At 42.9% G+C, this 57671-nt stretch carries 53 protein-coding genes (1 of these 53 running past the window's edge); 32 read left to right on the forward strand and 21 right to left on the reverse strand.

Annotated features, from left to right (window positions below):
- The 4 genes from AC04MM_RS13940 to AC04MM_RS13955 form a co-directional block, all read left to right on the forward strand.
- Nucleotides 1-2603 (forward strand): beta strand repeat-containing protein (locus AC04MM_RS13940; RefSeq protein WP_475380989.1); only part of this gene is annotated, 2603 nt, incomplete at its 5' end.
- A gap of 34 nt (nucleotides 2604-2637) precedes the next feature.
- Complete coding sequence (locus tag AC04MM_RS13945) at nucleotides 2638-3078, forward strand: hypothetical protein (RefSeq protein WP_475380990.1); 441 nt, start codon at nucleotides 2638-2640, stop codon at nucleotides 3076-3078.
- Complete coding sequence (locus AC04MM_RS13950; RefSeq protein WP_475380991.1) at nucleotides 3068-3841, forward strand: hypothetical protein; 774 nt, start codon at nucleotides 3068-3070, stop codon at nucleotides 3839-3841. Before AC04MM_RS13945 ends, AC04MM_RS13950 begins: the two co-directional genes overlap by 11 nt.
- Nucleotides 3838-4770, forward strand: a complete 933-nt coding sequence (locus AC04MM_RS13955) for a fatty acid desaturase family protein (RefSeq protein WP_475380992.1) — start codon at nucleotides 3838-3840, stop codon at nucleotides 4768-4770. Before AC04MM_RS13950 ends, AC04MM_RS13955 begins: the two co-directional genes overlap by 4 nt.
- Here the strand turns inward: AC04MM_RS13955 and AC04MM_RS13960 are convergent, their stop codons facing one another.
- Nucleotides 4771-5388, reverse strand: a complete 618-nt coding sequence (locus AC04MM_RS13960) for a hypothetical protein (protein WP_475380993.1) — start codon at nucleotides 5386-5388, stop codon at nucleotides 4771-4773.
- Between the two features lie 103 nt (nucleotides 5389-5491).
- Here AC04MM_RS13960 and AC04MM_RS13965 point away from each other — a divergent pair, with 103 nt between their 5' ends.
- From AC04MM_RS13965 to AC04MM_RS13985, 5 genes are all read left to right on the forward strand, one after another.
- Nucleotides 5492-6523 carry a thrombospondin type-1 domain-containing protein gene (locus tag AC04MM_RS13965; RefSeq protein ID WP_475380994.1) on the forward strand — a complete coding sequence of 344 codons (1032 nt, stop codon included), beginning with the start codon at nucleotides 5492-5494 and terminating at the stop codon, nucleotides 6521-6523.
- Between the two features lie 333 nt (nucleotides 6524-6856).
- The gene (locus AC04MM_RS13970; protein ID WP_475380995.1) at nucleotides 6857-7753 is read left to right on the forward strand and encodes a hypothetical protein; all 897 of its coding nucleotides are present in this window, start codon (nucleotides 6857-6859) and stop codon (nucleotides 7751-7753) included.
- Nucleotides 7754-7791: 38 nt separating this feature from the next.
- Nucleotides 7792-8547 carry a fatty acid desaturase gene (locus AC04MM_RS13975; protein ID WP_475380996.1) on the forward strand — a complete coding sequence of 252 codons (756 nt, stop codon included), beginning with the start codon at nucleotides 7792-7794 and terminating at the stop codon, nucleotides 8545-8547.
- Nucleotides 8544-9296, forward strand: coding sequence for an acyl-CoA desaturase (locus tag AC04MM_RS13980; protein WP_475380997.1), 753 nt, complete (start codon nucleotides 8544-8546; stop codon nucleotides 9294-9296). Before AC04MM_RS13975 ends, AC04MM_RS13980 begins: the two co-directional genes overlap by 4 nt.
- A 43-nt stretch (nucleotides 9297-9339) precedes the next feature.
- Nucleotides 9340-9921 carry a hypothetical protein gene (locus tag AC04MM_RS13985; protein WP_475380998.1) on the forward strand — a complete coding sequence of 194 codons (582 nt, stop codon included), beginning with the start codon at nucleotides 9340-9342 and terminating at the stop codon, nucleotides 9919-9921.
- Here the strand turns inward: AC04MM_RS13985 and AC04MM_RS13990 are convergent.
- Together AC04MM_RS13990 and AC04MM_RS13995 are read right to left on the reverse strand one after the other, a co-directional pair.
- On the reverse strand, nucleotides 9918-10712 hold the full coding sequence (locus AC04MM_RS13990; RefSeq protein WP_475380999.1) for a hypothetical protein: 795 nt from the start codon (nucleotides 10710-10712) through the stop codon (nucleotides 9918-9920). The two genes, AC04MM_RS13985 and AC04MM_RS13990, sit on opposite strands and share 4 nt — an antisense overlap.
- Nucleotides 10699-11397 carry a hypothetical protein gene (locus AC04MM_RS13995; RefSeq protein ID WP_475381000.1) on the reverse strand — a complete coding sequence of 233 codons (699 nt, stop codon included), beginning with the start codon at nucleotides 11395-11397 and terminating at the stop codon, nucleotides 10699-10701. The genes AC04MM_RS13990 and AC04MM_RS13995 overlap by 14 nt, the downstream gene beginning before the upstream one ends.
- A 52-nt stretch (nucleotides 11398-11449) precedes the next feature.
- Here AC04MM_RS13995 and AC04MM_RS14000 point away from each other — a divergent pair, with 52 nt between their 5' ends.
- The 7 genes from AC04MM_RS14000 to AC04MM_RS14030 all read left to right on the forward strand — a co-directional run bounded on the left by AC04MM_RS14000 (nucleotide 11450) and on the right by AC04MM_RS14030 (nucleotide 18880).
- A complete protein-coding gene (locus tag AC04MM_RS14000; RefSeq protein WP_475381001.1) occupies nucleotides 11450-12769 on the forward strand; it encodes a CotH kinase family protein in 1320 nt (439 codons plus the stop codon).
- A gap of 316 nt (nucleotides 12770-13085) precedes the next feature.
- Nucleotides 13086-13745 (forward strand): VTC domain-containing protein, encoded by a 660-nt coding sequence (locus AC04MM_RS14005; RefSeq protein ID WP_475381002.1) that lies wholly within the window; start codon nucleotides 13086-13088, stop codon nucleotides 13743-13745.
- Nucleotides 13746-14426, forward strand: a complete 681-nt coding sequence (locus AC04MM_RS14010; protein WP_475381003.1) for a DUF4956 domain-containing protein — start codon at nucleotides 13746-13748, stop codon at nucleotides 14424-14426.
- A gap of 5 nt (nucleotides 14427-14431) precedes the next feature.
- Nucleotides 14432-15553 carry a hypothetical protein gene (locus AC04MM_RS14015; protein WP_475381004.1) on the forward strand — a complete coding sequence of 374 codons (1122 nt, stop codon included), beginning with the start codon at nucleotides 14432-14434 and terminating at the stop codon, nucleotides 15551-15553.
- Nucleotides 15543-17321, forward strand: a complete 1779-nt coding sequence (locus AC04MM_RS14020; protein WP_475381005.1) for a CRTAC1 family protein — start codon at nucleotides 15543-15545, stop codon at nucleotides 17319-17321. The genes AC04MM_RS14015 and AC04MM_RS14020 overlap by 11 nt, the downstream gene beginning before the upstream one ends.
- Complete coding sequence (locus AC04MM_RS14025; protein WP_475381006.1) at nucleotides 17314-18132, forward strand: hypothetical protein; 819 nt, start codon at nucleotides 17314-17316, stop codon at nucleotides 18130-18132. The genes AC04MM_RS14020 and AC04MM_RS14025 overlap by 8 nt, the downstream gene beginning before the upstream one ends.
- Entirely contained in the window at nucleotides 18119-18880 is a 762-nt protein-coding gene (locus AC04MM_RS14030; RefSeq protein ID WP_475381007.1) for a hypothetical protein, read from the forward strand. The genes AC04MM_RS14025 and AC04MM_RS14030 overlap by 14 nt, the downstream gene beginning before the upstream one ends.
- Here the strand turns inward: AC04MM_RS14030 and AC04MM_RS14035 are convergent.
- Genes AC04MM_RS14035 through AC04MM_RS14050 form a run of 4 tightly spaced genes read right to left on the reverse strand, consistent with a single transcriptional unit; the run spans nucleotide 18873 to nucleotide 22451 of the window.
- A complete protein-coding gene (locus AC04MM_RS14035; RefSeq protein WP_475381008.1) occupies nucleotides 18873-19655 on the reverse strand; it encodes an alpha/beta fold hydrolase in 783 nt (260 codons plus the stop codon). The two genes, AC04MM_RS14030 and AC04MM_RS14035, sit on opposite strands and share 8 nt — an antisense overlap.
- On the reverse strand, nucleotides 19628-20680 hold the full coding sequence (locus AC04MM_RS14040) for a M14 family zinc carboxypeptidase (RefSeq protein WP_475381009.1): 1053 nt from the start codon (nucleotides 20678-20680) through the stop codon (nucleotides 19628-19630). Before AC04MM_RS14040 ends, AC04MM_RS14035 begins: the two co-directional genes overlap by 28 nt.
- Before the next feature lie 18 nt (nucleotides 20681-20698).
- Nucleotides 20699-21535, reverse strand: a complete 837-nt coding sequence (locus AC04MM_RS14045) for a GNAT family N-acetyltransferase (protein ID WP_475381010.1) — start codon at nucleotides 21533-21535, stop codon at nucleotides 20699-20701.
- The gene (locus tag AC04MM_RS14050) at nucleotides 21498-22451 is read right to left on the reverse strand and encodes an arginase family protein (protein WP_475381011.1); all 954 of its coding nucleotides are present in this window, start codon (nucleotides 22449-22451) and stop codon (nucleotides 21498-21500) included. Before AC04MM_RS14050 ends, AC04MM_RS14045 begins: the two co-directional genes overlap by 38 nt.
- A gap of 191 nt (nucleotides 22452-22642) precedes the next feature.
- On the opposite strand from AC04MM_RS14050, the gene AC04MM_RS14055 reads away from it, so the two are divergent.
- Complete coding sequence (locus AC04MM_RS14055; protein ID WP_475381012.1) at nucleotides 22643-23623, forward strand: PstS family phosphate ABC transporter substrate-binding protein; 981 nt, start codon at nucleotides 22643-22645, stop codon at nucleotides 23621-23623.
- 119 nt (nucleotides 23624-23742) lie between these two features.
- On the forward strand, nucleotides 23743-24294 hold the full coding sequence (locus tag AC04MM_RS14060) for a hypothetical protein (protein ID WP_475381013.1): 552 nt from the start codon (nucleotides 23743-23745) through the stop codon (nucleotides 24292-24294).
- A gap of 32 nt (nucleotides 24295-24326) precedes the next feature.
- On the opposite strand, the gene AC04MM_RS14065 is transcribed toward AC04MM_RS14060, so the two are convergent.
- The 5 genes from AC04MM_RS14065 to AC04MM_RS14085 are packed head-to-tail and all read right to left on the reverse strand — an operon-like array spanning nucleotide 24327 to nucleotide 27957.
- Nucleotides 24327-24890, reverse strand: coding sequence for a GyrI-like domain-containing protein (locus tag AC04MM_RS14065; protein WP_475381014.1), 564 nt, complete (start codon nucleotides 24888-24890; stop codon nucleotides 24327-24329).
- Nucleotides 24891-24893: 3 nt separating this feature from the next.
- Nucleotides 24894-25448: a thioredoxin family protein gene (locus AC04MM_RS14070; protein WP_475381015.1), complete on the reverse strand. Its 555-nt coding sequence runs from the start codon at nucleotides 25446-25448 to the stop codon at nucleotides 24894-24896.
- Complete coding sequence (locus tag AC04MM_RS14075) at nucleotides 25439-26158, reverse strand: biotin--[acetyl-CoA-carboxylase] ligase (RefSeq protein ID WP_475381016.1); 720 nt, start codon at nucleotides 26156-26158, stop codon at nucleotides 25439-25441. The genes AC04MM_RS14070 and AC04MM_RS14075 overlap by 10 nt, the downstream gene beginning before the upstream one ends.
- 1 nt (nucleotide 26159) lies before the next feature.
- A complete protein-coding gene (gene nadC / locus AC04MM_RS14080) occupies nucleotides 26160-26984 on the reverse strand; it encodes a carboxylating nicotinate-nucleotide diphosphorylase (RefSeq protein WP_475381017.1) in 825 nt (274 codons plus the stop codon).
- Nucleotides 26985-26994: 10 nt separating this feature from the next.
- Nucleotides 26995-27957, reverse strand: coding sequence for a response regulator (locus AC04MM_RS14085; RefSeq protein WP_475381018.1), 963 nt, complete (start codon nucleotides 27955-27957; stop codon nucleotides 26995-26997).
- 89 nt (nucleotides 27958-28046) lie between these two features.
- On the opposite strand from AC04MM_RS14085, the gene lptG reads away from it, so the two are divergent.
- The 5 genes from lptG to AC04MM_RS14110 all read left to right on the forward strand — a co-directional run bounded on the left by lptG (nucleotide 28047) and on the right by AC04MM_RS14110 (nucleotide 33072).
- Nucleotides 28047-29126, forward strand: coding sequence for an LPS export ABC transporter permease LptG (lptG, locus tag AC04MM_RS14090; protein WP_475381019.1), 1080 nt, complete (start codon nucleotides 28047-28049; stop codon nucleotides 29124-29126).
- A gap of 40 nt (nucleotides 29127-29166) precedes the next feature.
- On the forward strand, nucleotides 29167-29778 hold the full coding sequence (gene def / locus AC04MM_RS14095) for a peptide deformylase (RefSeq protein WP_475381020.1): 612 nt from the start codon (nucleotides 29167-29169) through the stop codon (nucleotides 29776-29778).
- Nucleotides 29779-30723, forward strand: a complete 945-nt coding sequence (gene fmt / locus AC04MM_RS14100; RefSeq protein WP_475381021.1) for a methionyl-tRNA formyltransferase — start codon at nucleotides 29779-29781, stop codon at nucleotides 30721-30723.
- Entirely contained in the window at nucleotides 30720-31379 is a 660-nt protein-coding gene (gene rpe / locus AC04MM_RS14105; RefSeq protein WP_475381022.1) for a ribulose-phosphate 3-epimerase, read from the forward strand. Before fmt ends, rpe begins: the two co-directional genes overlap by 4 nt.
- 73 nt (nucleotides 31380-31452) lie before the next feature.
- Nucleotides 31453-33072, forward strand: a complete 1620-nt coding sequence (locus AC04MM_RS14110) for a diguanylate cyclase domain-containing protein (RefSeq protein ID WP_475381023.1) — start codon at nucleotides 31453-31455, stop codon at nucleotides 33070-33072.
- A gap of 3 nt (nucleotides 33073-33075) precedes the next feature.
- Here the strand turns inward: AC04MM_RS14110 and AC04MM_RS14115 are convergent, their stop codons facing one another.
- Nucleotides 33076-34404 (reverse strand): tetratricopeptide repeat protein, encoded by a 1329-nt coding sequence (locus tag AC04MM_RS14115; protein ID WP_475381024.1) that lies wholly within the window; start codon nucleotides 34402-34404, stop codon nucleotides 33076-33078.
- A gap of 128 nt (nucleotides 34405-34532) precedes the next feature.
- Between AC04MM_RS14115 and hutH the strand changes: the two genes are divergently transcribed.
- Both hutH and hutU read left to right on the forward strand, forming a co-directional pair.
- Nucleotides 34533-36068, forward strand: a complete 1536-nt coding sequence (hutH, locus tag AC04MM_RS14120; RefSeq protein ID WP_475381025.1) for a histidine ammonia-lyase — start codon at nucleotides 34533-34535, stop codon at nucleotides 36066-36068.
- Nucleotides 36069-36080: 12 nt separating this feature from the next.
- Nucleotides 36081-37727 (forward strand): urocanate hydratase, encoded by a 1647-nt coding sequence (gene hutU / locus AC04MM_RS14125; RefSeq protein ID WP_475381026.1) that lies wholly within the window; start codon nucleotides 36081-36083, stop codon nucleotides 37725-37727.
- Nucleotides 37728-37733: 6 nt separating this feature from the next.
- Here hutU and AC04MM_RS14130 read toward each other — a convergent pair whose 3' ends face one another.
- The 4 genes from AC04MM_RS14130 to AC04MM_RS14145 all read right to left on the reverse strand — a co-directional run bounded on the left by AC04MM_RS14130 (nucleotide 37734) and on the right by AC04MM_RS14145 (nucleotide 43437).
- Nucleotides 37734-38765: a PulJ/GspJ family protein gene (locus AC04MM_RS14130; RefSeq protein WP_475381027.1), complete on the reverse strand. Its 1032-nt coding sequence runs from the start codon at nucleotides 38763-38765 to the stop codon at nucleotides 37734-37736.
- A gap of 1 nt (nucleotide 38766) precedes the next feature.
- Nucleotides 38767-39240: a PilW family protein gene (locus AC04MM_RS14135; protein WP_475381028.1), complete on the reverse strand. Its 474-nt coding sequence runs from the start codon at nucleotides 39238-39240 to the stop codon at nucleotides 38767-38769.
- Nucleotides 39230-42139: a hypothetical protein gene (locus AC04MM_RS14140; RefSeq protein WP_475381029.1), complete on the reverse strand. Its 2910-nt coding sequence runs from the start codon at nucleotides 42137-42139 to the stop codon at nucleotides 39230-39232. Before AC04MM_RS14140 ends, AC04MM_RS14135 begins: the two co-directional genes overlap by 11 nt.
- 107 nt (nucleotides 42140-42246) lie before the next feature.
- Nucleotides 42247-43437, reverse strand: coding sequence for a hypothetical protein (locus AC04MM_RS14145; protein WP_475381030.1), 1191 nt, complete (start codon nucleotides 43435-43437; stop codon nucleotides 42247-42249).
- A gap of 217 nt (nucleotides 43438-43654) precedes the next feature.
- Between AC04MM_RS14145 and AC04MM_RS14150 the strand changes: the two genes are divergently transcribed.
- Complete coding sequence (locus AC04MM_RS14150; RefSeq protein ID WP_475381031.1) at nucleotides 43655-45487, forward strand: hypothetical protein; 1833 nt, start codon at nucleotides 43655-43657, stop codon at nucleotides 45485-45487.
- An 81-nt stretch (nucleotides 45488-45568) separates the two neighbouring features.
- Here AC04MM_RS14150 and lpdA read toward each other — a convergent pair whose 3' ends face one another.
- Genes lpdA through AC04MM_RS14165 form a run of 3 tightly spaced genes read right to left on the reverse strand, consistent with a single transcriptional unit; the run spans nucleotide 45569 to nucleotide 51010 of the window.
- The gene (lpdA, locus tag AC04MM_RS14155) at nucleotides 45569-46972 is read right to left on the reverse strand and encodes a dihydrolipoyl dehydrogenase (protein WP_475381032.1); all 1404 of its coding nucleotides are present in this window, start codon (nucleotides 46970-46972) and stop codon (nucleotides 45569-45571) included.
- Between the two features lie 25 nt (nucleotides 46973-46997).
- A complete protein-coding gene (gene odhB, locus AC04MM_RS14160; protein ID WP_475381033.1) occupies nucleotides 46998-48245 on the reverse strand; it encodes a 2-oxoglutarate dehydrogenase complex dihydrolipoyllysine-residue succinyltransferase in 1248 nt (415 codons plus the stop codon).
- Between the two features lie 53 nt (nucleotides 48246-48298).
- Nucleotides 48299-51010, reverse strand: a complete 2712-nt coding sequence (locus AC04MM_RS14165; RefSeq protein ID WP_475381034.1) for a 2-oxoglutarate dehydrogenase E1 component — start codon at nucleotides 51008-51010, stop codon at nucleotides 48299-48301.
- 128 nt (nucleotides 51011-51138) lie between these two features.
- Between AC04MM_RS14165 and gpmA the strand changes: the two genes are divergently transcribed.
- From gpmA to AC04MM_RS14195, 6 genes are all read left to right on the forward strand, one after another.
- Entirely contained in the window at nucleotides 51139-51894 is a 756-nt protein-coding gene (gene gpmA / locus AC04MM_RS14170) for a 2,3-diphosphoglycerate-dependent phosphoglycerate mutase (protein ID WP_475381035.1), read from the forward strand.
- A 3-nt stretch (nucleotides 51895-51897) separates the two neighbouring features.
- The gene (locus AC04MM_RS14175; RefSeq protein WP_475381036.1) at nucleotides 51898-52854 is read left to right on the forward strand and encodes a hypothetical protein; all 957 of its coding nucleotides are present in this window, start codon (nucleotides 51898-51900) and stop codon (nucleotides 52852-52854) included.
- A gap of 166 nt (nucleotides 52855-53020) precedes the next feature.
- A complete protein-coding gene (locus AC04MM_RS14180) occupies nucleotides 53021-55267 on the forward strand; it encodes a hypothetical protein (protein WP_475381037.1) in 2247 nt (748 codons plus the stop codon).
- Complete coding sequence (gene hutI, locus AC04MM_RS14185) at nucleotides 55245-56435, forward strand: imidazolonepropionase (protein ID WP_475381038.1); 1191 nt, start codon at nucleotides 55245-55247, stop codon at nucleotides 56433-56435. Before AC04MM_RS14180 ends, hutI begins: the two co-directional genes overlap by 23 nt.
- 89 nt (nucleotides 56436-56524) lie before the next feature.
- Entirely contained in the window at nucleotides 56525-56944 is a 420-nt protein-coding gene (locus AC04MM_RS14190) for a hypothetical protein (RefSeq protein WP_475381039.1), read from the forward strand.
- A gap of 59 nt (nucleotides 56945-57003) precedes the next feature.
- Complete coding sequence (locus AC04MM_RS14195) at nucleotides 57004-57228, forward strand: hypothetical protein (protein WP_475381040.1); 225 nt, start codon at nucleotides 57004-57006, stop codon at nucleotides 57226-57228.
- A gap of 1 nt (nucleotide 57229) precedes the next feature.
- Here AC04MM_RS14195 and AC04MM_RS14200 read toward each other — a convergent pair whose 3' ends face one another.
- Nucleotides 57230-57671, reverse strand: partial view of a lysophospholipid acyltransferase family protein gene (locus AC04MM_RS14200; protein ID WP_475381041.1) — the 3' portion only. Its footprint extends 329 nt past the window's final position; 442 of the gene's 771 nt are visible here — the last part of the coding sequence; the start codon falls outside the window, past its right edge; the stop codon is at nucleotides 57230-57232.

A 57671-nucleotide genomic window follows, 5' to 3' on the forward strand; every position in this document is an offset into this window, starting at 1 on the left:
CTGCTGATGTAACAACGGCGTTAGGTTATACACCGGCTTCATCGACTGCTTTAGGCAACTACTTAGTGAGAGCAAGTAATTTATCTGATTTAGCTTCAAGTGCAACAGCGAGAACTAACTTAGGCTTAGGCACGGCAGCATTATTAAATGCCGGCACTGCAGCTAATAATGTAGTTCAGTTAAACGGCTCAGCGCAAATCCCGGCACTAAACGGTTCGCTACTTACCAATTTAAATGCATCTAACTTAGCAACCGGTACATTAAACGCAGCCAGATTACCTGCATTTAACGGTGATATTACCATCGCTGCGGGTTCTAGCACGGCCACAGTTACACGATTACAGGGCCGAAGTGTTGTGGCGACAATGCCAACATCAGGTCAGGTGTTATCATTTAACGGCACATCTTGGGCACCATACACAATCCCAGCCGGCAATCCTGGTACGGTTACAAGTATTACGGCTGGTACAGGCTTATTGGGTGGCACCATCACAAGTGCCGGCACAATTAGTTTAAGTAACACTGGTGTGTTAGCTAACACCTACACTAAAGTGACAGTTGATCTGCAAGGTCGGGTAACGAGTGGCACGCAATTAAACTCTGCCGATGTAACAACGGCGTTAGGTTATACGCCGGCTTCATCGACTGCTTTAGGCAACTACTTAGTGAGAGCAAGTAATTTATCTGATTTAGCTTCAAGTGCAACAGCGAGAACTAACTTAGGCTTAGGCACGGCAGCATTATTAAATGCCGGCACTGCAGCTAATAATGTAGTTCAGTTAAACGGCTCAGCGCAAATCCCGGCACTAAACGGTTCGCTACTTACCAATTTAAATGCATCTAACTTAGCAACCGGTACATTAAACGCAGCCAGATTACCTGCATTTAACGGTGATATTACCATCGCTGCGGGTTCAAGCACGGCTACGGTTACACGATTACAAGGCCGAAGTGTTGTGACGACAATGCCAACTTCAGGCCAAGTGTTAAGATTTAATGGTACAGCCTGGGCGCCAGCGACCGATACCGCAACGGGTACAGTAACAAACGTATCTTCAGCTAATGCAGATATCGCGGTTGCAACCGGTACAACAACACCAGTGTTAACATTAAATGCGGGTACTGGCGCCAATCAAATTGTTAAGTTAAATGCGTCAGCACAAATACCGGCGTTAAATGGTTCGTTACTTACGGCTTTAAATGGATCTAACATCTCAACTGGAACAGTTTCTGCGGCAAGATTACCGGCTTACATTGGTGATGTAACTAAGGCTGCTGGAAGTAACTCATTAGTTTTAGCAAACTCTGGTGTAACAGCCAGCACGTATACCAAAGTAACAGTCGACGCCAAAGGTCGTGTAACTAGCGGTACGCAACTAAACTCTGCCGATGTAACAACGGCGTTAGGTTATACGCCGGCTTCATCGACCGCTTTAGGCAATTACTTAGCTAGAGCAAGCAACTTATCGGATTTAGCTTCAAGTGCAACAGCCAGAACTAACTTAGGCTTAGGCTCAGCAGCACTATTAAATGCCGGCACTGCAGCTAATAACGTAGTTCAGTTAAACGGCTCAGCGCAAATCCCAGCACTAAACGGTTCACTACTTACTAATTTAAATGCATCTAACTTAGCGACCGGTACGCTTAACGCAGCAAGATTACCTTCGTTTAACGGTGATATTACCATCGCCGCAGGTTCTAGCACCGCCACAGTTACACGATTACAAGGTCGAAGCGTTGCAGCCACACTACCAGTGAGCGGCCAAGTGTTAAGATTTAATGGTACAGCCTGGGCACCAGCGACAGATACCGCAACGGGTACAGTGACAAATGTATCTTCGGCTAATGCAGATATCGCGGTTGCAACCGGTACAACAACACCAGTGTTAACATTAAATGCGGGTACTGGCGCCAATCAAATTGTTAAGTTAAATGCGTCAGCACAAATACCGGCGTTAAATGGTTTATTACTGACTAATTTAAACGCCACCAATATTGCAAGCGGCACATTAAGCGCGGCAAGATTGCCAGCCTATTCGGGTGATGTGACTAAGGCTGCTGGTTCTGCTTCTTTTGTTGTCGATGGTATTCAAGGTCGAGCTGTGGCAGCGACGGCTCCGACAGCAGGTCAGGTTTTAGCGTACAATGGATCATCATGGGCTCCGACCACTAATGTATCCTCGCAATGGACAACTTCAGGCACGACAATCAATTACACAACGGGTAATGTGGGGGTAGGTACAACAGCTCCTGGAACAAATACCCGCTTAAGAGTATCTGGACAATTAGCGCCAACATCTTTTTCGACAACAGGTAATGCGATTAACTGGAGTGGTGGTAATACGGCCACAACAAGTTATGACTGTGCGCTAGGCAGTATAAGTTTTTCGAATATGAACGATGGTGGCGCTTATACATTAGCGGTGACCAGCACCACAACGGCACAATGTAATTTCAGCACCGCGATTACCGGTGATGGCGCAGCGACTGTAGCTTACCGCTTTTTACCAGCCAATGCTGCTCGTACTGCAAGTTCGCACTCAATCTATTCATTCCAAAGAATCGGCAATGTTGTTTATGTGTCTTGGTTAACCGGTTTTTAGTAGCTGAATTCAGGATTTATGTCATAATTTAGTCATGCGAAACGAAAAAATAATTATTTTTATTTTACTGATTATCGGATTGATTCGCATTTTGCCTGTACATTTAAGTCAAGACATCCAAATGGTTAAAAGAATACCTATTGCGCCGGATGGCCGGGTTTTTTTAAGCGAGAACAGGTTCAGTTCGATGCGCCTGGAAGTTATAGAGCAAGATAATAAAGTTAGAAATATCGATATTAAAGCTGGTCTTGATATTAACTCAAAAAAACTAGGCATGCTGGCTCGCCATCATTTGGTTTATGTTTTGTCGACATTGCCAGCCCCCATGTACCAGGGGCAAATACTACAGATAATGCAAAAGCAGTTTTGCCATACAGTTGAAGGTCCGGCGCCGAAAAAAATTAATTTTTATCGCCAGCTCTACAATGTGCCCAATAGCCATTTTGTGTTCTCGGTGGATTGCCATGCAAGCTAATGTATCTGAACAGCGCTTATTCATAGTTTGTCGTCTTATGCTGGGCGCTTTGTTTTTTTTCTATTATTTTGATTTGTTCTTTGACTATGAGTTTATTTACATGCTTCGTTTTGTCGAGACTAAAACTTTCTTTCTTCGAGCAATCAGTGTTTTAGGTATCATCGGTGCAATATTTTTTTCGTTCGGTCTGTATCGAAAGCTGGCTGGATTTTTATTGATTGTTATAAATCTGGCTCTTGTAAGCTTTGCCCCGTTTGTAATCAACGTAAGCTTCGGTTATCTCAATTATTTATTACTGATTTTGTTTTTTGTGCCAGCAACAGAATCCTGGTCAGCCAAAAAGCATTGGCAGTTTTCTAAAAATTTTATGCTCCTGCTTTGGTTTGTCTCCGGGCTGGCCTATTTAGAAAGCGGAATCACGAAACTAAATAGTCCGATGTGGATTAATGGCCAAGCGGTATCGCTGTTGTTCGTAAACAGCGTTGCCGCAAAAAGTAATTTTATTACCTCTTTTATTTTAAAACATGGGGCCTTGGCTATGTTTTTAACCTGGGCTGTAATTGCCGTTGAGCTTTTGCTTGTGTTTCTGTCTATTTCGATAAAAACTAGAAGGGTAGCGGGGTATCTGGCGTTACTCATGCATTTACTGATCTTGCTTACAATGCAGATTAGCCACATTGCAATAGGCATGCTGATATTTCATTTGTTTCTGTTTTGTCGATTTGATTTAATTTGGCCTGCTAGACATAAGGTAAGTGTATGACTCAGAAAGAACTATTCAAAAAAATTAGAAGTTCTGTGCAAGTTAGTCAGTTTGCCAAAACACCCTTTCAGTTGCTTTGGCTCCCTTGCTTTTTAGGTCTTATTTTATTTGCGAAATGGCTATTGCAGTTTGACTTGATTGTTCTAAAAATAGTGGCCTCAGTCGTGATTGGTTATGTCTTTGCCGCTATGGCGTTTTTGTTTCATGATTTACGGCATGGCGGAATTATTGCTTCATCCGCAGCCACAAATGTCATTTCACAACTTTTAATTTGGCCCTGTTTAACATCGTCGCATTTTTGGGATTTTTGGCATAATCAGCTTCATCACAAATATCATCTGATCGAGAACAGATTGTTAAAAGAATATCCTACCGATAGCTTTTTAAAGAAAACTATTTTTAGCCGCTTAATTAAAAAAATCTCACCGCCAGAAAGCGGACTTGCGGGCTTTTCTTATTTATTTTTTTGGTACGTGCCGTATGTTGTGCTGATTGAGTTGCTACTGTGTTTTCAAACAAAACGTTTTCGCGACCTTAACAGATCAGTGGTGATTGCCGAGGTTTTAGGAGCTGCCGTTATGTGGTGGCTGTGGCTGAGCTGGTTTAACTTTCAGAATTTGTTATATGTTGTTTTAATCCCGCTTTGCGTATTGTCGTATCTATTATCAAGTTATGTTGTTACCAATCACCATCCTGAATTGGTTAAGCTAGCAACGGATAAAACTATCAATACGTGTTCTGTGACCGTTCCCAAGGTTATTGATTTTCTTCACTTTAATTTTTCTTACCACACTGAACATCATTTGTTTCCCGAGGTTAGCTCTTGGCATTTGCCAAAAGTTAAAGATCAAATTCAGCAGCACTTTCCCTCGCACTATATCGCTGTCGATAAAAATGAAGCTCTCGGGCGCATCTATTTTAAAAGCTAATTAGAGTTTAATCTTGGTGGTGCCAATGAGCTCTTTGCCGCAATGAAGATTAATTACGATAATGGATTGGATCGGACCCCGCTTTAAATCAACCCACAGTTGGTTGACTTCGCTTGGTTTAGGTACCCGCGCCATGCTGGAGTCCAAAGCTTTGGGTTTGGGGCTTTTGAACTTAGCTTTACTTAACTCTCGCCCCAAGGTCATAAAGGCAAAAAACACCGGCCAATCGGTATTTTTTAAGTCTTTTAACCAAATAAAGCGGTCCTGTTCGGCTTTGTAATGAACGTCAACCTGGCATTCGGGTTCTGGAATTTGACTCACTTGCGGTAGAGCTTCAGACCTGCTGTACAGGCCATAATGGTAAGGATTACCTTTAGTTTGAAAGCTGAATTCAGCGATCAGGTCGAAGTCTTTTTTGTAATTGCGGCTGCTATCAAGTTGAACGACTTCGACAAACTGGGTGATGGGCTTAAATATTTGAAATTTAAGGTTTACGATATCATCTTTGTTTACATCGACACCTAAGGCGCTAAACGCCTTATAAGCGGTTTGTGATATATCAACATAGTCTCGGTGGCCTTGGAGCGAGTATTCGACGGCGATCTTTTGCTGTATCATATTGAGATTGTCGCCACTTTTTTAACGAAAGTCTCCTATAAACTAACGCTAATTGTTAAATTATATTCTTGAAATATAGGTCTGATGTTAGAATGATTTATATATGCACGTATTTACACTGGTCATGCTTTTACTGCTCAGTCTGCCGACTTTTGCTTCGCTGAATAGAATCGGCTTTATTCGTGTTAAAAGCCAGGGCCTAGACTGTACTATCAGCACGGCTATTTCTGGTTGGCGCACAAACGCCAGTGAAACCATTAACTTTTCATGTACTAACAACTATCTTTTAAAAACTCCTGAGTGCCAGGTTAATGGCGGCGCCTGGGGGGCTTGTACCACGAACACTTCGCACACCATCAGTGGTATAGCTGACGGGGCCACCACCACCTTTTCGGTGCGTGTTAGTGATTTGTACGGGGAGTATAGTGTTGTGGATGTAAATGCCTCGAGGTCATGGCAAAAAGACGGCAGTGCGCCATCAGTGGCTTTGGGAACAATCTCAGGTACCAATACCGGCGCTCCTTCAATTGCCTTTACCGTCACCGAACCACATAGCACCGCCACAACCGAGTGTTCTTATGACACCGGTACAGCCAATTACGTCAGTTGCACCAGCCCACGGGCCGGATCAACCCCTACAGCGGGAGAGACCTATTTCTTTCGTGTACGTGCAACAAATTCTTCTGGCTTAGTTAGCACAGTGGCAACATCAACCTGGACCAATGGCAACTGGTCAGCTTTTGGCACTTGTTCAGTTAGCTGTGGTGGTGGCACGCAAACCAGAACTTGTACCAACCCAGCACCTTCAGCGTCTCCAGCGGGTATGCCATGTGCAGGGTCATCAAGCCAGGCGTGTAACACGCAGCTTTGTTGTACTGCAGCGAATGCTACGACGAACATGTGCGCAGGGCGTGCATTTTATTTTGATTATTTTGGTCAATACATTTGTAGCGGAAGTTTTACTTCTGATAACGATAATTTGTATAATCTATACACTACTTCTGCAAGAACAACTGAGCTTCCTAATGGCACTACGAATTCGTGTGCGAGTGGATCTTCGTCGCCAGGGCCTGATTATGTGTATGATACATCCAGTAAGTTCGCCTCCACCTATGGTTCGTGTGTATGTAACTGATGCAGAACTTTGAATAGAATCATGAGTTTAGATAATTCTTTCGAACTTAAATTCATACTGGGTCTGTTGTGTTTAGGCTTATTAACTACAAAATTTACACCACAAGCTTTGCATCGCTATATACTAATCATTGCCAGCTTTTTACTGACTATATTGATTGTTGGTGGCCCAGAGGTATTTAAATTTTACCACAAGATTAGAGAAGCCATAACAATAGTAATTGTGGTCGCAACATCTTTGTATTTTATATATCGACGAACATTTTTTTGGACTGAAGTTCAAAAAAAAGTTTCTGCAATAGGTTTTTTTTTAATATTTTTTATTTTTTTTGAAATGCAAATCGTCAAAAGTTTGAGTATCTGGAAAGCGGTTGCGATTTCAAGCTGGTCGTATTTATTGATAGTCTCAAACCCCACAGTAAATAAGGCGGCTTTTTTGGATTTTTTTTCTAAGCTTTGGCCGGCGTGGAATGTACAGCTTTTTGGTAATCTTCCAACCGAGTCTAAAGGGGATTGGTCGCAAAATCGAGTGACTGGATCACGGTACTACGTTGTCGCTGAAAGTCTTTTCTATAGTCTGGTCTTATTGTTTTTAGATAAAGGCTTGTGGTTAGTTATGGGGTATTTCTACCCTGAATCGACACAGATGCGAAAACTCTCGTTAAAGTTAGTGTTTGATCCCGGTATTCAAACGCAATTAAAGGTTATTCTGACCTACGTAAATATATTTTCAGTTTTATTCTCGTTTGGATCATTAACATATTTAGCTCACGCTGCGGCCACAGCCTGGGGGTTTAAGTTTAAGTCGCATTTAGATCTGGGGCAGGGTTTTTCGTTTATGCATAAGTGGAATTACTTTTTTTTCTATCTAAATCAGATTATTGAAATCGTTTTTATGCCGTTGTTTAAAAGCGTCAACATATTCAAAAGCAGACGGGCGAATATTTTTTTAAGAATGTGTTTGTCGGTTTATGCGTTTGGTTTTTTATATTTATTGTTTTTAATAAACCCGTACCGCGATCATAGTTTACCGCTCACACACATGTTAATTCAAAGGTTCTTCTACCTAACCCTGATATGTTTATTTTTGTTTGTGCGCTTTCGTTTTAACTTAAATAAAGTGGCGCTCAGATACCCCATTCTAATGACAATTGTTTATATTCTGGTTTTGGCCCCAGTGTTCACTTTTGGGATTATTTCGGTCAGCGGCGACTGGTTTGCGGTCAAATGATCGCTTGTTGTCTGGGTAAGGCTATATTAAAATAAGGTATGCCTAATCTTGTTTTGCTCAGACATAAGATCTTGCTGGCTTTGGGGCTGATTTCATTTGTGCTTTTTGCAGATTTTAATTTGACCTATGTTTGCCTGGGCTTGGGTGTTTATGCTGTGTTGATTAACACCCAAAGTATAATTTTTCATCGGTATTTTTCACACAAAAGTTTTACCGTTAAACCATGGGTTGAAAACTTATTTATCTTGTTGTCAGTGCCTATCGCCCAGGGCAGTGTTTTTAGCTGGGCTTTGGCGCACCGGGCCCATCATCAGTTTTCTGATACTGACAAAGACCCGCATTCGCCGAAACATGCTAGTCTTTTAAAAATGCTGATCGGTCCTATCAATGATAAGAGTTTAGATCTGAGAGGCGTTAAAGATTTGTACACGAATAGTTTATTGCTTTTTATGCATCGAAATTACTATTTAGCTTTGTTCATCTATTTCGGAGCTATTGTTGTTATGTTTGATGTGCAGTTTTTTTTATATGTATGCATTTTGCCGATGATTTTAATTAATATGGCAACATTGGCGATTAATATATTGTGTCATTGGTTTGGTAGTCAGCCCTACGCTACAGGCGATCATTCGCGAAACAATGTTTTAGTCGTATTGTTAACGGTGGGAGCTGAGGGGTGGCATAATAATCACCATCAAAATCCCAAGGCCTACAGCCAATCACGATCTGGTCAATTTGATTTTGCCGGGCAACTTGTAGAATGGCTTTTTGTGCGTTCAAAGGAGCGTTTATGAAAACGCTGCATTTGAAATATAAATTACGTTTATTGTTGTTTTTGCCGTATGTATTTATTTTTATTTTTTTTCAATTCGAACCTGTAAAATTGTTCATAAGCCTGGTTTTGTATTGGTTGTTGATGGCTATACAATGCATTGGCTTGCACCGCTATTTTTCGCATAAAAGCTTTACGACTTCGAGGTTTTTTGAAGTCGTATTTATTTTGGCAAGTATCCCCATTGGACAAGGGAGCCCGATGAACTGGGCTGCTAATCATCGCACTCACCATCGGCATTCAGATGTTCCGGGTGATCCGCATTCGCCGCAGCTAAAACCATGGTGGAGCGTGATTTTTGGTTTTGGTGAGGTGGTTAAAATTAGCCCTTTTGTGATTAGAGAATTTCTTGCCGACCGGCTGCAGGGGTTTGTTCACAGTTATTATTTTATTTTGTTTTTGGGCTATAGTTCGCTGTTTTTACTTTTAACAGGCCCGCAAGGATTGATTTATTTTGTGTTGATACCGATGTTACTTTTGAATCACGTGACCGGGTATATAAACTATGCTTGTCATAAGTTTGGTTACCGCAGTCATGAAACCTCAGACCGCTCTTACAATAACCCGATCATATTTTTTCTGACATTGGGCGGTGAGGGCTGGCATAACAATCATCATGCTGATCCTAAAAATCCCCGTCATGGCTTTAAGTGGTACGAATTTGATCCCTATGCCTTTATCATTGAAAAGTGGCTAGCGATTACCCGTTGAATTTTAAACAGATAGGCGTAGTATTAATCTCTAAGAGGTGACTATGCTAAAGCTTTTATTACCTGCAATTCTTTTGTTTTCATTTAATTCTATGGCCGTCGAGATTGTAACTCAGGCTAAGCCTTATCGTGCCAGTGCAACTGAAAGAGTTCCTTTTTTTAAAGGTAAAAAGTTTTCGATCGGTTTTATCCGGGTCTATGCTGACTCACGCCCGATGATTGGGTTAACGCCTGTAGAAAATCATGTCGACCTTGAATTTGAACCTGAGTTTTACAGTTGTTTGCGCCAGCAGGTTGAAGTCATGAAAAAAGCTGTGACTGAAAATGCGACTGTTAAAAAGAACATGTTGCCAGTGGCGATATTGGCTGTACGCCAAATCGAGCTTCCTTTTATTGAATCGCTATGTAAACCCTCGGTCATTACGGGGGGCGATAATATCTTAATGCTCAATTTATGCTACGCCGATAAATCATCTCTGAGTTCTGCTGGATTTTGTAAAACCGTAGAATCAACTGATTTTATAAGTTACGTTAGTCAGCTACAAAGCAATACGGATAAGCGTATACAAGAGTTTAACAGTTTGAAAAACGTATCTAAAGAACTTTACGACATTCTCAATAACTAGTTTAAATATTGTAAGTTTAACCGATTAAGACAGTGCAAGGTTTGAGTGGCAATTTCTTGATTGTCTTCGTGGCTAGGCCAAACAGCTTCCGTTTTGATTGTGACCTTACAAAAATGGAGCCCAGAGTTTGCGAACAGCTCAGTTAAGGGATAATAGCTCGTCTCAGGGGTTTTATCTGAAATTATAAAAACCGGTATGATATCAGCATTGTGTTTTTCAGCGACACCCCGCTTAATAGTAGCAACAAGTCTGACTAGGTTATCCCAGTCGGTAAAAAGTGAGTTTTCACTCGAGATGAAATCCTCAATTTTTAAATAAATAATAAAAAGATCAGGCTTAGCTTCAAAGGTTGAAGACAAGAGAAGCGTTACAGTTTGTTTAAAATTATTGCCCGGCACCGTATGGTCAATGAATAGTTTTTCAGGAAAAATTTTGTTTTGTGTCGAAAACAAGTTTAAAAGAGGCGCAACTCTTTGATTGTGGGGAAGTGTGATCGCCGAAATGTAGGTTGAGCCTATTATCAGAATCGGGCGCTCTGTTTGCTTTTGCTCGGTAAAAGAGAGGTCTGGTTTTAAAAAGCCCATCGGCGTTGTTTCGTGGGCGATGCCATTAAAGCTAAAAGTTGTCTCTTGTTTGTAAATATTAAAGTCCCCCAGTGGGCTGGGTTGAGTGATATCAGCCAGTTGGTGAGATATATAGTTATGCTGCAGTGAAGGCCACTGTTTAAGGGCAACAAAGACCGTAAAAGCCAAGAATAAAGCACTCAATAAAATAACTTTAATTTTTTTCATATACCCTGGCTTTCACTATAAGGGTAAAAACTAAAGGAATAAATCTAAAAATATTTTCGCGAACAAAAAACTGAAACAGTTCAAAATTTTGCATTTTGGGAGCAATACCTCCGATTAAACCTGTTTCGACAAATAGTGCAAAGCAAAATGTAAGCAGGATTTGCTGCCGAAAGTCACTTCGTCGACTTAAGTACATGACCAGCCCTGTGCTGATTACGGCAATGCCTAAGGGGGTTAAGGCGGCCCAGCTTATTAAAGAGTTTGTCTGTTTTAACAACTGGGTGGCAAAGATAGCGGTGTAGGTGAGTGCGCCGGCGGCGAAAGTTAATGCCACATCGCGGTTGTTGAAGTGCACATACCATGCGAGTGCAAGTACCAACAGGGCCTTAATGTTTGATATATTGAAAATGATAAAGGCGCTTAAATACAGGCTTTGCAAGCGTGGCCAATTGTTAATCCAATCACTAGCCAGCGGAGGGGCCGTTATAACCCATAAATTAAAGCTGCCGACGATCAGGCCGGTCAGGCTGGCCGCGATTATAAGCTTTAGGGTGCCTCTTTGTAGCCAAAAGCGCTGGCTGGCTAAGATGGCACTAGCCAAAAACAAACAGACACCAATAGTGCTCAGAATGACATGCAATAAAAGGGTGAGTTTGTAGGGTAAAAAACTTATCAACTGCGCCATGATTTAATTGTAGCACTGCCTGGTAAAACTAAGTAACATAAATTTATTACTTATGAAGTTAGATTTGAAAAAATCACTTTCTCGCAAAGCTTTGTTGCTGGCAAATCTAGGGCTATTTTTTTTGTTAATAGCGCCTCTGGTTTTGGTATTCATTTTTAATTACCAGCCATCAGTCGACCAGCGAGTATACGGACAATCGCAGTATTGGCCGATCAATTCATACACTTTAACCGCAGCGTTGCAAAATTCGCTATTGGGGCTGCGCGAGTATTATCGGCTTATTCCCGATAAGGTGAATGCCGGGCCTCTGGTTAATTTTAATCTGGTGATTGATCGAAATAATCTCAATCAACTTAATCAAAATTTGCCGTTTTCGGGCCGCAAGTCACAGATAGCACAGCTCCACGTTGCGGGAAAAATATTTCCCGTAAAAGTTCGTTACCGTGGTGATAGTCAGTGGCACTGGCTGTATCGTCATAAATCTTGGCGCATAGAGTTTGAAAATGGTGATTATGCCGGATTAAAAACGATAGATTTGGTTGTTCCTAAGACGCAATCTTTGATCGAAGAGCATTTGTTGCGTAAATGGGCGCGTGCGGTGGGGTTAAGTGCACCTTATTCGGAACTGGTAACCTTATCGGTTAATAGCCAATGGTCGGGAATTTCATTTTTGCAGGTGCCGATTGGCGAAGATTTTTTTCAACCTGAGTCTTTGCCAAAGCAGGTGTGGGCATTTGATTTAAACTCAGTTTGTTTGCCGGGGCATGCATGGAAAGACTCGGCCTGCTGGCAATTAATCTACGCCTCTGCAGAAAATCCACAAACATCGGTAGAACGTGCCGACCTACAGAAATTTCTCGATCAAATTGCCAAACAACAATATGCGAATCTGGATTTAGAAAGTTTGGCGCTGTTTTTTGCTTTTATGTCAGTGCTGAATGTAGATCATGTCGTAAATTTGGGATTAAATATTCGGTTGGCTCAAAATGCAAACGGGGCTTGGACATTGATACCTTACGATCTCCTGCGCTATGGCACCGTAGCTATTGTCGATAAAAAAATGAGCAACGTGCTTTTTTCTCACTTATCAAAGCAGGAAATTTTTCGCAAAAAGTATACTCAGGCCAAGCAAAATATTTTATTAAAATTATCAGACCAAAATATAGGTGAAGACATTAAGCAAAGTTATGAAAAAATTAATTACTACATCGATTTTGCCATCTTTAATAAAATTCCGGCTAAGTATGCCTATCTGGGGATAGACTGGCACCGCACAGTTTTTTATATAGATACAAAAAGTTATCAAAGATCAGTGAAAGCCTTTGAACAATTAACATTTGAATCTATCAAACGCGCCAGGATAGCTTTATGACGTGGATGGCATCAAAAAAGCTTTTTTATATTTTATTGTTCTTAAATTTCCTGGGTTATTCACTGATAGCCGTATTTTATCAAAAAAATAAGTGGATTCTGCATGCCCAAACAGCGGTTGTCGCAGATTTTCCTGGCTTGAGCTCCGAGCAGATCAGTGCCTACATACACTACGTGGAAAAGCTGAGACAGGCGTCTCCCAATCCTCTGTGGAATGAGCTGTTAGCTAAACTATACAAAAAACATGACCTGCAAAAATATCAAAGCTTTTGCGAGAAGCATAATTCGGTCACGAATTGTGAAACCGGAGTAAAATTATGATCATGGCAGATGTTTTTCAGCCGCTTTCTCCGCGATATGAGTTTAAATACGATTTATCACAACAGCAGATCGATAAATTATTAAATTTATACAAACCCTTCATTAGCTTTGAGGAGACCTACAGAGTAAATAGTTTATATCTGGATTCTCCAGATCGAGTTTCTGTTGCCGAAAAATTAAATGGCGAGCAGGCGAAGGTGAAATTTAGATTTAGGCACTATAATGACAACCTGGAACAAGCGTACTTTGAAATTAAAAAAAAGGATAATGAGCGTGTTCAGAAATCCAGAATCTCTGTCAGCCCGCATGGCCAAATGCCCGAGGCGGTACGAGCTTTGATTACCCTGCGCGGGCTTCGCCCTGTTTGTTGGGTTAGGTACCAACGGGATGTTTATAAGCTGCGAATTACTGCAGGTCACTTCGTAAGGCTGACAGTCGACTCAGATATAAATTGCCAAAGGGTCAAGGTTGACGATTGGTTTAATGTTAACCAACAGGTTAATTATCAGCTTTTAACTCATAAGGGTTTCATACTAGAATTAAAGCCGACCGAATTAAATAGTGGCTTGTTAAAAGAATTTATGCAGCTTTACCAAGGCAGTAAAGTTTCAATATCAAAATATGCAATGGCTTATCAAAAGCTAAGCGAGGTTTAAATGTTCGAACAGCTGTTATCCGAGATTTTATCTGGATCAACCCAAGATGTACCGGTTGCCGTTTTAATTTTACGAATTGCGAGTGCAGGTCTTATTGCCTTATTGGCCCATTACGTATTTAGTTTTTTTGGCCACTTTAAAAATACCAACTCAAAACTATTAAAAGTCTGCTTGGTTGTAGCCGTCATAGTTGCCTTTTTAATATCGGTGGTTGGTGATAACCTAGCTCGATCTTTTGGTTTGCTCGGCGCCCTTTCGATCATACGTTTCAGAACGCCAGTCAAAGATATAGCTGAACTGACCCAAATTTTAATCGCTATAGGTATTGGCATTGGGGCCGGAGCGGGTTTTATCCTAGTTACGGTTTTAACTTTAGTCATTATATTGAGTTTTCTTTTTATTTTTGAGGCTGCGCAAAAGAGTGTTTCTGAAAATGAGTATATCTTGCGTTTGACATACAAAAAAGACGAAGAGCCGCTTGAAAAATTAAAAAAGGATCTTTTTCACCAGGCAGTGACTTTCGAGTTTTTAAATATGACAACGTCTGGTGCTATGGTCGAATCAAATTTAAAATTGAAACTAAAAACTAATGCAGAAGAAGAAATTATCAGAACCGTAAAGAAAGCCCATGATTTTACTCAAGTTGATTTAATGTCGTTAAATAAGGATATTGAAATATAATTTGTATGATAAAAAAATGCGCAGGCCTGCTTATCATTTGTTTGTCGGTTTTGATTGCTGTTTTTGTAGATTACAAAACGGCTTCATTTTTGACAGATAAGGTTTTAATGAATGGTAACCCTGTGGGTACGGCACCGCGCACTGAGGTTGAATACAAGTTAGCTCTGAGGTCCCCAGAAAATCTACCAATAAACAGTTTTGTTCAATTACTCAATGAAGCTTTAACTAATTTGCTTCAATCTGGAGTGTTGCAGGCTGACAAATATTTAGACGTAAAATATGAGCTGGTTAATGCTGAATCAGCCACATTGTTTCGTGATGTCTATTACGACAATGCAGATTGGTACTTACTAAATCAGAACATAGCTTATCGAACACGTCACCGGTGGTCAGATTTAAAGCTATACAAACGATTTGTGCAGTTTCCAAAAGATGAGCTCGGTTGGCCTACGCGTGCAGAGATTCAGTCAAAGATTGAGCGCATTTCAAGTGAGGCTGGTTTGTCACAAGTTCAAGAAGCTCGTCTGGAGTTTCGTTTAGACAGTCACCCTTTTAATTCGATCAGCCTGCCGCCGAAATCGCCATGGATTGTGCATGATATGAAACATATAATACAAAAAGGGTTTATGGATTCTTATGCAACAACTCCAGCTTATAATATTGCTAATGAGTTAAAAAAATCGAACATTGCTTTTTTGGCACTAAAACCTAGACTGACTGTTCTAGCCGAGCGCTGGAGGTTTCATTTGAAACTTAATGTCCCCTGGGGAACAGGACCAAATCCGCACCATGCCTTTATTGTCACTTTAGATCACTTTTTAGCTTTACCGTTGAACGGGTCTTTTTTTGATGTCGATGTACCTTTTGACGATTCAAAAATTAGCGACCGCAAACTTGAATTAGAGATTGAACTTGAACGAAATGTAATGTCTGGAACAGAACCCTTAGCACTACAAAACAATCCTAAAGCCATTAAGGTTCTTGAGTTACTGCGCCAGGATCAAAAAATAATTAAAAACCAACTATTAAGCTACCTTTCAGAACGCGGTGTAGGTGTTATGCCGCAGGATAAATCAAAGTACCGTCAGTCTTACGAGATGATTCACGGAGAGAAAAGTGAGCCGTAATTATTTAAAGCAGATAATGCGTGTTTTGCTTGTGTTGGTATTAGTATTCTTAATTTTGCGCGGCCATAATGTTGAAATTTTAGAAAAGCCAAGTTGGTCTACGGCCAAAGACTTTGCATTTATGGATATTACGGAGAAGAGTGGTCTTGCGTTTCAGCACGAAATGTTTCGCTTGCCGCCTGCCTTGGCTAAAATTGAGCCATTCGTAAACGGGCAGAGTTCATCTGTATCTGTTGTTGATATTAACAACGATGATTATCCAGATATTTATTTAGCAAATTCAATACTGGGGCGAGCGAATAAACTTTTTATAAACCAAAAAAATGGAACGTTTTCCGAGCAAGCTGAGCAATATGGTTTAGCACAATTGAACATGCGTTCATTTGGCTTTCGCTCGCTTTTTTTTGACTGTAATGGTGATAAATTGCAAGATTTGCTGTTGCTTACCAACAGCTGCCCGCGGCTTTACACCCGAAAGAATAGTAAAACAAAATTTGAACCGGTATCATTAACAAATTTGTCAGACGAGGCGTGTTCGCCGTCTATTTCTGCTGTAGTTTTTGATTATGATCTAGATGGCCATTTGGATATTGTGTTTTCTCAGTTGTGGGGGAGAAATACATACTCTGAGGGGCTGCTTCCGAATAGTTTTGTCGATGCCAATAATGGCGGCAAAACTTTTGTTTTAAAGAATAATGGTTTATGCAATTTTAAAGAAGTCAGTATTATGGCCCGGCAAAATGAAAAACTTTATACCAATGCAATCGGTGTAGGAGATTTTAGAGGAACAGGCCGTAAAGATATCTGGTTTGCCACAGATTTTCATCACGACGAAATATATACAAATGAGAATGGCCGCTATGTAAAGCCGGACAAAAAAATTGAGCTAGTAATGGCGAAATCTGGCATGTCAGTTGAACCCACGTATTTAAGCGATACTGAACGACCCTATGTTTTTGTATCGCATGTGTATAAAAAAGGTTATTATCCTCATGGCAATACATTTTATCATTTCGATGGAGTAACCTTTAAAAATCAGGCTCTTAATTATAAATTAGACCAGTGTGGTTGGGCCTGGGGGGCGAAATTTTTTGATATAAATAATGATGGCTATCAGGATCTTTATGTTGCTAATGGCTTTTTTTCGGGAGCTTCTAAAGAAGAAGCTAAAGATTTTTCGTTTCCGTATGCTGTGATTAGCAGCGCCTCGTCCTACTTTTTGAAAAATTCGGCTTTTTGGCCTGATATGTCTGGAAAGCGGCTTTCAGGCCATGAACAAGATTGTTTATTTTTGAATAGTAATAATCATAACTTCAGCAAAGTACAAAACGACCAGCACGTAGAAGTTGATCGGTTAAAATTAAACGGCCGCGGTGTTGCCAGCTTAGATATCAGAAATGACGGAAGCTTATCGGTGATTGTCACTAATCAGCTCGATCAGGTTTATCTTTATGAGACAACACAAAAAAATGCGAACTCATGGATTGGGTTTAAATTAAATGGTACTCAAAGTAATAAAGATGGCTACGGGGCAAAAGTGCTAATCACTTCACGCGACGGAGAAGCCGGTGTGCACCAGCAAGTGCGTGAATATAATCCGTTTAACGGATATGCATCTCAAAGTGAGTCAAAAATTCACTTCGGATTAGGACGCTACAATACTGAAATTAATGCTAAAATAGTATGGCCAAGTGGAATTATACAGCATTTAAATAACCTTAAGCCGGGTAAGTATCATTTGATCACCGAGGGGCAGAGCTATGAATAAAATATCATTTCCCCCAATTAAATCACCTCTAATGTTGATCTTTGTTTCGCACAGTTTAGTGAGCCTCTATGCACTTTTGTACCCTGGTTTTGCGCGTTCTTTTTCAACTTTTTTAATTATTGTACTAACCTGTGGAAGTTTAGATTTTTTACTCAATTACATCAAACAGCGAAAGTATTTATTTCCGGTATCAGGAATAGTTAGCGGTTATGGATTGTTTTTTTTATTTGATACAAACTATTCTTACCTCTATTTCTTAATTTCAGTTCTGACAATACTGGCTAAGCACTACATCACAATCGATGACCGGCATATTTTTAATCCAACTAATTTTACGCTGCTTATTGTTGCTTATGGTTTTTCCGATATCGCGACATTTAACTCTTTCCGTTGGGGAGGGCATTTAGGTATAAGCATTTATTTTTTCACTGTAGGCCTGATCCTTACTTACTTTGCCAATCGTCTATGGATGTCTTTGACATTTATTGTTAGTTTTGTCGGTTTTGCATTTATTAAAAGCTTAATATTTGGCGATAAATTTTTATTGCTTTTATTGCCCATTCTGGGGCCGGCGCTGCACTTGTACATATTTTTTATGCTTCCTGATCCGCAAACAACGCCAAGTAAAAAACACGAACAAATTCTATTTGCATTTTTTGTGGCGTTTTTTGATACCATATTTCGGTTTCAGCAAAATCGATTTGCCCATTTACTGAGTTTAGTGATTGTGACTTTAGTTTATGCCCTCTACGCAAGGCGGGAGTCTCTGATACCAATAATGCAGCAGAAATTGACCTATGATAAACATTAGAATTATCGGCTTTGTTTTGCTTGCGTTTGTATATGTGTTGCCGTTAATCAACAGCTTTAGACTCTTCAGAATCAGTGAAAATCTTTTTGTACGTGGCAGTCAGTATTTAACAAATTTAACAAACATAAATTACGAATTATTATTAAATGGCCCGCTGTATTTATTTTTAAATGTAATTGTAGCGTATTTCGCTGTCTTTAAAATTTACAAACGCCAATGTAAGTTGTCATACGCCATGCTTTGGATATTAACTTTATGGGTTGCAGTTCAAGACGCGCTTGGCGTCATCTATCATCTGCAACAAGTTCCACAGCTGAAAACAAATTTATTTATCTACTTTCCTATTATCGTAACGGTGGGATCTTTTTTGGGTTTAATTTTAATTTATCCGTACGTGCGGTCTTCAATCGCACAATTGGGCCAGACCGGCGAAAAAATAGTTCCAAAATCACTGGTGATTTTATTGGTTGTTATAAATATAGTCCTTCTTCTTTTAACTCTTAAGATCGCAGGGCCGGTGTTAATCAAATTCTACGCTAATTATTTTACTGCAGTGAATGCAGTCAATAACCCGACCAGCCAATTTTTAGTTTTGGCCAAGGTCTTTGAACATTATAGTGCTGTTAATATAATCGGCCAGGCATTAATGACGTTTCCGTTGCTTTACTTTGTCTGGCGTGAAAAAAACAAAGTGGCTATTTTTCTCTTAGTTTGTATATATTTATTGGTCTTATCGAATTTTATGTAGCACTGATCTTCTCAACCACCCAGTCCGGAAATTGAAAACTGATGTCATGGCCGGCGTCTGGGTGAATCAGATGTTTGCAGTGCCATTTATTTTCAATATCTTTTGAACATTGGGCGCTGACAAATCGATCTTTGCCCCCGCTCATCAACACCACTTCGGTGGGTGGTGCTTTGGGAAATGTATAAGTCGATGCCGCTAATAACTGACGCAGGATATTCTTTGGCTTTGCCGGGTTGGTCTTACTAAAGCTTAACATCGACTGAAATGCTTTTTTGTAATCTGATAGAATCTGCTCTTTAGAAAGGGTTGTCGTCACTTCTAATGAGGCGATCTCACGGTCTTCCGGCGTGTGCAAAAAACGCATACGTACACCTAAGGCCATCGCATCTACACTCAGGCGTTTAAACACATTGGAAAAATTTGCGGCACTGGTATTTGAGATATAGATTTTTTTAAAAAATCCCGGGCGCTGTTTGGCCCATTCAACCATCGCCATTGAGCCCAGTGATAACGAGTAACCGTAAGTAGGTAGGCTAAAATCGAAGCCCTGTTTTTTTAATTGGTCATCAAAGGTTGCGACAAATTCAGATACCTTAAGCGGGGTTGTGACTTGATTTAAATAGCCGTTACCCGGTACATCGACATAATAAATTTTATCGTGCGGGAATGCCTGTTGTAATTTTTCCGGGAAAACACCCCAGTGACCTGCGCCGCGTGCCAAGCCGCGGATTAATATCCAGTTTCTGACTACAGTGTTTTGTGCTGAGGGTACCATTTTTCTAAACCTTTGTTGTAATGCTCTAACAGATCTATAGTTTTAAATTGTTCTGTCTGGCTGTACAGCAAAAAGCGGATTAAAAAATCAATTAATAGCTGGTGACGGCGTAAAGTGCGTTTAATGCGGTGTTTTTTGATCGGATTAAACAAGCCGTCCAGTTTAAAAATCTGCAGTGGGTTCTTTTTAACCCAGATCCACGATCCGAGCTCTAAGGTTAGGGGGATAAACCTGAGATTTTTGATTTTTTCATGGGCGATGTAATCCCACAGATCGCCGTGGGTGCAGTACACTTTGGACTGCGGTTCGATTTTGTAAATATGAAACGGATACAATTTTTCAAAATGCTCCATCATCACGTTGATAAAATCTAATCTTGGGTAAGGTTTTTTGCTGAATGCCCACGGAAACCAGATCTGGTCTTTGACGCCAAAGCCGGAGTGAATATCCAACGACAAGGTAAAGCGTGAATTTCGGATTTCTTCAGATACGGTATCAACAAGTACGCGAGCTTCGGTTTGCATCGGTTCATCAACCTGACCACGGTACCACGGGATATGTTTTGAAATGCGGTGGCCGCCGGCTAAGACAGGAACTTTTTCCTGCGCCTCGATCGGGGCGTTACGCATTAGATCGATACCTTGGCCGTTCGAACGGGTGCGTTCCTGAATGCCGACGGGGTTTACAAACGGTAAAAAAACAAAGCGCATATCTTCAAGCTTGTTGCGAAATACCGGATCCCAAAGCGATAGCTCAAAATACTTTTCGATAAGTGAAACGCAAAGCTGGCTTCCTATTTTTTCTAAACCATGTACGCCACCGGTGAGAATCAAAGTAACTTTTTCTTCAGAAGACTTGGCGGTGTCTTTGTTTTCACAAACTACTTTCCAGAGCGGGTAAGCCGTACCTTTGTGAATGACCTGCTCCAGGGGCGTAAAACTCCAGAGCGGATTTTTCACGGTGCGCTGGCGTTTTAGCACTTGTTCAAATTGAAAATATTCGTGAAAGTTAGGCTGATTGAGCATCAGCCTCTAAGGATAAGATTAAATGGCTGTTTTTTCCAGACGTTTCTCATAACGCTGTGCTAGGTTTTCTACTTTTAGACAAGTCAGAAAATCCATACAGTGCATATCTGCATCGTAAGCCGGTTCTCCCAAAATTTCGGCGCCGACTTTTAAATACGTTTTTAACAGCGACGGGATCAGAGCTTCGGCGTCTTTCATCTGTTCGGGGGTTAATTCTGCCGGTAGCGCTTTGAAATGTTCGTCAAAAAACGGAACACGAAAACTTAAGTGCGGCTGGATTTTGTATTTACAGTTAAGGCTTCCGGTTTGTTCAAAGTACTTGGTTACAAGCGCAGCTTGTCTGGGAGAAAGGTTTTTGATGCTTGAGCAGCCGAAAAGTAATCTCGCCTTTACATGGCGCATGTAAAAGTAGATGCCTTTCCATAAAAGTGAAATGACAACGCCGGTTCTGTGTTGGCTATCGATGCAGGCGCGGCCCAGCTCAACAAAATTCGAGTACGGTAATGCAAAAGATTTTAAATCAAACTCAGACTGCGAATAAAAATCCTGAAGGCTGGTCGAGTTATTCATGCGGTAAGTGCCGACGACAGAATTATTCTTTTTATCAATGATGATTAAGTGGTCGCAGATAGAATCATAAACATCGATATCGTATTTTACGCCACTTTTCTTGTCGTTGTTGTAAAACACATCATAACGCAGTTTAAAGGCAGATTTTAACTCCTGCGTTGTCGTGGCGGTCTTAAGCCAGTAATTGCCCTGGTCCATCTGAAACTCAACACGCGGCTCATAGGCCACCATGTCTAAATTTCTAAACTTAAGCTCGGATTGAATCTGTTGGATAAACTGAAGCATATGATGATTTCCCCTCTGTAATCTGTTGGATAAACTGTAAAACTATTTCATAGGTTTCGTTCAGCTCTGAAGCGGATCTGGCTAAGAGGGGATTGATCTCCACCACATCCAGATTGGTTAGTTTTCCGGCCGTGGCCACGATTTGCGCCAGCGAAAAAATTTCTGAAAGTTTTAGGCCGTTTTTGACCGGTACGCCGGTACAAAGTGCGTAAGTCGTATCTAAACAATCGATATCAAAGCTGACATGCACACTCTGGTAGGGCAGCATTTTTTTCGTCAGCTGGTTAAGACAGAAGCTTAGTCCCCGGGTGCGGATATCGTGCACGGTGAAATGCATAATATTTTTATCCGCCAGGTATTCGCGCTCAAACTGATCTAAGTCACGGATGCCGAAGTAAACCATGTTTTCACTGGGGAGATGGTTTTGCATCCACTGTAATGACGACGGTCTATGGGCTGGCTTTTGCATGAGATAATAAACCGGCATGCCGTGGAGGTTACCGGATAGGCTCTCAAAGGCCGAGTTAAGATCAGCATGGGCATCAATCCAGATCACAAGGGTGTTTGGATCTTTACGAAGGCTCGCTTCGACGGTGGCCAATGATAAGCTATGGTCACCGCCGAAGTTCACGTTGATGCTATTTCTACTTAAGCCGCGGAAAGAGAGCGCGGCTAAGTGTTGGTAGATCGAAAAAGAAAAGTCGTTCAAATCCTGTTCATTATAGAATTTTGCCAGCTTGTCGCTTAAATGCTGCTCAGTTTTACCGATCAGCTCCAGCGCTAAATTAGGCTTAAGCGGTGCTTTTTGGCGGCGATTAAAATAGGTTAAAAAGGCGTCGGAAGACTGGGTCAGGCCGGTTTTTGACTGGCCAATTTCGATATCTGCTTGAACAAAAGACAGAAGAGTTTGCTGCATGACCTTATTGTGGGGGCAAAATGTAAATTTTGTCCTGTCAGGCTTTGATTAAGTAACATTTGGCGTCTTAACAGAGTCCTAACAATACTTTGTTATTTATTAAAACTAAAATCACACTCACAATTAAATAACCATAAACCCTTACCGGTTATAACCATAAGTCGCGTGAAGTTACGCGCAAAGGAAAAGTCATGAAGCTTTTAGGCTTAATCTCAGTTTTCGCTTTTGCATCTGCTGTTTCAGCAGCAGAACCTAAACTTATCAAAATCGATGGTTCATCGACGGTGTACCCAATCACTGAAGCGATGGCTGAAGAATTTCAATTAGCTAATAAAGGCACTGTAAAAGTAACTGCGGCTTTTTCTGGTACTGGTGGCGGCTTTAAAAAGTTTTGCCGCAATGAAATCGATGTAACCGGTGCTTCTCGCCCGATCTCGGCTTCTGAAGTTGAAGCTTGTAAAAAAGCCGGCATCAAATTCTTCGAATTGCCGGTGGCTTTTGATGCAACAGTAGTTGTTGTTCATCCAGCCAACACTTTATCGCAAATCACTGTTGATGAGCTTAAAAAAATGTGGGCTCCGGAAGCGCAAGGTAAAATCAAGACCTGGGCTGATGTAAATGCAACTTGGCCTAAAACTGAATTAAAACTTTACGGCGCCGGTGCCGACTCTGGAACTTTTGATTACTTCACTGAAGCTATCGTCGGTAAAGCCAAATCATCGCGCGGTGATTACACAGCTTCAGAAGATGATAACATCTTGGTCAAAGGTGTTGCCGGTGATAAAGGGGCCTTAGGTTTTCTTCCTATGGCGTACTACTTAGAAAATGCAAAAAAAGTAAAAGCATTAGCCGTAATTAACAAAACAGGTAAAGCAGTTCTTCCTAACCGTGAAACAGTTGAAAATTCTACTTACAACCCACTTTCGCGTCCGTTATTTATCTACGTTAATGCGGAAAGAGCAAAGCGTCCTGAAGTAAAAGATTTTGTGATGATGTACTTACGTGATGCTTCAGCCATCGTTCCACAAGTTAAGTATGTACCGCTTCCTAAAAAAGCTTACGACATGGCGACTGAGCATTTTAACAAAGGTAAAGTCGGCACCGTATTTAACGGTCATGCCGGTGTCGGTATGACCGTTGAAGAACTTCTTAAAAAAGAAGCTTCAATGTAAGCCTTAAAATTAATACAACATAATACTTGTTAAGCCCGCGTAAAAGTGGGCTTTTTTCGTTTTTAGGGCCATTTTATTTGGCCTTATCTTTGTATATACTTCTTCTTGGGGGAGGCAAAATGAAACTACACCTTGTGATCGTGATGCTTTTTTTATCATGGGCTTTATCGGCCAGCGCCTTTACGCTGGGAGCTTTAACTTTATCGAAAGACTGCACAGGTAAACCTTCTGAATTTAAGACATCAAGCGCAGACGGGGTATATACCCTCCCAGTAGCTTTAAAAGTTGAGAAGACATCGGGTGGGCTGGTGCGCAGAACGTGTAATGCGACTCTTCCAGTGAAGTTAGAAGGTGGCGAAAAATTAGTGATCGAAAATGTTTCTCAAGAAGTGAAAATGAATATTGAAGCTTCCGGTAGCGCGAAAGCGCAGTTAGAAGTGTTTTTAGCCGGGCAAAAAAGTGATGTTTTAAAAGCTGAAGCAAAGGCCACAGACAAGCCAGTGACAATAACTCATAAATTAGAAAAATCAGGAGTTGTGGCAGAATCAACGTGCGGTGGAGAAGTCATCATCCGGGCAAACGCATCTGGTGTGGCTATCGGCAGTGCCAATATCAGCCTGGGTCACGAAGATTTAAAAGTCACTTTAAAAGCCGTTAAGTGCGCGAAGTAATTACTTCGCGGTGACTTTTTAAAGTGGTTTGGTCAATTTAAGGGCCAGATGTACACAGTTTGCATCGAGTTTTTCTCTAAGATCTCGTAGATCTCAAGAACCGGTCCTTTGCGCGTCAGATTGTGCTCTTTAATAAATTCTTCGATTTTGGGATAGACCTTTAAAGGTCCGATCCCCGGTGCGCCGGTGAATAAGGCGACAGCGGCTTTTGTTTCTGGGTAAATTTCGGTTTTAAGGCCTTCGGGTAACTTAGTTTTTAAATCCGCAAAAATTTTCTCTTCGTTTTCATCTTTTGGATCAAGCAAACAACCGCCGCGGGCACGCAGACGTCCTTCTTCAACAGTTGCCGGGTTGTCAAAGTATTCACCGAAGCTTAAACGGCATTTTAAGCCGTTGTCTCGCGTCCATTTTTCAACTTCTTCGATGGTGGCTACAATCTTGTGGTAAGGACCGGTGTAGTCTTTAAAAATTAAAGTATAAGGGCCGCGCTGATCCTGTGCCACGGTCACTGATTTGAATGCGCCAGTGTATTGCATCAGATATAAGAAAAAAATCACCAAACCAATGGTTACGGCAAAAAAAGTATGTTTAACCATGGGTTATTGTTCTTTCCATTTTATAGAGCAACCCATTGAAGGTGTTTGCTTTTGTAAGGGGCGAGAGTATTTTAAATCAAGTGCTGCCTGATAAAGTTCACGTTTGGTGACTTTATCGGCTTCTTTCCAGTTATCATCAAGACGGCCGCGGTATTGTAATTTAAGATTGCCATCAAACATAAAATAATCCGGCGTACAAACAGCTCCGAAGCGTTTGGCAACGTCCTGTGATTCGTCATGCAGGTAGAAAAAGCTGTATTCTTTTTCGAAGAATCTTTTACGTAGGTTTTCAAAACTGTCTTCGGTGTATTTGGTGTCGGTATTTGAACAGATTGCGACAACATTAATATTCTCTGCTTTTAAATCTTTACCCAGCTGGATCAGGCGGTCTTCGATGGCTTTTACATACGGGCAGTGGTTACAGATGAACATCACCAGCAGTGGGTTGCCGTTGCTAAAATCTTTCAGCGAATAGGTTTTGCCATCCATACCAGGCAAAGTGAATTCAGGACAGGCTTGGCCAAACTGTGGGTTTTCGGGAGTATAAGTTAGCGCCATAAATCCTCTTTTAAAGTGTTAAAGTCAGTGTACTTGGTAACTAGTTTGGGATGCATGTTAAAAACCGCAAGCATGGCGGCCTGCAGAGTTTCATCCGGTTCCTGGTTGGCTTCAGGGATCAAGGCGCAGATTTCAAAGAGCACACGGTCTAAGAATTTAATCCAGTCCGATCCCATAACGCCCGGAAATTTTCCTTTGCTCATTTCATGAAATAAATCTGTCGCAATCGGTAGATTCGGGTGGGCAAAAACATTAAAGCCAAGGCCCACGATAATGCGGTGTTGGTTACCTTGGCTGACGGTTTCAACCAAAATTCCAGCAATTTTTTTATCGTCGATGTATAAATCGTTCGGAGCTTTAAGATTCCAGTTTAAAAACGGCCAGGTGGCGCGGGCGGCATTAAAAAGACTTAGACCGATCAATGAAGTTAAATAGGGGGTCGGCGCAACGGCAGATTGAAATGACCAGCTAGAAAGTAAGCTTGAACCTGCTGCCGGTGCGGTCCAGGTGTGGCTTCCGCGGCCGCGTCCGTGGGTTTGCTCGTCAGTGACATACAGCTGGATCGCATCAAGCCCGTTAAAGGCATCGTCTTTGGCCAGATCATTGGTGCTGGTTGTGGATTGATGATAGTCGCACGAGATGTTGTGCATTTCGGCCCAAGACGCCGTGATTACGCCAATCTTAATATCGTCGGTCGGAGATTCTTTCATGTTAGTTACCCCAGTCAAAGAGAAGGCTTACATCAGCACACGGTGCCGAGTGAGTCAAAGCACCGACCGAAATAAAATCAATGCCCAAGGCGGCGACGCTGCCTACGCGTTCTAAATTCATGTTGCCGCTGGCTTCAGTTTTAACAAAGTCGGGCACCAGTGCGCGCGCTTCTTTAAGCGCTTCGTTGGTCATATTGTCTAACAGAATACGGTCTACACGAAGGCTTACGGCTTCTTTAACCTGATCTATGGTTGAAGCTTCAACTTCGATCGGAAGGCTTGTGTGCTGACGGGTGCGGGTGACCGCCTGGGTAATCCCGCCCATAAGAGAAATGTGGTTATCTTTAATTAAAATCGCATCTGATAAATTAAAACGGTGGTTTTGCCCACCGCCGTGAACAACAGCGCGTTTTTCTAATTCACGAAAAAGCGGTGTTGTTTTGCGGGTATCTAAAATTTTACAGCGGGTGCCTTCAACTGCTTTAACGTACTTGCGGGTTAAGGTGGCGATGCCTGAAAGTAAACCTAAAAAGTTTAACGCCACACGCTCGGCTTTTAGCACCTGCAATAAATCACCCTCAATAGAGCAGATGGTTTGGCCTTTGTAAACCAGATCACCTTCTTCAAAAAGCCATTTGATTTTTACGTTGGGTTCCAGAAACAACAGAGTTTGTTCAAAAGCGGTAGAGCCTGAAAGGACCAGGTCGCTTTTGGCTTTTAAAATCGCTTCGCCAATTTTCGGCTTTACGGCTAGAGAATCGGTCGTGATATCGCCAAAAGGCATATCCTCTTTAAGGGCTGCTTTAATAAGGTCATGAGTTGTCATAGGTCTATCGTTATACTGACTTTTCAATGTCGGTTAAAAGTTTTTTTAATTCTTCCCTGACAATTTTCTCGGTGATTTCGGGAATAATCTGCCAGCAGATTTTCTCCGCCATCAAGCGCACTTCTTCGCGCATGAGTTGCTCATCAAAACGGCCTACGGTTTTACCCTGTGGAGCGTCTGTTGATTTTGAAATTTTATTTAATGCGACCGGCGAACTTTCAAGGTAATTTTTCAACTGGCCCTGAATCGTTTTTTCAAGTTCGTTGTCTTTATCGCCTTTAACTAACACTACTTCTTCGAATTCACCGTAGTTTTCAGTTTCGATGTGAATATCATTTGAAGGATCATACTCTTCAGTGATGGTGTGCACATCGGTCGCTTGCGTTTTGCCGGGTTTAACCGGCGCAGTCTGTTGCATTTGTGGCTGGTGTGATTTCGGGCTCGCTGGTTTTAAATCAAGCGGCTTAAATTCTTCTAAGTCATCATCAATCACAAGTTCATCTTTTTCTGCTTGTTGCTGTAGCTTGTGGCGGACGATGGTTTCTGATTCTTCAAAATCCGGAAGAGTCGGAAAATCCAATAGTCCTTTGAGCGGGTGTTCGTCGGTTTTTTTAACCAACTTATTAACCACACTTCTTAAGGCTTCAGTATCGAACGGTTTTTCTAAGCGGGCATTGGCCCCGGATTTTTGTGCAAGCTTTTCGTCGAATTCCATAAAACTACTCCACATTAAAACCACGGGAGTATTTTTTAACTGCGGATTAGCTTTGATATCGCCACAGACTTCGTAGCCGTTACGTTTTGACAGCAGAATATCAGCAAAGATAATGTCTGGACGAAAATCCAGCGCCACCGGAACCACATCGATTCCAGAGGGTACACTTTTTACCTCAATACCAAAATCAGAAAGCGCAAGTTGCAGCACTTTCTTTATGGTCGAGGATTCATCAGCTAGTAAGACGCGTAAGGCCATGACTAAAGTACATATCACAATACCGTTTGAGTCAAGAGTAAGGCACAATTATTCTGGAGCAACCAGATGGATATCAGGCTGGGTAAATTATGAGTCGTGTTGATCGCTACATCTTAAGTCTTTTCTGGGCCTCATTCGCCGCTGGCTTAGTGATATTTGTGACATTGTTTTTAGCAACTGATGTGATGAGCAACGTGCTTCGATACAAAGCCGTCGATACTGAGGTTTTTCTAAGCTATTACGGCTACTTTTTGCCTGAAATTATTCATAAAATGCTTCCGGTGGCGTCAGTGGTCGGCCTGGTTCTGACAATTTCGACTTTGAATAAAGGTTCAGAGCTCATTGCGTTATTCGCGTCAGGGCTTAGTTTGTTTAGAATATCGCGCTGGATTTTTATTTCGCTGTTAGTGGTGGGCGCGATTGATTATGTGGCCAGTGACCGGTTATTACCGATGTTTACCAAGCAGAAGAACTTCACTTTTTACAATTTTATCGAACAAAAACCGTCGAAGTTTCAAACCATCAAAACCGACAGAATCTGGTACCGATCAAAAAATACGATTTTCAATATTAAAACCCTTAACGCCGAGGGAAATTTAGCGCAGGGATTAACGCTTTATTTCTTTGATGAATCTTGGAATCTTAAACAGCTTTTGACGGCTGAATCAGTAATTTTAGAAGGTTCGAAATGGTTTTTACAAAACGGCACTATTTCGGTGTTCAGTTCGGAATCAAGTTTTCCGCTTAACGATCAGTTTGACCAAAAAACTATCGTTATGGCCGAAGATGCCCAGGATTTGCGTAGCACTGGACAAACTTCGGATCTGTTATCGCACAGTGAACTTTCGCGTTATATATCAAAAAATAAAGAAGCGGGCTTGGATACGGTTAAATACGAAGTCGATTATTTCTCAAAATTGAGTTTCGCCCTGGCGGGTTTAGTGATGAGTTTATTGGCGTTACCGTTTTGCGTAGGGCAAGCGCGCGGCGGCGGTATGGCTAAAAATGCCGGTATTGTCTTAGGCTTGGTGGTCGCCTATTGGATCATCTACAGCTCGATGCAAACCATGGGTTACCACGGGACACTTCCGCCATTTTTAGCAGCCTGGGGAGCCAACCTATTGATGGCGGCTATCGGGGTGTTCTTTCTCTTGCGTCTGAAAAAATAATTTAATACTCTCTGGTCGAGCTGAAAGCGAGCATTAAACAATGGCGAAACTTGAAATTCTGACTTATCCAAATCCACTGTTACGTGAAGTTTCTAAACCGGTAGAGCAGTTTACCCCGGAAGTGACGGCCAAATTAAAACAGTTAGCCGATGACATGCTTGAAACTATGTACGATGCCAACGGCATCGGTTTAGCCGCACCACAGGTTGGGGAATTGATCAGGATGTTAGTGATTGATTGCCGCCCTAAGGGTGAATCTGGCCGCTATGAAATTGGTGACATGACCGAGCTTGAACAAAAAGTGACGCAGCCATTGATTCTGATTAATCCTGAGATTGTTAAAGGCGAAGGTAAAACCACTTTTGATGAAGGCTGTTTATCAGTGCCGAGCTTTTTTGAAACGGTTGAACGTTTTGAAACCGTTGAAGTTAAAGCTTACGATGTTAACGGAAAAGAAATCCGTTTTACCACTGATGGTTTATTGGCCATCGTCGTCCAGCACGAAATGGATCATTTAGAAGGTACACTTTTTATCGACCACATCAGTTTTACGAAAAGCAATAAGATCAAAAATACGATCAAAAAAAGTGGTTACCCGACCAAAGAAGAAATGCAGTCGGCCCGTGACCGCAAGAAGGAACCGGTAAAGTAAATGAGTGTCGTTCGAGTTTGTTTTCTCGGAACACCTGATTTTGCCGCTAAACATTTACAATCGCTGTTAGACGATGATCACTACAAGGTGGTCGGCGTGGTAACCCAGCCGGATCGTCCGAGCGGACGTAAGATGCAACTGACGCCGTCGCCGGTGAAAGAACTGGCGCTCAAGCATAATATCGAAGTCATTACTCCTGAAAATCTACGTAAAGAACCTGAAGCATTAGAAAAAATTAAATCATGGCAGGCTGAAGTGGCCGTGGTGGTCGCTTTTGGTCAGATTTTATCACAGGAGTTTTTAGATAGTTTTACTTATGGCGCAGTCAATGTTCATGGAAGCCTGCTGCCGAAATGGCGTGGGGCGGCCCCGATTCAGCGTTCGATTGAGGCGGGTGATACGGTAACCGGTGTCTGCCTGCAGCGTATGGTTAAAAAATTAGATGCAGGGCCGGTGATCGGTGAGCGCCGTGTGCAACTGGATTCTGAAATCAATGCCACCGAACTTTACGACCGCTTAGCTACACTGGGATGTGAACTGCTGCATGTAGAGCTGATGGATTATATTCGCGGCAATCTGGCTCCGCAGCCACAGGACGAATCGTTGGTGAGTATTGCACCAAAAATCGAAAAAGAAGAATCATTTTTAGATTTTTCAAGATCAGCAGAGTCTCTGCACAATAAAATCCGTGCGTTCAGCATGGGCCCCGGAACATATGTTAACTTTCAGGGAAAGCGCTTAAAGATTCACAAAACCAAAGTGTATGCAGCCGCACCCACCGTAAAACCAGGTGAAGTGGCAGCCGTAGGCCCGGCAGAATTAATAATTCAAACTTCGCAAGGGCAGTTAGCGCTGTTAGAAGTTCAGCCTGAATCTAAAAACAGAATGACCATTGCAGATTTTTTAAAATCCCACCAGTTAAGCAAAGGACAAATTTTTTCATGAGTACAAAAATGATTGCTCCAAGTTTGTTGTCTTCGGATTTTGCGGATCTAAAAGCCGAAATCGCCAAAGTGACCGAAGCCGGAGCGCATTTATTGCACGTTGATGTTATGGATGGCCACTTTGTTCCTAATTTAACGATCGGTATGCCGGTGGTTAAGGCGATCAAGGGTGTAAGTACAATCCCTCTTGATGTACACCTGATGATTGATAAGCCAGAGAAATATATCGCAGAGTTTGCCAAGGCCGGTTCTGATTATTTAACGATTCATGTTGAGTCGACCGCGGTGGCCAAAGAGTGTTTACTAAAGATTCGCGAACTTAAAATCAAACCGGGAATCACTTTGCGGCCGGGCACCAAGTTAGATGACATTAAACCTTATCTGGATCTGGTTGATCTGGTGTTGGTCATGACCGTAGAACCCGGATTTGGCGGACAAAGCTTCATGCATGACCAGTTAGAAAAAGTCACTTGGCTAAAACAGCACCGTGAAACAAATAACTTAAATTATCTGATTGAAATCGATGGCGGCGTTAACGCGCAGACAGCCAAGCTCTGTTGGCGGGCCGGTGCCGATGTGCTGGTCGCGGGCAGTGCAGTGTTTCAAGGTGAGAAGACGGTTGTGAATTATCGTCGCAATATTCAAAACTTACTCTAGTCAAAAAAAGTTAAGAAAAAATTGGCGATCGTCTTGCTGACTTAGATAGTATATGCAGAGTTCGGCAATTAAAATGAATACAGTTGTTGCGACACTAATAGTATCGGCGCTTTTAAGCGCCGGTGTCAGCGCAAATGCGCGCAGTGGGCTTATGTGCCAGGCCTTGTTTCAAAATGAGACAAAGGAAACGCGCTTTAGCTTTGTGCCTGAACATATTCGCCTGACCCGCACGCCTCATGCCACCTATTTTGCCGACTATGTGTTTAGAATTAATAACTCTTCACGCTTAAGAAGTACTGAGCTGGCGATGGATTCTGAAAACGTTATTAATGCCAATTTGCAAAGCGGGCGTGAGTTTTTAAATGCGATTTTGTCAAAATCAAAACACGATAAACCAAACGGGGCTTTTATATTTATTGATGTAAATAATCTGGGTTGGGTAAATAAAAATTTTCACGATAAAATGCAGGCCGGCGATCTATATATTCAAAAAACCGTTGAAGCCATTCAGAGCGTGGTTGCAGATAAGGGATTGGTGTTCCGTTTAGGCGGCGATGAATTTGGAATTGTTTTAGAAACTAAAAGCCCGGAAGTCATTCAAAAAACCATGCAGAACCTTCAGCGTGAAATTCACGCTAAAGCCCATTCAGTTTTTTTAAGCGAGACCAAGCGCCGTGTGGCAGATTTCAAAGTGATGCATCAGCGATACAAAAATAATGAAATTTCAGAGGCAGAATATCAGTCCCGTTTGGCTGAATTCAGAACTTACACCCAGTATTCGCAAGAAGGGGTGTCGATGGGGATGGCGTATATAGTTGGTGGCTTGCCATCGGTGATTCAGCAGCGTGCTGAAGCTATGGCAGTTGAGATGAAGATTAAAATCAAGACCGCATTTAACTTAGATACCTCAAAGTATACCGGTGGCGTAAATCTGTCACAGGTAAACCATAAAATTAAACCTTCCTTTAGGCCTGATATCCCGATGGTGATGTCGCCGAGTGATTTTACCAAGGTCTACCCGCAGGCGCATACAGCCGACACACTCATCGTTAAAGACCGATCTATGTGGTTTGCTGCGGTTCCGGTCATGCAGGTAAAACGAACTCATGAAGTATTTCGTTTGGGGCAAATCGGCATTGGTAAATACAAAAATGAACTTAATGCAGATGAATACCATGCCGAGTATTATGATAACAGCGGTAAACCAACAGGTGAGACACGTCCTATCGAGATGAATACGGTGACCGGCTTGATGGATGCGCGCGCGCCAGGCGCAAAAACGGTGATTAACTATTTTCTTGGGCAAAGTGATAAGCTAGATGCAAATAATGCAGTGATGTGGGTGAGTTTACTTAACTTGGGTAAATTAAATTATTTTCACCGTAAAACTGAAACCGGGGATCTGGCGCTGGCCCTGGCGGCTAAAGCCATTCAGAGTGAACTTATAGGAAAGCATGTGCCTTTTAAACATAACGGCTCAGATTTTTATATTTTAACTACAGGTATTACTAAGCAGGAAATGAATGAACACAAAAAAAATCTCGAAGCAAAACTAAATGCTAATCCCTTGCTCGATCAGATTTTTTTACAGGAAATTGAATATATTAAACGCACCGAAGCAGATTCGGGTGACCGGCAAAAAAAGATCGATGAAATTTATAAATTGATGGCCAAAAAATATCAGGTCTTCTAGCAGTTATTCGACGACCCGAAACAGGGTCTCCATCTCAAGAGATGTCATCTGATATTCGTTTTCAAATACGCGGCTGATCACATCCGGCGGGTTTTTGCCCTTTTGGCGTAAACAAATCAGCGACTGATTAATCAGTTCAATGCGTGGCGTGGCATCGGTCAGCGGTGTGCAGAAGGCACCTTCAAATGAGCTGCGCAAGTGGGCCTGCAGTTCGGTTGCATATTTTTTAGAGACGATATCCAGCCACTGGTCTGCGCTGTAGCTGTCGCCGGATTTTTGAGGGCGTAAGCCGATAGCTGAATTGGAAAAGCTGTGCGATGTCTCGCGCGCTGTTTCGTGAAAAGTGTTTTGGTAGCGCGGGATACGTTCATCGCTCGCAACTATATTTAAGCCGGCATGCACTTCCTGAGAAATGACATTGACGTAGTAGGGGAATGAACGGCTTTCGTAGCTGGTTTTAGATGATCCGTCAGCAGCTTTGATGACCACCGGTTCGCTGTAGCTGTGATTGCGAAATTCTTTAAAACGGTTTTCGTTAAATTGATAATTACCGGTGGCCGTAAAATCCAGGGCTTTACGTGAATTTTTATCAAACCATCCGGTTTTGCTAAATTGCTCATTCATATTTTTATCAAGGGCCGCAACTAAGGCGTGCGGCAGTGGGGTGTGAAACTGTTGTTTCGCAGAAATTTCGAGATTCTTATAAAGTGGCGATGTCGATTTGGCGATCACCGCTTTCTGGTCAGCATAACTGCACCATTTGGCGATCAGTTGGTTGTAAAAATAAGTTTCTTCAGAAGTGGTGCGGCTTTTTTCTAAGCAGAATTTTTTGGCGTGCGTTTTGGCATCGTTAAAAGCCAGATCAAACGTCTTGCGGCGCACCTCGGGAAATAAAATTTTATAGCGTTCGATCAGGTACAACACCCGTAGGTGACGGCCGCGCTGGTTCAGACTATAGACTTCGGTGCGCAGGGTTTTATAGGCTTCGTCGGTTTCTTCACTTTGGGTAAAGGCCACGGCTCCTGTCGGAAACAGTCCCCAGCTATTTTCACGCTCTATGGTTTTGCGCAACAGTTCCAGGCTTTCTTGGTTATTGTTGGCTAGACGGGCCATTCTGACGCGGATTAAAGTTTGATCAATTACACCTTCACGGGCCTGTTTGAGACCTACCTGATAATCGCTGTCTTTCGGGTCTTTCGCGACGAGTTCTTCCATGATGATCAGAGCTTCATCAAAATTGCGCTCACTCATTAAATTTTGGGCTTTTTTAAACTGAGTTGTGCAAGACGTAAACAGAACAAGAAGTAGAAGCGAAGTAGTCAGCTGTTTCATAGGGGTTCCTTTGCATCTTTAGGGTAATTTTGTGTCTAAAAAAGGGCAATGACATTGCATGCCAATGTGCGCCGTAGTGTGTGATTCGAGTCTCGACTCTACCTTAGGCCTTAGGTAATATTTGGCCCATGAAAAAATACGTTATCGACGGTCAATCTATCACCGTAAATTCCCTGCATGAAATGGTTTACACCCCTGGTACTTTCGAGCTTGCGATAAGCTCCCGCACTGAAATTAAAAAATCACGTGATTACATCGAAGGCCGTATTAAAAATGGCGAGGTGATGTACGGAGTTAATACTGGTTTCGGCGCATTCTCTTCGGTACGTATTTCTGACTCTGAGATCGAACAACTGCAAAGAAACCTAATCCGTTCGCACTCGATGGGTATCGGCGAGCCGTTTACCAAAGAACAGTCAAAGGCAATGATGATCTTACGTGCGAATACTTTAGCGCGCGGTTTTAGCGGTATCCGCATCGAAGCGGTTGAAAAAATTCTAGAATTTTTAAATAACGATTTAATCCCGGTTATTCCGTCACAAGGCTCGGTCGGTGCCAGCGGTGACTTGGCCCCATTGTCGCATTTAGCTTTAACGTTAATCGGCGAAGGTGAAATCTGGGGCGCTGACGGTAAAACGATTACCACTGATTACAAAAATGTTCAGCCGCTGGTTTTAAAAGCCAAAGAGGGGTTGTCATTAATTAACGGCTGTCAGGTGATGACAGCGGTTGGCATGCTGGCCCTTTATGAGGCCAGACAATTACTTAAGATAGCCGATATTGCCGGTGCCACTTCATTAGAAGGTCTACGTGGATCGCGCCGGCCGTTTGATCCATTGATTGCGGCTACACGCCCGCACTATGGTGAAGCGCCGACAGCTAAAAACCTTCTGCGTGTGATGGGCGAACGCAGTGAAATTGGAGACAGTCATTTACACGAGACGACAGATCATCGTGTTCAAGATGCGTACTCGCTGCGTTGTATGCCGGCGGTGCATGGTGCAGCTAAAATGGCGCTTGAGTACTGTGAACGTGTTCTGACGACTGAAGCCAACTCGGCTACGGATAATCCGTTAGTTTTTGCTGATGCGGGTAAGATTTTATCGTGCGGCAACTTCCACGGTATGCCTGTAGCCCATGCCATGGATTTTGCAGCCATTGCGGTATCATCACTGGCAAGTATTTCTCATGAGCGTATTTCTAAATTTATCTCAACCCAAATGTCTGAGCTTCCGCCGTTTTTGGCGCCCAACGGTGGTCTGAATTCCGGTCACATGATTGTGCAGGTCGCGTCAGCAAGTTTAGTGAGCGAAAATAAAGTTTTAGCGCACCCGGCGAGTGTGGATTCAATGCCGACTTCGGCAGAAAAAGAAGACCACGTTTCAATGGGAACAATTGCCGCCCGCAAGTTTGCTAAAGTTGTTGAAAACGCACAGAACGTTTTTGCCATGGAATTTCTATCGGCGACGCAGGCCCTTGATATGATCGCACCGCTTAAACCGGCAGACGGTGTGAAAGTGGCTTTTGATACGATCCGTGCGGAGGTTCCGTACGCCAAAGAAGACCGTATTTTTGCTAAAGATGTAGCGAAGATTAAAGCCCTGATCTCTTCAGGGAAAATTGTTAAAGCTGTTGAAACTAAAATTGGCGAGTTAGAAATCTAAATAGAGGTATTTATGCACAAGAATATTCATGCCCCTACGGGAACAAAATTAAACTGCAAAGGCTGGTTACAAGAAGCCGCTTACCGCATGATTCAAAACAACTTAGATCCGGCTGTTGCCGAAAACCCGGATAACTTAGTCGTTTACGGTGGTATCGGCAAAGCGGCCCGTAACTGGGAATCTTATGATAAAATTTTAGAGGCGTTAAAAAAATTAGAAAACGACGAGACGCTGTTAGTGCAGTCAGGAAAGCCAATTGGCGTATTAAAAACGCATGAAGATGCACCCCGTGTGTTACTGGCTAACTCGAACTTAGTACCTAAATGGGCGACGTGGGAACACTTTCATGAGCTGGATAAAAAAGGCTTAATGATGTACGGCCAGATGACAGCTGGTTCGTGGATCTACATCGGCACTCAAGGGATCATTCAGGGAACTTATGAAACCTTCGCTGAGGCCGGCCGACAGCATTTCGGTGGTGATTTATCTGGTCGAATTATTTTAACTGCCGGTTTAGGCGGAATGGGCGGGGCACAGCCTTTAGCTGGCGTATTTGCCGGTGCTGTAGTTATTTGTACCGAAGTCGACCCGGTATCGATTCAAAAGCGTCTTGATTCAAAGTACGTCGATGAATCTGTTGATAGCATCGACGAAGCGATCGCACGTGCGAAAAAATACGCCGCTAACAAAGAGGCTAAATCAATTGCGCTTTTAGGAAATGCAGCAACAGTTTTAAAAGAAATGTTAGCAAAAAACTTTACCCCGGATTTGTTGACTGACCAAACTTCGGCCCATGATCCGCTAAACGGTTACATCCCAGAAGGTTACACGGTGCAAACCGCCACTGAATTCAGGCAACGTGACCAGAAAGCCTACTTAGAAGCCGCTTACAAATCGATGGCTTCGCACGTTGAATCAATGCTTGAGATGAAAAAACGCGGGGCGGTTACATTTGATTACGGTAACAATATCCGTGCGCGCGCTTTTGATGCCGGTGTAAAAAACGCATTTGATTTTCCTGGGTTTGTTCCGGCTTATATCAGACCTTTATTCTGTAAAGGTTCTGGCCCGTTCCGTTGGGTAGCGCTTTCAGGTGATCCAAACGACATTAAGGTAACTGACGATGCGATGAGAGAATTATTCCCGCATAAAAAAGATCTTTTAAAATGGTTAGACATGGCTGAAAAGCGCATAAAGTTTCAGGGATTACCTGCGCGTATCTGTTGGTTAGAGTACGGTGAGCGCGAAAAAGCAGGATTACTATTAAATGAATTGGTTCGCACCGGTAAGGTTAAAGCGCCGATCGTGATCGGGCGAGATCATTTAGACTGTGGCTCGGTCGCCTCACCAAACCGCGAAACTGAAGCGATGAAAGACGGCTCTGATGCCGTGAGTGACTGGCCGATGTTATCGGCGATGGCACTGGTTGCCAGCGGTTCAACCTGGGTGTCATTGCATCACGGTGGTGGTGTGGGTATGGGATACTCACAGCACTCAGGACAAGTGATCGTGGCAGATGGAACCGAAGCCGCTGCACGCCGTTTAAAACGTGTGTTAACAACGGATCCGGCGATGGGTATTTTTAGACATTTAGATGCTGGTTATGACTTAGCAAAAAGTGTGGCTGTTGAACGCAAAGTCAACAGCTGCTGGTTATAGTTTTTGCTATTTCGCTGATGCGACCTTATCGACCGTTACTTTAAAGACGGAGGTCGCAATGTCTTCGCGGTAAAAGGTGATTTTTTCAAAGCCGCGTAAGATTGGCAATTTCTGCGAGCTTACGCCGTGAAGTACATCTTTACGTGACAGCACACACTCCTTCGGATCGGTCGTGCAATCTAATTCATACCTGAATAAACGAATCGGCTTAATGCGCACACTCGCGCCATTGGCACCGACCGGTGGCAGGTTATACATGAACTGCTCGAAGTTATTAGGTACTATCGTCGTATTTACCGGCGTGCGGATATCGTAATTCCACAGCGGGGTATTTTGAGCGGTTTTTGGAATCGCCGTCGCCGCAATTTTTTCAATATCGTAGATTGAACCCGATTTTACGACCTTGCCGATAAACACCGCAGGTTTCAGTGGCGACACTGGCATGTACGACGAACTATCAACTAAGACCAGCTTGTTTAAATTAGCCGTCGAAATCAGTAACGGGTTGTTCATATCTTGGTTGTTAGCGTCTTTGGCCGTTAGGTAATTATTGTAGTTAATTCCACGGTAAGTTAGTGAAGCCGGTTGGTGCGGGTTTGCCGGGGCTGGGCCGACCTGAAAGAAGGTCACCGCATCGGCAAACAGGCCTTTTCCGCGCAGGGTATCAAACGTCATGACATAGAAAAATGTTTTTCCGCCTTTTTTTAAAGTAAAGGTGCGCGATTTTTTACTCTGTGCGCGGTAGAAAGGGCTTGAACGATCCGGGTCAAAATCAAAGAAATTCAGATTGTTATCATCCTTAACGACCAGATTATTTAACGACGAGCCAGAGTTACGCAAATCACGCACGATGATCTGATCACCTAAGGCAGTTTCGATTTGCAGATCCAGCTTTTCACTGATTTTTTTCTGCATATCAGTGGTTCTTGTTAAGACCTGAAACATGCTGACGCCCACAATAGAGGTTAACCCCATCGCGACCATTAACTCGGTGATGGTCATCCCTTTAGAATTTCTGAGCCGGTTGAATATATTCATACTATTTACTCACTAAAAATTCATATTTTTTAATTTCTTGTCCCCATTCAGTATGTTTAAACCAAATGGTCACAAGGTACAGATCCGTTGTGGCCTGTGATGCCGGCGTGATCACGTAGCCGTAGCGGCCAGGGCAGTTCGGGCATTCTGTGGCCGGTTTATCTTCTTTATTAGACCAGGCCATTTTTAAATTGCTGTTATTAATTAAATCCGAAGCTTCATCGTACTGTAAAATCTGGGTCGTCGGTTGCTGGCGGATATTTTCGATAATCTCTGCCACGCGGTCATCCACCGTAGAGGTGGTTTCATTGTTGACCGAGATTTTATTCAAGTGGTCAAAAGCGGTAATGCCGCCAACGACAACAATCGATAACAGCGCAACGCCGACCATCACTTCCGTGATGGTAAAACCTTTGGTCGATCGAATCTTTTTGAAAATACTAAAACTGCTAGTACTACTACTACTATTGCCCATAAACTCTCTCTAACTGAATCAGGTTAAAGTTGCGGATACGTTTTAGACATTGGGTATTTGTACTGTCACCGATACGGCCGCAATCCGGGTCTATCGACGTCCAGCGCGGAGGACCTTTACCCTGTAATAAGAACGTAGAACTGCAACGGATACGGTCAGCAAGACCGTTTAAGCCCGGATCAGGATGCCAGAACGGAACGCTGCCTGAGTATAATCCCGAACAGTTACTGCCGTTAGCGCGACGTAATGTCGGCGAGCCGGAGGCATTTGGCTGCTTCATGATATTGACGGCCTGCTGGTTATGCATACTTGCCCAGGTCACGCCGGCGTTGATTGCGCTCGGATCCACGGTCATATTTTTAGTTACGATAAATGTACCGATCATTTTAAGCGGCGCCGAGCGCGCCAAAATTTCTAGATTGCGGCAGACGAAAAATCCCGTAACAGTGGTCACGTTAGGGTGAATTTTGCAGGTGTTTCTGGTCGCAGCGATTTTGAAATCAAATGAGTTCGATACGATATCTTCATTAAAATAAGTGGTTTTTGGATCAGGAGATGCGAAATGCCATGAATCTTGCGATACTTCGGTGAAGTCCGCACTTGCAAATGAAGCCGGTTTAAAGGCATCTAAGTTTGTACCTCCGGCCGAGTCAAAACACTTGTTGATCATCATCTGATAGTTAATCGCTGGATTAAGTGGTTTGTACTGACCTAAATTAATCGCTTGGCCATCGTATTTGCGGCCACGGTTACTCATAACCAGCGGGCGGTCTGAGTTTGTATAATCGATACTGAAATTAAAATGCACGTTGTTATCATCAGCCTTGATGTTTTCACTAGGATCATTAGTCACCTGATTATTAGATTTGCGCGGACGGGTCGAGTAGCCACCTTCGACAGCACTGTAATCCATCCCTTCGATAGTAAATAGTTCTATCGGTTCGGCAGTCAGGGTGGTCTTATCTAATCCACCGATCAGGTTTCCTGCATCACTGGCTTTACGGAAATTTTTGCCATTAATGATTTTAACATTCACATTTCTAAAAACATTCTGGCGTTCGCTAAAACCGTTATTTGGTTTAATGGTGCTGATTTCTAAACGACCTGGGTTATCGTAATAATTTTTACGTTGATTGTGTTCGGCCTCAACATCGTTTTTCATTTCTTGAGCCCAGGCCACTGATTTGTTGTTAAATTTTGATCCCGAAAGTTCGGCGTATTTGGTACCATCGCTGGTTAACAGCCAAGCCGTTAATGAAACCGGATTGGTCGGCTTTTCTGATTCTAACTCGGCCAGTTCAACTTGGCGGCTATTAAGAGTGCTCGAAACAGAGTTAAGCTGGGTTTTAGCTTCATCAACATCATCTTTTGAATACGGTGAAAAATTAATCGTGACTTTATGGCCGTCACCGGAAGTGTTTTCAAGCAGCGGGATTTTAAGTTTATTATTATCCCACTCCATATAAGCCCACATCACAAGTTTTGTGCCAGAAGTTAAATTGTAAGTTGGTGAGAACGAATACCAGATTCTGGATTCGTCTTTAGAGTTGCGGTTGTGTGGTTTATTTAAGTATTGTGCGTTTCCCGAATCCAGATTGATACCACCATCATTATTGCCGATGACCTGCGGGACAAATAAATTTAGTGCACCGGTCGGGATTTCTGAAAATGAAAAGCGGTTAGTAAATTCTGAGAGTTTATCGTCAAAAGCGCCGCCGCCGATGGGTTCAGCGACCAGGCGTGAAGCGTCTGTCATATCTGGATTCGACTGTGAACGGATAATGTTAATACACTGAGTGATGATATCGTTATTAAGAGTTACCGAATCACTGACACCGTTTAAAGTACTTAAACCAGCATCACGTTTACCGTCAGAATCAATACCGCGGGTAAAGCCCCCGAAAAATCCGGTATCGATCCAGTAACGTTTAACACCCAGTGATTCACCGATTTTAAAGGCGCTGCCGTTGGCTCCTTTAATAATACCGTTACCAAGAACTACGACGTCATTAAAGGTCACCGGGGTATAACCATTTTTATTAATAAAAATATTTTCATTAACGAACACCGGTGAATTAAATACCATGCCTGGGCTGGCTTTATTTCCTAATGGAATTGCCAGATCACCGTGGCCCGGTTCCGGCGGATTAGGCTTACCGATGTAAATCGAACCCGGTAAGATTAAAGAAAAGGTATTCACTTCGCGCGGGTTAGAAACAAAGCGGCTCACTTCACGGAAGTACTGCGTACCGTTGGTCGTAAGTCCGCCGTCGTCATCATAGACCTCAACACCGGTTTTTAACGGATTGCCGTTTTTATCGGTAAACTCAGCTAAGATTTCAACATACACCTCGTCACCGTTTACCGGTAAGGTGACATTACCGATGCGGCTGACCTTAACATTAATGCCTTTAACTAAATACGAACCAAGATTTGTTAATACGCGGTGAAGCGGATGGGCCTGCGAGATCGTTAAACTGCGTAAGTCTAGCTTGCGTTCAAAAGACTTTAGCATCAAACTCTGCGCGGTTTTTCCGGCCAGATTAGGGAATTCAGTCGGATATTCACGACCTAGGTTTTCTAACGTCTTTGCATATGACGGTGGCATCATGATACGCATCGTGCTGTAATTATTTTCGAAATTATTTACACAATCTGCTGGTGGCTGCGGAATAAGTTTTTCATCAAAACACCAGCCTTTACGGATTCCGTATTTGATATAATCAGTGATTGAACGTAAAGCTAGGTTGGCGCGAATATCTTTGCGCAGCTGAGCTGAAATTTTTCGTTCAACGATAATTTTATTTGAGATGAAGTAAACCCCTGAAGAAACTACACCTACGACAAATAAAGCTAGTAGTGTGGTGTTTCCCCGAGAGTTGAACAGACGTATCTCCATAGTTACCCCTCAATATACTATTGTAGGGTAAATATCTGATTTGGTGAAGAAAAAAAAACCCCGTCTCGTTTTAAGACGGGGCTTCAGGTTTTAAGATAAAATAATTTTTATTTAGAAGAGAGCTTAGGTAAAGTAAGATCGTTTTCGCTGCCAAGCGCTGGTTTAAACCAAACGTCAACGATATAGGCTTTAGGATGCTTTTTCGGATCCGCCATGACTAATGTCGACTTCTCACGTAACTCGGCGTTGGCACTGACTTGCATGATATTTGGTTCAAATTTCAGGTTAATCGACTTGATGATCTGGGCTAAAGGTATGCTGTCCTTGCTTGAGTAAACACCTTTACCGCTCTTATCTTTCCATAGAACCAGCTTTTTAAAGACCGGGTCTTTGGCATCGATTACACCATCTTTGTTTTTATCGTGGACTGCGAGCTTGTCAAAACCATTATTATATTCTCGGGTTTCACCGAAAAGCTCTTCGTTTGAAACGACTTTTCCTTGTTTATTGGGTAAAGCCACAAAATAACCGTCATGATTTTTTTCTGGCCAGAATGTTTTTAAACCGTGACCCATGTTAAAATCAACGATGTTGTCAAATTTCGGTATTTTCTCATCCAGAAAAACCATTAACGGTGAATGGTAACCACCGCAGAAACCTTCCTGACCAGGAAAGCTGGTTTCGATATCAAAGGTTTTACCGTCAGAGGATTGATTGATGTTAACCGCACTTGATGAAAGTACGCCGTCACGACCGTAGTACTGACCACCGCCACCGCCAGGGATGGCTTGTGTAAACTTGATACCTTTTACTTTAAAACGGGCTTGTTGCACAGAAATTTCAGCCGTTACCGGATTGATCGATGCCGTAACCGTACTCGGAATATTGGCAACAACCATATTACCCGAAAATCCGGCTTTGGATCCAGCGGGTAGTGAATAGGAAGTCAGCGTCTGGTTAGAGTTATTATCTTTAATAACCGGTAACGCCGGAAATGTAATCGAGAAGTCTTGTTCGGCATTGCCATCCATCTGCAGTTTTCCGTGCATGGTTACGGTGGCATTTGGTGCGATCGGATTTGCAACACCACGTAGGTTCGTACCAAAACACGAAGCCCGGAAGCGAATTGAATAATTGTTTGTTGTGGTTCGCTGGGTTGCGCCGGCAACAGACATATCCGCCAGCGGGTTGACAGCTCCCTCACCGGCATTAATGGTCAGACCACTTGTTGCCAGTGCAGGTTGGGCGATCCCGGCACATAGAGCTAATGACAATAGATTGAGCTTACGTGATAACATATTTTCCCCCTAAAGTTATCTCACATACTTAAGTATAGCTTTGTTTTGTTAAACTGATATAAAAAACTTAATTCGCATCAAGATGAGACAGTGCTGATTTTTGTTTGCAAGCCAGCTCAATTATAAGACCTAGGTCCGATAATTGTTTTACTTCAATACGTCGATAACTAAGCGGGGTTTTATACCTATTAATAGTACGTAGAACAGGTGACGTGATATGAATAAATGGTTTAACGGTAATTTCTACTTCGCATTTTGGATGTTCTTGGCTCTAGTGCCGATGAAGCATGTGTTAGATGTTTCAGCCCAGCTGGATCAAAAAGCAAAAAGTGTAGTGCAGCTGCATGAACAGTCTTCAGTTATGTCTGCAGCAGCTGAAGATCTTTATTCTTACACCAAGGCACGGGATGAATTTGCAGACGTCAGCGAGCAGGAGCTGGCCGAAATCTTAACTTATACAGATGAAGAATACCAAAAATCCGGTTCACCGGGTAATCCCTATGCACTATCACCGGCCCAGTTTGATTTTTACGAAGAGGCGTTGCGCGAAAGCTCTGGCTTAGCTCATGACTCACCAATTGATTTTGCCACGATTTCTGATGAAGCTGCGGTAAACTATGAAGATGTAGCGGCCTGCAGTGCCGGAAAAAACAAAAACCGCGGCAATATCGAAGCCGTTATTATTAAGGCGGCAAAGCAAAGCTCAATCTTTGCTGAGGCGATCAGTGAGCGCAGTAGCGAAAGTAAAGCACTTCCGCGTAATTGTGTAACGCATGTTATGCGAAAATTCGGCGTAAGCTCTAGGTCGCTGGCGCGTTGTCCGGGCGGGATGGGAACACAGCCTCAGCGCGGCGGATCGAAGCCTTGTATTTCTAAAAATCTGGTTAATTTAACTTACAATCATTTTACCGATGTGGCCGAGTGTTTAAATATTGATGCGAAAGAATTATTGCCAAAATTATCAAATGAATCAGGCGTTATCATTAACACCTTAGGTGCTGGATTTGATGCCGGAGTCGGTCAGTTAACACAATCAGCTATTGCAGAAGTTAATAAACACTACGACCGCTATCTGGCAGAAGTAGAAAAGGCTGCGATTAAAAAGCCGTCATGTATGCGTGTTATGCATTACAAACCTTACTTAAAAAAGGTAAAAGACACGCTGGCTACTCGCTGTTCGCTGATCGTACCGCCAGAAAACCCGATGAAAAACATTATGTATATGGCTATCTACAACCGTATGAATCTCGATAACTTACTCGGTACGAAATATATTGCCGGTGAAAGTTTTATCGACAACAACGGCCAGATGATTGCCTTTACCGGTACGTCGTCAGACCGCATTGTCGGCGGTAAGTTCGGTAACAACGACATTCAGCAAAAATTTGCACAACTGGGTATTACCGATGTTAATCTAAATAACCTGGCAACGATGATAGCTTTTAACGGTTATAATACCGGCCCGAGTACGGCATTTAATATGTTAACCGAGTATTTAACAAAACGTATTGATGCCAAAAAACCGTTAACCGAAGCGGATTTTGATTTTCATAACCCGAAAACAGCAACTGACATCGATGGCAAAGTAAAGCCTGTGACCGAAATTGCAAAATTAAATGTCCGTTCGGCTTTCATTAAACAGAATGATCCGGATAAAGCGATTAAGCTAAAACGCGCGAAAGTATTACCTGATAAAATCAGAAAATCTTACCTGTTAACTTATCCGGAGTTTTTAATTTATAATCAGAACAACTTTGATGCTTCGATTTTAAATCCAAAAAACTTAGCCAAAGTAGAAGCTATTTCTGATCCGGCGGCTAAAGCTAAAGAACGTGCAAAATACGAACGTTTTTCAGTGATCGGTGGTCCGGGGTATTTAACTCACTTGGCATCTAAAGATATCGCGTTAAGAACAGCCTTTGAAAATTCAGGCGCTGATAAGTATTACTGCTCAAACCCGAACTTCTTACGTATCCGCGATTATAAGGCTAAGCCACTGGCCCAGAAGGCCGAAGCAGCAACGCCACGCAAACCGGCCCCTCAAAAATAAAGAGCTTCTGTTATACTTTAAAATAAAAAACCGCACCTTTTAACGAGTGCGGTTTTTTTATTTATGTTTGTCAGTAAATAGTTATCCTTGGCGCTGGCGTTTATCGACCGCTAGCGCGGCTTCGCGGATCACTTCCGACATTGTCGGGTGTGAGTGAAACGATCTGGCCAGATCTTCACTGGATCCGCCAAATTCCATGGCTACCACGATTTCCCCCAGCATTTCAGAAGCACCAGCTCCCACGATGTGACCACCTAAGATACGGTCGGTGTGCTTATCTGCAACGATTTTAACAAAACCTTCGGTTGCACCGCGGGCTTTGGCGCGGCCGTTGGCTGCGAATAGAAATTTACCCACGTTTACTTCTAAACCTTTACCTTGAGCTTCCTCAGCGGTCATACCTACTGAAGCGATTTCTGGATGTGTGTAAACAACCGAGGGAACCGTGTTGTAGTTAACGTGTCCGTGGCCGGTAGCGATCAACTCAGCCACAGCAACACCTTCTTCTTCAGATTTGTGTGCTAACATCGGGCCAACAATCACATCCCCAACAGCAAAGATATTAGGTACATTTGTTTGGTAGTGGTCGTTGGTTTTTACGCGGCCACGTTCATCTTTTTCGATACCCACAGTCTCTAAGCCTACACCTTCGGTAAATGGTTTACGTCCGGTTGAGACAAGCACCACATCACCTTGGATGGTGCCTTTTTTGCCGTCTGGCATGGTTTCATAATCTAATTCAACACGGCCGCCGACCGATTTAGAACCGGTGACTTTCGTTGAAGTCATGAATGTGACATTCATTTTCTTCATCGAGCGAACCAGCGTGTTTACGCAATCTGTATCCATCATTGATAAGATTTTATCAGCATACTCGATCACGGTAACTTTACTGCCCAGGCGGGCCCAGACAGAGCCTAGCTCTAAACCGATAACGCCGCCACCGACAACTAACATTTCTTTAGGGATTGAATCTAAAGATAAAGCGCCGGTTGAAGAGACAATTTTTTTCTCATCAAATTTTAAGAAAGGTAATTCGACCGGCACTGAACCGGTGGCGATGCAGATGTATTTGGTATTTAACGTTTGTTTAGATCCGTCGGCAGCGGTTGCTTCAACGGTATTAGCTGAAGTGATTTTGCCGTATCCAAGTACCCGGGTAATTTTGTTTTTCTTAAATAAAAAATCAATACCACCGGTTAAGTCGCCCACGATTTTGTTTTTACGCGACATCATGGCATCAAGATTCATTTTCACGTCTGACAGAATAATGCCGTGTTTATCAAAGTCGTGCAAAGCCTCATGATAAAACTCAGAGCTTTGTAACAACGCTTTCGATGGGATGCAGCCTACGTTTAAGCAAGTGCCACCTAGGGTTTTGTCTTTTTCGACAACCGCTACTTTCATTCCTAATTGCGCCGCACGGATCGCTCCAGTGTATCCACCAGGTCCGCCACCAATAAACACTAAATCAAATTCTTCCATACCAATATCCTTAAATAGCTAACGATTAAATCTCTAATAATAAACGCTCAGGGTTTTCTACACACTCTTTAATTTTTACTAAGAATGTAACCGCTTCTTTGCCATCGATGATTCTGTGATCATAACTTAAAGCGACATACATCATTTGACGGATTTCAACTTTGCCGTTGATCGCGACCGGACGTTCTTGGATTTTGTGTAAACCTAAGATCGCTGATTGCGGGGCATTTAAGATCGGCGTTGACAATAACGAACCGAATACACCGCCGTTAGTGATCGAGAAAGTTCCGCCGTTTAAGTCATCAATAGTGATCTTACCATCTCTGCCTTTAGCTGCTAAGTCGCGGATCGCTAACTCAACGCCGGCCACCGATAAAGTGTCAGCGTCTTTGATGTTCGGAACCATTAAGCCACGTTCTGTAGAAACGGCGATACCGATGTTGTAGTAGTTGTGATATTCGATTTCATCACCAGTGATCCAGGCATTGACGGCTGGGATTGTTTTTAGCGCTTCGATCGAGGCTTTTACGAAGAAACCGTTGAAACCTAGGTTTACGCCGTATTTTTCTTTAAACTTATCTTTGTATTTGTTTCTGATCTCGATCACGTTTGTCATGTCGATTTCGTTAAATGTCGTAAGGATAGCGGCGTTGTGCTGGGCTGCCACTAACTTCTCAGCAATCTTTTTACGGATCGAAGTCATTTTTACGCGTTGGATGTCGCCTTGTTTAGATGGGCCGCGCGGAACCGGAGTTACGACCGGGCTTGCGGGAGCTTTTGCCTGCGCCGGGGCCGCAGCCGGTTGAGGTGCCGGAGCATTGAGGACATCACCTTTAGTTAAACGACCGCCAAGACCAGTGCCTTGAATGCCTGAAGTGTCTAAGCCGCGTTCGTTAACAACACGTTGAACTGCAGGTGATTGGTGCGCTTGTAATTCGGGGTGAGTCGGTTTTGCCGCCGAAGTAGCACCCGCTGCCGGTTGTGAAGGAGCAGCAGCTTTTGCCGCAGCCGGAGCCGAAGCGCCAGCCGGAGCTTTGGCATCTGTATCAATCGAACCAACGGTGGCTCCGATTTTTACAGTATCACCAGCTTGCGCGTTGATGGTAAGAACACCGTCTTTTTCTGCGATCACTTCAACAGACGCTTTGTCTGTTTCGAGTAACATGATCACTTCGTTCATTTTTACAAAGTCGCCGGATTTTTTCGTCCAGCTTCCGATAACGGCTTCTGTGATTGATTCACCAACTGCGGGTACTTTTACATCTAATTTCATTTTTATCCTCTAATTCTTTTGTCGCACCTCAGGTGCGCCTTAAACTTTAAATTTTAAACTTTAAATACTTTTTCAATGATTTCGGTTTGTTCAACTTTGTGACGGTAGACCGAACCCGTTGCCGGAGACGCGCGGTCAGGACGGCCTACGTAACCAAACTGAGCTTTCGAACCCATCTCTGTTAATAAAGAGGCGAACTTGAAGTAAACATAGCTGAAAGCGCCCATGTTTTGTGGCTCTTCCTGGGCCCATAAAACTTTCTTCGCATTCGGGTACGATTTTAAAACTTCTTTAACTTTCCAGTGAGGGAAAGGCGAAATCTGTTCTAAACGAACAAGGGCAGTTTTTGTATCGTTTGTTTTTTCACGTTGTTCCAGTAACTCGTAATATAATTTACCAGAGACAAACACCACTTTTTCAACTTTAGAATTATCAGTTAACAAAGTATCAGCGATCACTTCCTGGAACGTGCCGTTTGCCATTTCAGAAATCAGGCTTGTGGCGCGTGGGTGACGAAGTAATGATTTCGGAGACATCACCACGAGTGGTTTTCTGAAATCACGTTTCATCTGGCGGCGTAACGCGTGGAAAATCTGTGCCGGTGTTGTTAAGTTCACCACTGACCAGTTATTCTGTGCCGACAACTGTAAGAAGCGCTCTAAGCGGGCCGAGCTGTGCTCAGGGCCTTGGCCTTCATAACCGTGTGGTAATAATAAAACTAAACCCGACATTTGTTGCCACTTAGATTCACCGGCTGCTAAGAACTGATCGATAATGATTTGAGCGCCGTTGGCAAAATCACCAAACTGGGCTTCCCAGATGGTTAGAAAGCTTGGGTCGGTAATTGAGTTTCCGTATTCAAATCCCATCACGGCATATTCAGACAAAATAGAATCGTAAACGCAGAAATTTGTTTTTTCAGAGTTTAATTGTTTAAGCGGGAAGTGAGATTCATTTGTCTTTGTGTCGTAGAAACCGGCATGGCGGTGAGTGAAGGTTCCACGCACACAGTCCTGACCAGTGATGCGTACCGAAGTGCCTTCTTGCAATAAACTTCCATAGGCTAATAATTCGCCCATACCCCAATCGCAGGCTTCTTTGCCAGCGGCTTGAGCTTTGCGTGTGTCAATTAGCTTCGTTAATTTTGGATGTAAGTTAAATCCAGCCGGAATCGTTGCGATCTGTTCACCGACTTTTTGTAAAGTCGCAAGATCAACTGAAGTTTTGATTGGTTTTTCCATATCTTCAGTTGTGCCTTTTTTAAGGCCGGCCCAGGCACCTTCAAATTTAAAAGTTTTAATTTTCGGAGCTTGTTGTTTTGCAGAGTCGTAAATTTTTTGCAGATCGTTCATGCGATCAGTTAAAAGTGTATCGGCAAAGTTTTGATCAGCGACATTGGCTGCCACTAATTGTTTTGCATAGATCTCGCGTAGGGTCGGATGTTTTTTGATGATATCATACATTAACGGCTGGGTGTAAGCAGGCTCATCACCTTCGTTGTGGCCAAAACGGCGGTAGCACGTAAGGTTGATGACGATATCGCGGCCCCATTCTTGGCGGAAGCGAACGGCGATATCCATCGCACGCACACAGGCTTCAGCATCATCACCGTTACAGTGAATAACCGGAATCGCAAGAGCTTTAGCTACATCGGATGAGTAGTGGGCTGAGCGGGCATTTTCTGGATTAGTTGTAAAGCCAACCTGGTTGTCGATGATTAAGTGAATTGAACCACCAACGGCATAACCGCGGACGTGAGCCATTTGTAATGACTCCATCACTACACCCTGACCTGCAAAAGCGGCATCGCCGTGGATGATTAACGGAACTACTTTTTTACGTTCTTTGGTGTCTTTAAGTTTACGTTGTGCCGCACGCGCCATACCAAGTACAACCGGTCCGACAGCTTCTAAGTGAGACGGGTTGAATGCCAGAGAGCATTCAACTTTGCCGGTCGGCGTTTCTTTGGTTTTTGTGTAACCTAAGTGGTATTTAACGTCGCCATCATAATCCTCTAACGGTTTTTCTAGTTCTGTAGGTCCGTTGAAATCAGCAAACATGCTGCCTACATCTTTACCCATGAAATTTGCAAGAACGTTTACACGGCCACGGTGAGCCATGCCGATGACGATTTCCTGTACGCCTAATGAAGAGGCGCGTGTCACCATGTGATCCATCATCGGCAGAGTGGCATCCGCACCTTCAACCGAGAAACGTTTTGTTCCCACGTAACGGGTGTGGATGAATTTCTCTAACGATTCTGCACGCGTGACGGATTTTAAAATTTCTTTTTTGTTATCAGCCGTTAATTTGAACGCCGGAGAGTTTTGTTCAAATTCTTTGATAAACCAGTTGCGAACTTCAGGAAGTGCTTCAGCAAACTGCGCTGTAATCTTGCCGCAGTAAGAAGCGCGCAAGTGCGCGATAATATCTTTTAGCGTCGCGTTTGGTTTGCCGATAACTGAACCGATCTGGAAAACCTGGTCCAGGTCTTTTTCAGTTAAATTAAATTTGTTCAGTTTTAACTGATCGTTGTGGGCCGGTGTATTTGTTAACGGATCAATGTCTGCTTCGTAGTGGCCGTAAGTGCGGTAAGCATTTATTAAATTATAAACATCCAATTCTTTTTCAGACACACCGAACGCGCCATCTTTCATGAATTCAACGCCTTCAAAGAAGCGTTTCCACTCAAGATCTACAGAATCCGGAGATTTTTTAAATTGGTTGTAAAGTGATTCGATGTATTCAAGGTTCAAATGATTCATGACTTAAGCCTCTCTTAAACTTGTTGCATGATTTTTATTTTTTTCGCTCTTGATTGTGTCACAAAGATCGTACAAACTTAAGCCAATTTTTAGATTATTTTTTAGTTATTGAGAGAGGAAATTGCCCTATGAGTAAGACCCACAAATTAGTCATTGTTCGCCATGGTGAGTCCCAATGGAATCAAGAAAATCGCTTTACTGGTTGGAAAGATGTGGACCTGTCTGAAAAAGGACGCATAGAAGCGCAAAAAGCTGGCAAATCTCTACTAGAGCAGAAATTCGAGTTCGATTTGGCCTACACCAGCTCTTTGACACGAGCTATCAAAACCCTCAATCTGATTCTTGCAGAGATGAACTTAAACTGGGTTCCGGTCATCAAAGACTGGCGCTTAAATGAGCGTCATTACGGCGATCTGCAGGGCTTAAATAAGGCTGAAACCGCGGCAAAACACGGCGAAGAACAAGTAAAAATCTGGCGACGCAGCTACGATACGCCACCGCCGATGATGTCAAAAGATAATCCCGAACATCCGATTCATGATAAACGCTACCAATCTGTAAACCCCGAGTTGTTGCCTTCGGGCGAGTCACTCAAGGATACCGTGGCCAGATTTTTACCGCTATGGAACGAAAAGATTTCAAAAGATGTTCTGGCCGGTAAAAAAGTTCTGATCGCAGCTCACGGTAATTCATTGCGCGCGTTGATCCAGCATCTGGAGAAGATGACGCCGGATCAGATCATGGAAGTGAATATGCCAACCGGAATTCCGATGATGTATGAACTGGATGATAATTTAAATGTGGTTTCAAAAAAATTTATCGGTGATGCGGATGAAGTTGCAAAAGCGATGGAAGCGGTAGCCAATCAAGGTAAGAAAAAATAATTTATGAAAAATATTGCCGGACTTGTATTCGTTGCCCTGTTTGCACTTGATGCACAGGCGCAGCTTAAAAAGACCTATCAACGTGTAAAACAGGCGGTAACCGGTTCGGCAAAATTAGCCCATCTTCATTATTTTCCAGGGCAATGGGAAACGGGCTTGTCGCTTGGTTACCGCTATTCAGTGATCAATGTTAAAGGTAATTTCACCGGATCTACGGTCGTTGAAGCTGAACAAAAAGTTTCAACAGTCAATTCGCAGCTGTCGTTAGGTGTGCTTGATAATGTGCGCTTGCAGTTAAGCTGGGATTATTTAGCGGAGATGCAGGTCGATTACACCAAACCGGCCAATCAGGCGTCGACGAAGTCCAAGGGGCTTAAAGATCCGTTGTTTGCAGCTATTGTGCGTGTAGCAGATGCTGAAAGTGTAAAGTTTGATCTTAAAGCCGGTTTTCAGCCCGAGACCGGTGATCATGAGCAGGCTGATGCGGCTAATGATGGTAATGCTAAACTAGGCGGCCATACGGTTGTTGCCGGTGCAAAGGTGATTGCAATTGTTACGAGTAATTCTCAGATCAGCGCGGGACTTACGTACTCAATGCACAGTCTGCAAAATTCGGTTGATCAGACCACCAGCGAAATTGAAGAGAGTGAAAAACACAACGAGACGCTGATTGAACTTGCCACGTTGACTGAGCTTACGCCTGAATTGTTCTTCGGTTTAACTTTAGAAATCGCCAATGTCGAAGGCTATAAATCAATGAATCTAACAACTCGGGATACTGATGATGTTGGCTCGATTTCCGGTAAAACGTTGAACCTTATCGGTAAGTATGAAATCACGCCGGATAGTCTGATTGAAGCTCAGATTGGATACCTGTTGGATTACAGCACTGAAACTTCAAATATTGATGTGTCGGCAGACGGCTATAGCCTGTCAGCCGGTTACACGGTCCGCTTCTAATTCAAGATACAAAAAAATCTGGTCTTTTTGTTGCTCGTTAAAATGGAGTCAGCAAATGGCGAAGGATAAGCAAGGTCTATTGCAAATATACGTTGTAATAGGCTGTGGTTAGCCATGCCTGCGGTGACTAATTTGAGACACTGTCAATGTTGTTGACGGAGGACGTATGTTCAAAAAGATCGGACTATCACTATTAGTTGTGCCCTTTATTGTAGGCCAGGCTTACGCCGTTGACGGCGTTCCTAAGCTTGGTGGTGATCCAACGGCTCAGGACGCGATAAACTTTGATAGTACAATATCGGCTAAAACTTCGATTGCTCAGCAGATGGTGTTGTTTGAAATGCCGCCTGAGTATGAATGTCCGCTCTTTTCAAACTCGCCCTATACCGAAATTTTAACTTCATTGGACCGTATGCAGGAGAATTTAAACTCGACCTTTCCGCAATGTGACATGAGAGCGCAGAACGAAAAAGTGGCGCAAAAAGCCGTCGTCTTAAGAAATGCGGTTTTTGAAGCTAAAAAATTACAGGAATCCGGTCAGACTTTTAAATTAGAAATGACGGCGCAAACGATGGTCGATGCCGCCCAAAAAATTCAGGAAACCCTGGCGCTTGCGGCGCAGTCGCAAACCAAAGTCTGCTACCGTAGCAATCAACAATTCAGAAACGTTGTATTTTCAATCAATGAAACTTTCCAGGGCATTGCTCCGGTGGTTCTAGATATGGTCTCTAAAAATCCGGTACTGGCCGCTAAGCTTGGTCCCGCGGTTAAAGTTTTAGCCGGTGCGGATGCGCTTTCTAAAGGTTTGGGTTTTGTTGAACAGATCGCAAAAGATTCGATTATGTTTGATATGGCCGACCAGAATAACCGCGTTAATACGTTAAAGAATGTGTGCCAGTACATGAAGTTGTACCGCCGTCTTGAATACATGCGTTCATTGAAATTAGGGCAGATCCAGTCGGTGTACACGGCTTACCAAAGCCGTATCCGTGATTTAAATCAGAATATCAACGATTACCGCAAGAAAAACTCGATGCCGACAACAGCTGCGGCAGTAATCCCGGTTGCGCCGAATGCAGCAGCCATCGCAGAGATGAATGCTGCTGATCCGAATTATCAGCTATTCACAAGTTTAAAAACCTTATTGCCGGATGAACTTAATAAATTACAAAAAGCCCAGTACGATTTAGAACTGCAAGCCAAAGATCTGCAGCGTCCTGAAGTGGCGCAGTGCCGCTTAATCCAATCGACTAAGAGTTCTGTAAGCTTTGCTAAAACCATCGAAAAATTGACTGAGTTTGGTGTTTCGTGGGCTGAGGGCATGGGGGGCGCGCCTGAATCGGCTGCGGCCATTGAAGTATTAAAAAGCCAGCTTGAAGCTTACGATGAGTATTTCACCGAAGCTGCTAACCAGAAAAATCTGACTGAATGTGTGAAGCTTGGCCAGGATTGGATCAAAATCTCTTTAGAATTATTAAGCCAGGGCCAGAAGATGGTGCACCTATTTGCGCAGGAGCAGGCTGAGTTACAAACTGAGACTGATCAGATTATCGTGAAACGGTTATCAAAAAAAGAGCGTGAAAAACAAAACATGCAAAGCAATCTTGCGAGCTTAAAATCGATGATGCAGTATGCGGCATTTGAATCAAGCGAGATTGAAAAGCGGGCGAAAGACATGCACCGTTATTTCTTCCGTGGCCCGTACTACAACGAAGTCAAATCAGCGTGTTCAGATGATCCGAATTGCGGCTGGTGGCAGAAAACCGTTGGTGGTGTAAAAGCCGCCTACCAATGGCAGCGTAATAACGGCCCGATTTATGAATTACTGCGTAACAACGACCAGCATTTTAACAATGCCTACATGCAGATGAATCAGGCCCGGGCAAAGTTAAATAGATTTGAATATGAATTTGCGCGCGCGGATTATAAAGGCCAGGTGGGTATCGGGGTGTTGGAGAAAATCCAGGCGCGTGCCAAAGTTTACGGTCAGAGATTAACGCACTTAAGTTTACGCTATATTAAAAAAGGCTCGGCGACCCACCAGAATCTGTGCATGAGCGCACGCCAGGTGTTGGATAAGTATTTAGTGGCTTCAACGCATATGATGTCGAGTCAGGCGCTGTGTAATATGGTGTTTCCGGCATTAAAAGAAAACAATGTGGCCGGCGTACTGCGTGATTACTGTATCCCGCGTGCCGGAAGAACTGAAAAAACCGATAAGCCGTCTAAATTACAACAGCTTATTTACTCATTGGTGGGTGAAGGTGAAGGTAAAAAGAAGTGGGTTATTTATTTCGGAGCGCAGCAGGCCACAGAAGTAGACGTGAGTAATGAAAACTCGCCAAAAGCTTTAGTTGATAAATTAATCGAAAAATACGAAGCTTTAGAGTGTGAACAAAAAGCTGGTTTTTAATTTTAGTCTAGTCAATGCAGGTTTCGATGGTTTTCAGCCGAAGATGGCGATGATCATCGAAAACGGCATAATTTCCTGGCTTGGCCCACAAGCCAAGATTCCCAAAAAAGTAAAATTCAATAGGGAAATCGATCTTAAAAAGCAAAAGATTTTGCCGGCTTTTATTGAATGTCACACACACACACTGTTTGCCGGTTCGCGTGCCGATGAATTTGAACTGCGTAACACCGGCACGAGTTATCTAGAGATCGCCAAAAACGGCGGCGGTATTCTTTCAACCATGAGAAAAACCCGCCAGGCGTCAGCCAAAGAACTTTTAACCAGTACCCAGGCCCGCGTTGATAATTTTGTTAGGCAGGGGGTGGCCACAGTTGAGATTAAATCCGGCTATGCTTTAGATCATAAAAATGAAATCAAAAGTCTGGAAGTTATCAACAAAGTTAAAACAGCACGCATTGTTTCGACGTTCCTGGGTGCGCACGCCAAACCTCCGGAATATGATTCTTATGGCGAGTACTTAGCCTACCTGGCCGAAGAAGTTCTGCCGGTGGTGAAAAAGAAAAAGCTTTCACAACGGGTAGATATCTTTATTGAGAAAAACTTTTTTGAAGTGCCGCAGGCGCGTGAGTATTTGTCGGCTGCAAAGCGTATGGGATTTGAAATTACGATTCACGCCAACCAGTTGTCGTTATCCGGCGGGGCAGAGCTTGCGCTGGAGCTCGGAGCGCAGTCGGCAGATCATGTGATTCATTTGACGGACGAAACTATTCAGTACTTTGCCCGTAATAAAACGGTCGCCGTGTTATTGCCGGCAGCTGACTTATATATGAAGTGTCCGTATCCGCCGGCGCGCCAATTAATTGATAGTGGCGCAACCGTAGCATTGGCGACCGATTTTAATCCGGGCACCTGTCCGACCCAGGATTTATCTTTAGTGGGACTGCTGGCGCGTTTAGAAATGAAAATGACTCTGCCAGAAGTGTTTAAGGCTTATACGATCAATGCAGCCAAGGCGTTAGGAATCGATCAAGAAGAAGGGGCGTTGCAGGTCGGAAAACGCGCTAATTTTATCAGCACTGATGCAGAGTTGACCGACTTCTTCTATTCAGCCGGGAGTATGCCTCAGCATCAGCTTTTCATTCGGGGAAACAAAACTTTAGTCGGGTAAAGTGCGCTTATATTACACATGGCGTCTTAAAATTTAAGAATCTTAAATTTTAGTTGTATCTAGAGTTTAGTCTTTCTAGGCTCACGTATATGGCAGCAAGTTACTCTTCGTTTTTAACGACACAATATTATAGTCCAGTATTTAATACCGCTCTATTTGACGGACCTTTCCGAATTTATTTTTCGCAAAGTTACGAATCGGTCGCGTTAAAAATTTACCACTTGTTGCAGAGCCAAGACTTAGTGCTTTGGACTGAGTACAAAAAGTGGTCGGAAAAAACCAAAAAACACGCTTTCATTTTAATCTATCCCTCTGAACAGGATTTAGCCATCGCCTTTGACGGTGACAATGTCTCAACGTTAATGAATCGTTTATGGGATGAAGGTTTAATCCTGGGTTTTGCCAACCCGAATGTGGAAGATTCTTTTGCCGGAATTTACCAGAACATTCTGACTCAACTTAAGACTTTTATCAGCTCTGAAAAAACCAATCTAAATTTACAGTTCTAAACCGTTTGAGCCGTTTTTGTGACTGGCGCTTTATCGGCAAATAGCCTTATAATTAGGGTATGCGCAATACTCGCGGACAGGTCGTAGTTGAATATTTACTGATCATGGTTTTTATGGTGGCCATCGCGGCGACGTTGACAAAAACTCTGGTTGGCCGTGGTGACAGCGAATCTTCGCAAGGTTTTATTGTTAAAAGCTGGAGCAGCATTATTCAGGTGATCGGCAATGATATGCCTGATTGTTACAAACAAAATAACCACACAACCCCGAACTGCCCGAATTAACTTAGATAAATCCGAAACCGCGCTTTTTCACTTCGGTGTTGATTCTTTTCTGCAGGTTTTCCTGAATCTCAAAAGCCAAGTCATGGCAAAGTTCTGAATCGCTCATCTTGTCGGGACCGAAAGGCAGGGTTACAGGTTTTTCGAAAATAATTTTCCATTTTGCCGGTAGCGGAATCACGTTCAGCGGTAAAGGCAGAACCAGGCCGCGCAAAAATTTCGAAAATTTTAACTGGCGCAGATTAATATGTGTTTCTTCGGCTCCTAAGATAATCGTCGGAACAATCGTGGCATCAGTGGCCAGAGCCATGCGGATGAAGCCGCGTTTAAATTCCTGCAACTGATAACGTTTTGAAGTAGGCTTAAAATTTCCGTGCTCGCCTTCGGGAAAAATGACGATCATCTGTTTTTTCTTTAAATAATTTACGCCGTTTTCAAAAGTGGCC

The organism is Bdellovibrio sp. SBM16 (genome assembly GCF_056175625.1).

What these genes read in the sequence shown, in the direction of transcription:
- AC04MM_RS13945 (WP_475380990.1), top strand. Translation starts at nt 2,638, where the DNA reads ATGCGAAACGAAAAAATAATTATTTTTATTTTACTGATTATCGGATTG.
- AC04MM_RS13950 (WP_475380991.1), top strand. Translation starts at nt 3,068, where the DNA reads ATGCAAGCTAATGTATCTGAACAGCGCTTATTCATAGTTTGTCGTCTT.
- AC04MM_RS13955 (WP_475380992.1), top strand. Translation starts at nt 3,838, where the DNA reads ATGACTCAGAAAGAACTATTCAAAAAAATTAGAAGTTCTGTGCAAGTT.
- AC04MM_RS13960 (WP_475380993.1), bottom strand. Translation starts at nt 5,388, where the DNA reads ATGATACAGCAAAAGATCGCCGTCGAATACTCGCTCCAAGGCCACCGA.
- AC04MM_RS13965 (WP_475380994.1), top strand. Translation starts at nt 5,492, where the DNA reads ATGCACGTATTTACACTGGTCATGCTTTTACTGCTCAGTCTGCCGACT.
- AC04MM_RS13970 (WP_475380995.1), top strand. Translation starts at nt 6,857, where the DNA reads ATGCAAATCGTCAAAAGTTTGAGTATCTGGAAAGCGGTTGCGATTTCA.
- AC04MM_RS13975 (WP_475380996.1), top strand. Translation starts at nt 7,792, where the DNA reads ATGCCTAATCTTGTTTTGCTCAGACATAAGATCTTGCTGGCTTTGGGG.
- AC04MM_RS13980 (WP_475380997.1), top strand. Translation starts at nt 8,544, where the DNA reads ATGAAAACGCTGCATTTGAAATATAAATTACGTTTATTGTTGTTTTTG.
- AC04MM_RS13985 (WP_475380998.1), top strand. Translation starts at nt 9,340, where the DNA reads ATGCTAAAGCTTTTATTACCTGCAATTCTTTTGTTTTCATTTAATTCT.
- AC04MM_RS13990 (WP_475380999.1), bottom strand. Translation starts at nt 10,712, where the DNA reads ATGAAAAAAATTAAAGTTATTTTATTGAGTGCTTTATTCTTGGCTTTT.
- AC04MM_RS13995 (WP_475381000.1), bottom strand. Translation starts at nt 11,397, where the DNA reads ATGGCGCAGTTGATAAGTTTTTTACCCTACAAACTCACCCTTTTATTG.
- AC04MM_RS14000 (WP_475381001.1), top strand. Translation starts at nt 11,450, where the DNA reads ATGAAGTTAGATTTGAAAAAATCACTTTCTCGCAAAGCTTTGTTGCTG.
- AC04MM_RS14005 (WP_475381002.1), top strand. Translation starts at nt 13,086, where the DNA reads ATGATCATGGCAGATGTTTTTCAGCCGCTTTCTCCGCGATATGAGTTT.
- AC04MM_RS14010 (WP_475381003.1), top strand. Translation starts at nt 13,746, where the DNA reads ATGTTCGAACAGCTGTTATCCGAGATTTTATCTGGATCAACCCAAGAT.
- AC04MM_RS14015 (WP_475381004.1), top strand. Translation starts at nt 14,432, where the DNA reads ATGATAAAAAAATGCGCAGGCCTGCTTATCATTTGTTTGTCGGTTTTG.
- AC04MM_RS14025 (WP_475381006.1), top strand. Translation starts at nt 17,314, where the DNA reads ATGAATAAAATATCATTTCCCCCAATTAAATCACCTCTAATGTTGATC.
- AC04MM_RS14030 (WP_475381007.1), top strand. Translation starts at nt 18,119, where the DNA reads ATGATAAACATTAGAATTATCGGCTTTGTTTTGCTTGCGTTTGTATAT.
- AC04MM_RS14035 (WP_475381008.1), bottom strand. Translation starts at nt 19,655, where the DNA reads ATGGTACCCTCAGCACAAAACACTGTAGTCAGAAACTGGATATTAATC.
- AC04MM_RS14040 (WP_475381009.1), bottom strand. Translation starts at nt 20,680, where the DNA reads ATGCTCAATCAGCCTAACTTTCACGAATATTTTCAATTTGAACAAGTG.
- AC04MM_RS14045 (WP_475381010.1), bottom strand. Translation starts at nt 21,535, where the DNA reads ATGCTTCAGTTTATCCAACAGATTCAATCCGAGCTTAAGTTTAGAAAT.
- AC04MM_RS14050 (WP_475381011.1), bottom strand. Translation starts at nt 22,451, where the DNA reads ATGCAGCAAACTCTTCTGTCTTTTGTTCAAGCAGATATCGAAATTGGC.
- AC04MM_RS14055 (WP_475381012.1), top strand. Translation starts at nt 22,643, where the DNA reads ATGAAGCTTTTAGGCTTAATCTCAGTTTTCGCTTTTGCATCTGCTGTT.
- AC04MM_RS14060 (WP_475381013.1), top strand. Translation starts at nt 23,743, where the DNA reads ATGAAACTACACCTTGTGATCGTGATGCTTTTTTTATCATGGGCTTTA.
- AC04MM_RS14065 (WP_475381014.1), bottom strand. Translation starts at nt 24,890, where the DNA reads ATGGTTAAACATACTTTTTTTGCCGTAACCATTGGTTTGGTGATTTTT.
- AC04MM_RS14070 (WP_475381015.1), bottom strand. Translation starts at nt 25,448, where the DNA reads ATGGCGCTAACTTATACTCCCGAAAACCCACAGTTTGGCCAAGCCTGT.
- AC04MM_RS14075 (WP_475381016.1), bottom strand. Translation starts at nt 26,158, where the DNA reads ATGAAAGAATCTCCGACCGACGATATTAAGATTGGCGTAATCACGGCG.
- nadC (WP_475381017.1), bottom strand. Translation starts at nt 26,984, where the DNA reads ATGACAACTCATGACCTTATTAAAGCAGCCCTTAAAGAGGATATGCCT.
- AC04MM_RS14085 (WP_475381018.1), bottom strand. Translation starts at nt 27,957, where the DNA reads ATGGCCTTACGCGTCTTACTAGCTGATGAATCCTCGACCATAAAGAAA.
- lptG (WP_475381019.1), top strand. Translation starts at nt 28,047, where the DNA reads ATGAGTCGTGTTGATCGCTACATCTTAAGTCTTTTCTGGGCCTCATTC.
- def (WP_475381020.1), top strand. Translation starts at nt 29,167, where the DNA reads ATGGCGAAACTTGAAATTCTGACTTATCCAAATCCACTGTTACGTGAA.
- fmt (WP_475381021.1), top strand. Translation starts at nt 29,779, where the DNA reads ATGAGTGTCGTTCGAGTTTGTTTTCTCGGAACACCTGATTTTGCCGCT.
- rpe (WP_475381022.1), top strand. Translation starts at nt 30,720, where the DNA reads ATGAGTACAAAAATGATTGCTCCAAGTTTGTTGTCTTCGGATTTTGCG.
- AC04MM_RS14110 (WP_475381023.1), top strand. Translation starts at nt 31,453, where the DNA reads ATGAATACAGTTGTTGCGACACTAATAGTATCGGCGCTTTTAAGCGCC.
- AC04MM_RS14115 (WP_475381024.1), bottom strand. Translation starts at nt 34,404, where the DNA reads ATGAAACAGCTGACTACTTCGCTTCTACTTCTTGTTCTGTTTACGTCT.
- hutH (WP_475381025.1), top strand. Translation starts at nt 34,533, where the DNA reads ATGAAAAAATACGTTATCGACGGTCAATCTATCACCGTAAATTCCCTG.
- hutU (WP_475381026.1), top strand. Translation starts at nt 36,081, where the DNA reads ATGCACAAGAATATTCATGCCCCTACGGGAACAAAATTAAACTGCAAA.
- AC04MM_RS14130 (WP_475381027.1), bottom strand. Translation starts at nt 38,765, where the DNA reads ATGAATATATTCAACCGGCTCAGAAATTCTAAAGGGATGACCATCACC.
- AC04MM_RS14135 (WP_475381028.1), bottom strand. Translation starts at nt 39,240, where the DNA reads ATGGGCAATAGTAGTAGTAGTACTAGCAGTTTTAGTATTTTCAAAAAG.
- AC04MM_RS14140 (WP_475381029.1), bottom strand. Translation starts at nt 42,139, where the DNA reads ATGGAGATACGTCTGTTCAACTCTCGGGGAAACACCACACTACTAGCT.
- AC04MM_RS14145 (WP_475381030.1), bottom strand. Translation starts at nt 43,437, where the DNA reads ATGTTATCACGTAAGCTCAATCTATTGTCATTAGCTCTATGTGCCGGG.
- AC04MM_RS14150 (WP_475381031.1), top strand. Translation starts at nt 43,655, where the DNA reads ATGAATAAATGGTTTAACGGTAATTTCTACTTCGCATTTTGGATGTTC.
- lpdA (WP_475381032.1), bottom strand. Translation starts at nt 46,972, where the DNA reads ATGGAAGAATTTGATTTAGTGTTTATTGGTGGCGGACCTGGTGGATAC.
- odhB (WP_475381033.1), bottom strand. Translation starts at nt 48,245, where the DNA reads ATGAAATTAGATGTAAAAGTACCCGCAGTTGGTGAATCAATCACAGAA.
- AC04MM_RS14165 (WP_475381034.1), bottom strand. Translation starts at nt 51,010, where the DNA reads ATGAATCATTTGAACCTTGAATACATCGAATCACTTTACAACCAATTT.
- gpmA (WP_475381035.1), top strand. Translation starts at nt 51,139, where the DNA reads ATGAGTAAGACCCACAAATTAGTCATTGTTCGCCATGGTGAGTCCCAA.
- AC04MM_RS14175 (WP_475381036.1), top strand. Translation starts at nt 51,898, where the DNA reads ATGAAAAATATTGCCGGACTTGTATTCGTTGCCCTGTTTGCACTTGAT.
- AC04MM_RS14180 (WP_475381037.1), top strand. Translation starts at nt 53,021, where the DNA reads ATGTTCAAAAAGATCGGACTATCACTATTAGTTGTGCCCTTTATTGTA.
- AC04MM_RS14190 (WP_475381039.1), top strand. Translation starts at nt 56,525, where the DNA reads ATGGCAGCAAGTTACTCTTCGTTTTTAACGACACAATATTATAGTCCA.
- AC04MM_RS14195 (WP_475381040.1), top strand. Translation starts at nt 57,004, where the DNA reads ATGCGCAATACTCGCGGACAGGTCGTAGTTGAATATTTACTGATCATG.